Here is a 57,671-nt window from a genome sequence, read left to right as displayed (position 1 = left end):
GCGTTGACGATTCGGTCGCATCCTTCGAACGCTTCGATGTTACGCTTGGCGAAATCGGCGGCGACGTCGGGATGCCCGCCGTGATGATGAATCGCGCCGCAGCAGTTTTGCGAAGGGGGCACGACCACTTCACATCCCAGATGTGCGAGCAGTTCGACGGCCATGCGATTGACGTGACCATACATCACCGACCCGACGCACCCGGCGAGGAAACCGACTTTCATGCGCGGCGCGCCATTCGCCGGATGATGCGCCGCCAGTTCCTTCGGCCAGAGCGGGCCGGTGTCGGGCAACATCTGCTGCATCTTCGCGAGTTTGTTTCCGCCGAGTTTTGACACGAGTCCGTAGAGCCGGACTTTCTGAAGGAGGCGCGCCGGGAGGAGCGCCCAGCGGAGTTTGCGGGGGTAGGGCATGACGTGCAGGCACAGGTAATTGACGATGCGGTCGCTGAAGGACGGCGGGATGGGGGACTTCAATTTCGCCCGTGTTTCCTCGATGATTTCGTGATACACGACGCCGGAGGGACAGGCGGTTTCACAGGCGCGGCAGTCCAGGCAAAGATCGAGATGGCGCACGACGGCGGTGGTCGGCTCGATGCGGCCTTCGTGCAGGGCGTTCATGATGTGGATGCGCCCGCGGGGCGAATCGTTTTCGTCGCCGTCCTGCGTGTAGGTCGGGCAGGCGGGCAGACACAAGCCGCAGTGCACGCAGGCGTGGGCCTGTTTGAGCGTGCGCTCGTCAAGCGAAAGCGCGGGGGATGTCGTCGAGGTTTCACTCATGGAAATCGCCCGGGGTTGAAACAGTTGTCGGGGTCCATCGCGTATTTGAGCTGATGCATTAAAGGCCAGTCGGACTGCGGGGGCGCGAAGGGGCGAATCGCGACGGCTCCGTCGGGGCGGCGGAGCCAGAGGCGCATGCCATGCACCGGCGCAATCAGTTTCAGCGCCGATTTGTCGAACGCCGCGGCGTCGTCTGCGGACCAGTCGGCGGCGAGGTGAATGACGCCGTGCGTCGGCAGGGCGGTGAGCGATGTCGGACGCGGTTGCATCATCGCAATTGCTTCAAGGATCTTGCCGGTCGACGCGGGCGGGACGATCAACTTGACGCGCGCGGGGTGTTTCAACATCGCGTCGGCATCGGCGAATTGGCGCTTCAGGTCGGCGGGGAAATCGTCGTCATGGCGGGACGTGTCCGCGATGGACCATCGCTGAGCGACGAGCCAGTTCTTGAGCGCATCGCATCGCACGTTGCATCCGCGCGGCGTGTCGGCGTAGGTGATGTGCAGCAGGGGATTATTCGGCGGGGTGACGGTGAGGCGCATCGCATACGGCGCGGCGTCGGAGAGGAGCAGATCGGTGACGAGCGGGGCGAGGGAAGCGGGGGCGACGCCGGTGATGGTCAGGCGGGTGATCTGCGGCGGGATCGCGGCGGTGCGGACGGTGGCTTCGGCAATGAGGCCGAGCGTGTTGAGATTGCCGACCATGAAGCGGGTCACGTCATACCCGGCGACGTTTTTGACGGTGCGACCGCCGACTTTGATGCGATGTCCGGCGGCGTTGACGTAATGCAGGCCGAGGAGGAGATCGCGGATGTTGCCCTGCGAAGCGCGGGCGGGGCCGTAGACGTTGTGCGCGATGATCTCGGCGAGGGTCATGTGCGCGGCGGCGCCGTCGAGGGGCAGATACTGGTTTCGCTGAGCGAGCGCGGCCTGCAGGTCGGCAAGCGACGTGCCGGCGGCGACGCGGACGGTCATATCGGGGATGTAATGATCGAGGACGCCGGCGGGCGGGGCGATGTGGACGAAGTCGGCGGGCGGGGGGTGACCGAGGTCGTGATGGGCGAGGCCGTAGTCGACGAGCGATTCACCGGCCTGCGCGGCGGCGGCGATGCGGGCGGCGTAGTCGTCGATGGAGCCGGCGGATTCGACGCGTCGGGGTGCGACGCCCTGGATGGCGACAAGTTCGGACATGCGAGGAGCATACAAAAGAAAAGGCCGCGCTGCTTGAGGCGGCGCGGCCTTGGGGAAATCGATGATTCGGGCGGTCAGGCGCTCAAACGATGACGACCGACGCGGCGCTTGGCGTTGAGAACCTTGCGGCCGCCGCGGGTCTTCATGCGGGCGCGGAATCCGAAATGGCGTTTCCGCTTACGATTGGAGATCTTCTTGGGATAATGCGTGCTCATGGCTGGCTCCGGGGACGCAGGCCGCAAGCGGCCTCGCTAAACGGGTTACTTGGCTTTGATATCGAAGGTTTGCGACACGTAGCGCGTGTTGCCCTGCGTATCCGCCACCCGCACCGTCACCACGTGGCGACCCGGCGCGAGGTCCGCCATTTTAACCACCACCGATTCCAAAGTCGAATCGTAGATCAAATCTTCCGGAAGCACCAGATGCCAGTCCTTTTCCGAGTCCAGAGCGTAGCGGACCTCGGCGATGGGCGACAGGGCGTCGGAGGCCTTGAGCGACACGGTCGCGGTCTTGCCATCGGTCTTGACGGCCAGTTCGCCCACGTCCGGCGGGGTGTTGTCGACCGTCACCGGGTCGGACCGGCGGCTGGACGAGAGGGCCTGATCAGGGATGTTGTCGGCGGCGTCGGAAGCGGTGATGCGAAGCGTGTAACGTCCGTCGGGCATCGTCCGCGTGTCCCAATCGAAGGAGTTGGCGTCGATCTTGTCGGCGATGGTGATGTACGGGGCGTCGGTGGCGAAGGGCTTGGCTTCAAGCGTGTAAGTCAGCTTGTCGGCATTGGCGTCGGAGGCCTCCCAGTCGACTTTGAGCACGGACTTGGGCTGGGGCTCGGCGCCTTCGGGGCCGCCGCGCGAATTGTTCTGGGCGTACTCGGCCTTAATCGAGTTGATCGTCGGCGGGAGATTGGGCATCAGGTAGCGCAGCGCCACGCTGATGACGCTCGGCGAGGCCTTGCCGTCGGAGTTGAGCGTCAGGCGATACTGGAGGAACCGGGCGCTGGGGCTCAGCAGTTTGAAGTAGCTGGCGCCGGTGGGGTCGATCTTCTGCGGGTCGGACCAGGGGGACCACGAACCGGCATCGGGATCGCCGACGTTGCCGGAGCGGGTCTGGATTTCGACGCTTGTGCCCTTGGGGGTCGAGGCCATCACCTGAAGGTTGCCCCACAAGCTGATCTGTTTGGCGTCGAGGGTGATCGAGGTGAGCGTGCCGGCGGGGGCGTAGGCATCTGTGAGTTTCATGATGCGGCCGGGGTTGGCGGTGCCGACGAGGAACTCGCCCTTGCCGAGGTCGAAGAGCGCGGGGACCTGCTGCGGTTCGAGGTCGGCGAGAATCGTGACTTCACCGACATCGGGGCTGACGCGGTAGAGCTGGCCTTCATTGCCGGTGGCGACAAGCAGGGTGTCATCGGCCTTGACGATGCGAAGGATCATGACGGATTCGCGGAAGACTTCGCGCACAAAGCCGTCGGCGGAGATGCGATAGATCGCATTGCCTTCCTTGGTCGGCGCCGCGCCGGGGCGACGGGTGGAGCCGCCGCCGGCAGCGGCGTTGCGCAGGCGGGCGACGGTCGCGCCGGAAGGGCCGGAGCGTGACCCGGCCTGCATGGAGATTCGGCCGGACTTGCGGGCCTCTTCGAGCCGGGCCGCCACAGCGTCACGCAACTCGTTGTACTGCTCGGGCGTTGGCTTGGCGGGGGCCTGTGGCTTGGCCTCGGCTACTTCAGACCCTGGCGCGGCGGGGGCCTGGGCCTTGTTCGGCTCAGCGGGATGCGGCTTGTCGCCGGGCTTGGGCTCGGGCTTGGGCGGGATATTGGGGAGCTTGGGTTCGGTCGGCTCCTTGGTGAGCTTTTCGGGATGGCCCTTCTGCTCGGTGCTGGCTTCTTCGAGGCGACCGGGGCGGGCCTGCGCGGCGTCGGCGGTGCCGGCGTAGACCGTGCCGTCGGGCAGGACGAGCAGCGCCCCGATTTCCGGCTCGGGGGCGTCGTAGATGACAAATGCATCGTACTTCTCGCCCTTGTTCATCGGCGTGAGGCGATACACCAATCCATCGCCGTCCGTGCCGGCGTAGATGCGGCCCGCGCCATCGGAGCCGAGGCACAGCACATTGTCCTGCTCGCAGTCGAGCGCGATGATCGGCTTGGGCTCCTTTTTATCGACATCGACGGCGAGCACCTGACCGGACGCACCGGTGGCGATGAACATGCGCTGACCGAGCAGGAGCAGGTCCCACACGTATCGCACATCCTTGAGCTCAATCGTCTGCTTGACCTCCATCTTGTCGCCGGTACGGAGTTCGAGCTTGCTGGTCGCGCCGCTGACGCCGACCCAGAGCCCGGCCTTCGTGGCTTCGAGACTGAATACCTGCGCGCCTTCATATTCAGCGACGGTCGTGACTTTCTCGCCGTCGAGCTGGACGAGCTTGCCGTGCGGACCGACCGCCAGAAACACACGGCCGTCGGGCAGGCGGGCGATGTCGTAGACGATCGAATCGTCGCCCTCGAGCTGGGCGAGTTCCTTGGTGTCGAGCGAAAGCTGGACTTCGCCGAGGTTGGTGGCGACGGTGTGATCGAGCGTGGCGGCGGCGAAGTCGGCTTCGGTCTGGTGCTTCCATTCGCCGGGCCGAATAGCCAGTGCCGCGGGGCTCAGACACAACACGATGATCAACGTGCGGATGAATCGGGCGAACAAGCGGCGGCTCCTTTACGGATAAATACCCTCTCAGGGCTTGGCGGTCGGGTCTTCCTGCACCGAAACGGGCAGACTGATCTGATTGAGGATGACGAACGGCGTCGGCTCGATCACGTCCACGGACGGGACGAACGGCGTGGTGACCGTCGAGGTCGGCACCGCCATCAGCGCCAACCGCGAACTGGGCAGACTCGGCAGCTCGCTGCGGCCGATCGCCACATTGTTCGTATCATTCAATCGCAGCACGACGTAGAGCGCATCGTCGCGGATGTTCAGAAGCTGCTGCATGGCCTGCATCAGTTCCGCCTGATTGTCGGCGCGCATCAGGTGCGGGCGGAGCGTGGCGCGGACCTGCTGATAGGTCTGTGATCCGCCGATCGTCAGATTGTACTGCCCGTCGGCGGTGTCCTCGGGAACCTTGATCCGAACCTGCTTGAGCATTTCGGTTCCACGGTAGGGCAGCAGACGAATGTTGACGGTGAGCGTTTCGCCGGGCTTGACCGTGGACTGCACGACGGTCGCGCTGAGGATCGACGCGGCTTCGACGGAGGGGCGAATCGTCACGGTCGCATCGATGTGATCGACGCGCATCGTGCCGAATTCATTTTCGATGGTCGATGCGATGGGTGGGACGAAGGCGGTCGCCAGCGCGCCGGCGTTGGCGCCGGGGATGACCTGGTGCAGGTCGAGCTTCTGGCCGTCGCGGTAAGCGATATTGGCGACGACGTCGAGCGTGTTAAGCATGGGGATCGTCGTGTCGGTCTCCAGCGCGGACCCGGCGGCGGCGGCGACGAGCGAGGGGAAGAGCCGGCTGTGATGCACGACGGTGTAGTCAAAATCGCGATCAAGCTCCGGGTGCGCGGGATGTCGCACATGCACCGTCATCGGCGCCACGGGATACGCCGCCCCCGGCTTGCCGACGACGGCGACCGTCTCGTCGCGCAGGACGGCGCCGACGGTCTTGATCGATCCGCCGAGCTTGAAGCTGGCGCTGAGATTGGGCTGGATGTAATGCACGAAACCAGTGGCCATCGGCACATCGGTGTCGCCCTCCGCGAACATCTGGTGTCCGAACGCCAGCGCGGTCCCGTCGGGGAGAACTTCGGTCGTGGTGCCGATCGCCGCCATGTCAGTCGGGCCGGACACGAGCGGGATGGCGAACACGGAACCGGGCGCGAGCTTGACCTTGTCGACATCGATCCACTTGGGCGGCAGGGCGGAGGTGGGAATCCCCGCCGTCGGCTCGGCGGCGAGGCCAATCTGATTGAAGAAAGGGTTGAGCATGCTCGCCATTTGCGGTGTGGACACCTCGACGGGGAGCATCATGTGCTGAAGATTCGCCGCGGGCGCCGGGGTGGCGTCGGCGGCGGGGGGCTGATAGCCGACGAGCTTGCTGATGGCGTCCATGCGCCACGTCTGCTGCGGCGAAAGATTCAGCGAACGCGCCACCGAATACGCCGCCGCCAGATTCGCATTGCGCGCTTCCTGCCCGGCGGAGGCCTGCTCCTGCGGCTTGGCCTTCGTGCGCGCCGCCGCTTCGAGCATCTGCTCGATCGGCTGCACGCCGACGTAGCAGTCCTTGCCGAGCCGATGTCCGAAGGCGAACGCCCCGAGCATCCGCCCGCCTTCGCCGAGTTTGTGATCGGGCTTGTCATCGGACCAGAGGTAAATCGGGGAGCCGCTCATGCCCTGCACCGGACCGGTAAGCTGCATGCGGTCATCCGGGCAGCGGATCCACACGACGCTCTTGCCGGCGATGAACCCGCGCTCGACGGACACGACTTCGACGGCGAAGGGCTCGGGCGTCACGCCGTGAAACACCGTCATGCCGTAGCCCTTCATGCCGGGCGCGACTTCGTCGACGCTGATGTGACGTTTGGGATCGAATCCCGGCGGAGGCGCGGCGTGAAGCGCGGTGCAGGCGCCGAGCCACAAACATAAAGCCGCACACAACAGACCCGATCGGTAAGCTTGCCGCGTATGCATAAGCCAAGCGTAGCGGCGAAGCCGATCATTGACAAGGCAGCGTGCTGACAGTAATTTGCGCAAAGGTTCAGTAGGTGGTCCATGCACCCACCTCCGCAGTCTGTTCAACGTCCCTGCGGAAGTGGATGCGTGCACACTGAGGTTTGGATGCACGATCTCGATCCGGACATTCAGCGGCGGGCCGAAGAAATTGTCGGTCACACCTTCGCCAATCCCGCCATTCTCAGCGAGGCGCTGACGCACGCGTCCGTCGCCGAGCATCGCGTGCAATCCAACGAACGCATGGAGTTCTTCGGCGACGCCATTCTCGGCGCCGTCACCTGCGAGTACCTGTTCCACAACTACCCCGAATACCTCGAAGGCGAACTGACGAAGATCAAAAGCGCCGTCGTCAGCCGCAAAGTCTGCGCGATGATCGCCGACCAACTCGGCCTCACCGAACTGCTCAAGCTCGGCAAGGGCATGTGCGGGCGCGATCAACTGCCGGCGAGTCTGGCGGCGGCGGTGTACGAATCGATGGTGGCGGCGATCTATCTCGACGGCGGGTTCGAACCGGTACGGCGATTCATCCTAGAGCACATGCAACCGATCATCGCCGAAACCGCCGCCTCGACGCATCAGCAGAACTTCAAGTCCGTCCTGCAGCAGCATGCCCAGAAGCACTTGTCGGAATTACCTTCGTACATCCTGCTCGACGAGAAGGGCCCCGATCACAGCAAGTGCTTCCAGGTCTGCGCTCAAATCAGCGGCCGTCGCTACCCCGCCGCGTGGGGCTCCAACAAGAAGGAAGCCGAGCAACAGGCGGCGCTGCTCGCCCTGGCCGAACTCGGCGTCGTCGTCATCGGCGAAGACGGCACCGCCACCGTGCAGGACCCGGCGCCGGCGGGGTAAATGGTGATGTGTTTCTCACCTCTCCCTCCGGGAGAGGTCGGCCCGCAGGGCCGGGTGAGGGTGGCTGCGAATACGGATGACATCCGATTCGAAGCGCGCCATACTCCGTATCCACCCTCACCCCAGCCCTCTCCCAGAGGGAGAGGGAGTAAGAGCATCGCAAACTTGCGCATCAAATAGGCAACTGCCTACCCAATGGTCAGAAGGTTTTTCTTTCTCGCGTCGGGTTTGAAATTAGAGATTGATCGCGATGGATTCAACCTTAATTGGTTGCTAAAACTTTCTCATGCTCACCCTTGCCATGATCCTCGACAACCCCGGCGAGCAGCCGCATCAGACGCGCTATCGCGACCCGCGCCTGCTTCGCCAGCTCGGCTACTCCGACATCATCATCTATCCCACGACCGGCCTCTCCGGCCTGCTCGGGCCGCAGACGCTCAGCTCCAATGATCTTCGGCAATGGGTCACCGAACAGTACGACGGCGTGCAGAAGACCGTCGACGACGCCAAGGCGGCGGGCCTGGGCGTGTGGCTCATCTATGACGCGCCGAGTCTGGCGGAGGAACTGGTCGGCTCGGCGATGACGTGCATCAATCATCGTCCGCCGATGCTTTGTCCGGCGAGCGACGAACTTCTCGAGATGAGCGGCGAGTGCCTCGACGCGCTGGTCGGCCGACTTGATCCCGTCGACGGCATCGTGCTGCGCCTCGGCGACAATGACGCCGCGAAGGTGCCTTACCTGATCGGCAATGACATCTATTCGCCGCATTGCAGCCGCTGCTCCAACATGGGCCGGGCCGATCGGCTCGTGCGATTCATCAACTACTTCTACGGCCTCGTCGTCGGCAAGCTCAATCGCAAGCTCATCGTCCGCGCCTGGAACGTTCGGCCGGGCGGAATGCACGACAACGCCGAGCTGTGCGGGCGCGTCGTCGAGCAGCTTCCCAAGGACGATCGCCTGATCCTCTCGTTCAAGTTCACGCAGACCGATTTCTGGCGCTATCAGCAGTGGAACCCCAGCAGTCTCGTCTGCGGCGACCGGCCGATCATTTACGAGCTTCAGTGCCAGCGGGAATTTGAAGCCAAGGGCGCCGTGCCGAACTATCAGCCGCCGCTCTGGCGCGACGGGATGGAGGAAGTGGCGGACGCGATGGGTCTTGCCACGGTGAGCGACAAAGTGAATCTGGCGGGGTTGTGGGCATGGGTGCGCGGCGGGGGATGGCGCGGGCCGTACATCGGGATGGACAAGGAAGTATGGATCGACGCCAACGTCGTGGCCGTGCCCAAGCTCGCCGCCGACCCCAAGGCGCCGTCCGATGCGCTGGCCCGCTCGTGGGTGCGCGAGCGGCTGGGCATCGAAGATGAAGCGACCGCCGAATCAATTCTTCAAGTGCTGCGCGATTCGCCCAGGAACGTGCTGGAGATGTTCTACATCGCCCCCTACGCCCGGAGCCGCAAGGACCCGTGGCATCCCTCGGCCCACTTCATTCAGGACGACCAGATCGACGCCGAAGCGGCATGGACCATCATTCAGCGCCTCGGCGATCGCGAGCTCGACGACCTCGTCAACGAGAAGAAGGCCGCCGAGCAGCGACTGGCCGAGGACAGCCGGGCGATCGCGCGCATCGCCCCGCGCTTGAGCGAGCCGCTCGGGTCCGTGCTGCCCTTGAGTCTCGAATATGCCCACACGCTCGCGCAGACGCTCACCGCGCTGCTCACCGGCCTCGTCGCGTACCGGCGTTACCTTCGCCGGCCCGATCCGACGCTGGCCAAACAGGCGGTGGCGAACATGCAGGAGTGCCAGAAGCGCTGGCTCCACCATACCCAGTCCGTCTCCAGCCACCGCAGCGCCCCGACGCCCTTCGCCTCCGACACGCTTTTTGACGTCACCCAGCGCGTGCTCGACCATCTCATGGCGCAGGAAATCGCTTGACATGACCCTCCGTTTAGCGAAGCCGCTTGCGGCCTGCTTTTCCAATTCCTGTTAAACTGCCGCCGTGAACGTCGGTCGTCTGCATCGTGTGTTGCGCCTGTTGACGTTGCTTCAGAGCGGTTGCCGCATGAATGCCGCGGAGCTCGCGCGCGAATTGAACGTCAGCCGCCGCACGCTCTTCCGCGATCTGAACATGCTCGAAGCGGCGGGCATTCCCTACCTGTTCAGTCACGATGACGGCTACAAGGTCGCGCCAAGTTTCTTCCTGCCCCCGATGAACCTCAAGGTCAGCGAGGCGATGGGGCTGATGATGCTCGCCAAGACCGCCGCCGCGCAGAAGCCCGCCCCGATGACCGCGCCGGCGATCGATGCGGTGCGCAAGCTCATCGCGCTCATGCCCGCGCCGATCCGCGATGTGACGAGCGAGATGATGAGCCGCGTGTCCGTCCGCCCCGGTTCGCTCAGCGCCGCCGATCACGAGCACGACGCCTACGCCGATCTTCAAAGCGCCATCGATCAGAATCGCGTCGTGAGCATGCGATATCTGAGTCTTTTCGAAGGCGGGGAAATCGACGAGCGGATCGAGCCGTATCATCTGCACTTCGCCGCGCGGGCGTGGTATGTCATCGGACGAAGCCGCACGCACAAGGATATCCGCACCTACAAGCTCGGCCGCATCCGCGCGATGACACTCGAGCACGCCACATTCAAGCCCGACACGAAGTTCACGATCGACGGCTATCTCGGCAAGGCGTGGTCGCTGATTCCCGAGGGCAAGGTGCATCGCATCGAGTTGGAGTTCACGCCCAAGGTCGCCGCCAACGTGTCCGAAGTCAGATGGCACCCCACGCAGCAGCATCAGATGCTCGACGACGGGCGATGCCTCATGACTTTCGAAGTCGACGGGCTGGGCGAAATCTCCTGGTGGCTGCTCGGCTACGGCGATCAGGTCCTCGTCCGCAAGCCCGCCGAACTGCGCCGCCGCCTCGTCGAGGTGTATCAGTCCGCGCTCAATCGCAATCGTAAGGCCGCCGCGTCATGAGAGCCGTCGTCTGCCGTGTCGATCACGCCGCCGTGAGCGTCGATGACAAGATCGTCGGGCGCATCGATGCCGGGTTGCTCGTTTACGTCGGCGTCATCGAGGGCGACACGGAGCGCGAAGCGACCTGGCTCGCCGACAAGCTGCTGGCCCTGCGCATCTTCAATGACCAAGCCGGCAAACTCAATCGCTCCGTTGTCGACATCGCCGGCGGCATCCTGCTGATCCCCAATTTCACACTCGCCGGTCGCACGCAGAAGGGCACCCGCCCGAGTTTCTCCGACGCCGCCCGCTCTGAAATCGCCTCGCCTCTCTTCGACTTCATCGCCCGACGCTGCGTCTTGTCCGTCCCCACCGCCACCGGCGTTTTCGGCGCTCACATGCTCATCGACGCCCGCTTCAACGGCCCCGTCACGCTTGTCGTCGACACGCCATAAGTACTCGCATTGTCCGCCCTGACGCGTGAATCTGTGACGCCTGTAACGTCTGGGTCATGATGCGATCGTCGGTTTGTGCAGAAAATACGCGCGTTCCATTTGTGAGAATTGCACTTGAATCGTATCTCATGGGTGTACGCCCGGCAGAGGCCCGTGGGCGCCGCCGGTATCTTTTGAGAGGATCATCCATGAAGCTCGCCGTGAAAATTGCATTCGGACTTGCCCTGTCGATGGGTTCGGCCGCTTACGCGCAAAACAGCGCTTCAGACGCCCTCGACAATCAGATGCTTCTGGGCATCGATAAAACGAACGGCAACTACCTTCAGTACAACTTCAGCGCCCAGACGCTCAACACCGTCGGCCAGGTCAAGACCAGCGACAACACCGTGCTGACCGGCCTGGAAGCGGCGGCTTACTTCGACGGGTTCCAGACCATGTACGCCCTCTGGAACAATCCCGCCGATTCCAAGAACAAGCTTGTCTACATCAACGTCTTCACCGGCGCCGCCACGATCGTCAAGTCCGACGTCGAAGGCGGCCTCTTCACCGGCGCGGTCGGCATTCATGATGCGACGCATCCTTACGTCGTCTACGCCCTCCAGATCGAAAAGGTCAAACCGCCCGCCACGATCTCCGGTCTCATCAACATCAACCCCAACAACTCCAACGCCAATGAGTTCTCGTGCACGACGCCCAACGGCACGTTCACGCGCGACAACCTCAAGGACGCCTCGAATCTGTCCAGCGACGGCACGTACTATCAGGGCGACGCCACCCTCGTGCATGTCAAGCCCAAGGGCAACGGTAATCAGAACGGCGTCCTGCTCGACGGCAAGGAATTCGCCTTACAGAACTCCAACACCTACGACTTCGCTGGAACGATGAAGGTCCGCGTCTACAACGACCACGTCAACGGCAATGGCAAGGCGATGGGCAAATGGTGGATCAGCATCACCGAAGGCACCGTCATCGTGAACAACGATGTGCAGGTCGAAACGCCCAACCGCATTGCGTCTGTGAACCAGATCACCGGCGAAGTCACCGAGATCATGACGCTCTCGCACAAGTATCACGGCCTCGCGTCGACGGACGGCGTGATGTTCTACACGCATCTGGGCAATGACCTTTACAAGATCGACACCGCCGCCATGACCGAAACGAAGATCGACACGATGGCCGTTACCGAAGCGGCGGACATGGAATTCGTCGGGTCATACATGATGACCTACGACATTTCGACGATGACGCTCGGCCCGGTCGATCACACCAACGCACACAAGCTCGACACCTTCCATTACTACAACACCGGCAAACTGGGGGTCACGCTCTACACCCCGGTTTCCGCCATGCCCATCGGGCCGCTCTTCGACTGAACGCCCGACTGATCCCGTGTGCTCCGAGAATCAGTCCCGCGGATATTTCAGACCAGCATGCGAAGGCAACCTTCGCTACACTGCTCTGAATGTTCACGGGACTGATTCAGTTTGTGGGACGCGTCGTCGAGCGCCGGGCGAATCTCGGCGGTGTTCGTTTGCTCATTGATGCGGCGGGCTGGTCGTACAAGCCGGCGCACGGGGAGTCGATCGCCGTCAGCGGGGTGTGCCTCACGCATGCCCCGGCGGCGGGGGAGTCGCCGGGCGTACTGGCATTCGATGTGATTCACGAAACGCTGGGCAAGACGACGCTGGGCGACCTGGCCGCCGGCTCGCGCGTCAATCTCGAATCCTGCCTGACGCCGACGTCGCACATCGGCGGGCACTTCGTGCAGGGGCACGTCGATCGCGTCGCGAAGATCACCGACATTCACACCGCCGGCGACGATTATCGCATCACCATCGCCACCGACGCCGACTTCTTCCGCTACGTGATTCCCACCGGTTCGATCGCCGTCGACGGCGTGAGTCTGACGATCGCCCGCATCGATTCGGACGCGAAGACGTTTGCCGTCGCGCTGATTCCCACGACGCTGCAATTGACCACGCTCGGCGACCGCAAGGCCGGCGACCGGGTGAATCTCGAAGCGGATGTGCTCGTGAAAGCGGTCGTGCACAATCTGCCGCAGACCAAATGATCTCGTAATTGTCGTTGAGCGATGCCGCTTTTTACCTTGAGCCCGTCGAACGGGCGGCGTGCTGTGCCCTACGCCGCGATATCCATCATCAGCGCCGTCAAATCATCGCGCTGATGCAACGAGCCCGACTGCACATCAAGCTTCTGCTCCAGCGCAGCCAGCGCTTCGCTGAGCGTGCCGTGGCGCAGCATCTGAAGCTCATCCATGTACCGGTCATCGACTGCTTTTTCACCCGTGCCGAACGCGACTTCAAATCCATCGGAGTAGATCAGCAGGCGATCGCCCGGAGCCAGGTCGCGTTCAAGCAGGTCAAAGGATTCATCCTCGAACACGCCCAGCAGCGGACCCTGCGGTTCGAGCGGCTCGACCCGGCCATCGTGCGTGAGCAGCAGCGGGGCGGGGTGACCGGCGCGGGCGAGTTGGAGCCGGCGCGTCGTGGTGTTGAAGATCCCGTAACACGCCGTGCAGAACTGCACGGTCGTCGATTGCCGAAGCAGCAGTTCGCGATTGAGCCGGGCCAGCGCTGCGTCGGGCGTCTGCATTCCCTGACCACGTCGCTCAAAATCCCGGCGCGCCAGCGAGTTTTTGATGTACATCGTCAACAGCGCCGCCGGAACACCGTGTCCCACTGCGTCAGCGACATAGAAGCCCAGGTGATGGTCGTCGATCTGCGTCACATCGTAAATGTCCCCGCTGACGTAACCGGCCGGCCGGAACAGAACGTCAAACGCGATGCCGTCAAGCTTCGGCAAAGTCTGCGGGAGGAACTGCCGCTGAAGCCGCGAGGCCATGCGCAGCTCTTCATCGAGCTTGTCGATCTGGCCGCGCAAGCCCTGATGATGGCGCTGCGTGATCGCCAGTTCGTGCTTGAGCGGCGTGATCATCTGCCCGCAGCACATCAGCGACTGCAACATGCTCAGCAGTACGTTGACCGGCGCCTCCGGCGGGGCCGCCAGCACGCCTTCGGTGATGCACGTATGCGGCGCTCGCGTGTCGCCGACGCGACTGAGCATCGTCGGCAGATGCCACGGCCCCAGCACCCCGAGCGTGCGATACACCGCCGCCCGTTCCACCGATTGGCCCGCATAAACCCACGCCGCATCAAAATTCGAGAATAGCCCGTCCAGCGCGGACAGATCCTTGGGCTCCATGTATCTCAATTTCGGGCGCGCTTCCCCGGGCCACTGCGACAAGACCGATTTCGCCAGCGCGTCGGCCGCACGAAAGTCTTCGCTCTCGCAAATCAATAGCAACTGACCCACGCGCGCCGGCTCCCCTCGCAGACGGATTCACCCAATACCGCTTGAGTATTGATCGGCTCACGGTGAGAGCCGCTTAAGCTCGTCCACCGGCAGATCCAGCCGATCCCCTTCATGAATCCCCAGTTCCGCCGCTCGCCCGCCGTTGAGCTCGACGGCGAATTGCGCGGGCCAATAGCTCGAATAACTCGGCGGAAGCGCATCCCCCTTGTCCGGCACGGTCATGGTCCGAATCGATACGACGCGGCCGGTCGAATCCGTGAAAATCACGTCGATGGGAATCAGGCAGTTCTTCATCCAGAAATCGCGCACCGCCGCGTCCTTGAACACGAAGATCATCCCCGCATTCGCATCCAGCGTCGCCCGCTCCATGAGCCCGTGCTCGATCTGCGCCTCCGTCAGCGCCAGTTCGAGGGAGATCGTCTGGCCCCCGAGCGTGACCTGAATCTTGTCCGGCGGCGCGGTTGGCGTCTCCTTGCAGCCGACGAGCAACAGCAAGAGGGCGAGCGTCGTGAGTTTCATTGCATGAGCCATTGCTCATCCTTTTGCGTGTACGTCACCGCTTCGTGCGGCAGCCGATCGATCTCGAATCGTTCCATGAACGTCGCCGCCGACATCGGCTCGCGCTCGCCCCCTCCGCACCAATGGGCCATCAGTCCGATGATCCGTTCGGGCGTCACGCCGCGCTGCCGGTAAGTGACGACGCGCGTGTCGCCGTGCCGTTTGGCCAGCCGCCGACCATCTTCGCCGAGCACCAACGGCAGGTGATAATACTCCGGCTCCGGCGCGATGCCCAGCAGTTTCCGCAGCAGCATCTGCCGCGGCGTCGAACTGATGAGATCGTCGCCGCGCACAATGTGCGTGACCCGCTGGGCCGCATCATCGACGACCACGGCAAGCTGATACGCCGGCAACCCCGCCTTCGTCGCGATGACGAAATCGCCGATGGATTGATGGATATTGAACGTCTGAGCGCCTGCGAAAAGATCGGTAAAACGCGTGGCTTCATCGGGCGTGTACACGCGCCATGCGATCTCCGTCGTCGCCGGGTCGTACGCAATCGCTTCGCCTTCGTGACCGCGGCACGTGCCCGGATAGCGCAGTTCGTGCTCATCGCCATGCGGCGCCGACTGGGCCGACTCGATCTGCGTCCGTGTGCATCGACACGGATATACCGCGCCGATCTTCGCCAATTCATGCATCGCCGCCCAATACGGTGACAGGTCTTGCCGCTGATACGTCGGTCCTTCGTCCCAGTCGATGCCGAGCCATGCCAGCACGTCCATCGCCTCGCGATCCGCCCCGCGCTTGACGCGCGGACCGTCCAGATCCTCGATGCGCATGACGATCTTCCATCCGTTTCGCCGCGCCATTGCCCAGTTGATCAAAAACGTGCGCACGTTGCCCAGATGCAGCGCGCCCGTCGGCGAGGGAGCCAGTCGTGTGCGAAGTTCGTTCACGCGAGTATCATACCGCCATGACCTCACGCACCGATGCCCCATTGCGAATGGCCATGCTCATCAGCGGCGGCGGCCGCACCATGCTCAACATCGCCGACCGCATCGACGCCGGCAAGCTGAACGCGACGATCGAACTTGTCATCGCCAGCCGCCCCGACGCCGCCGGCATCGAACGCGCCAAACAGCGCGGCCTGCATGTCGAATTGGTCGCCCGCAAACAGTTCGCTGACGTGCAGGCGTTTTCCGATGCGATCTGGTCGCTGGTTCGTCCGCATCATATTGACCTCGTCTGTCTTGCCGGGTTTTTGTCGCTTCTGCGCATTCCGGATGATTTTGCCGGTCGCGTCATGAACATTCACCCGGCGCTGCTTCCCCAATATGGCGGCAAGGGCATGTACGGGCATCACGTTCACGAGGCCGTCGTCGCCAACCATGAAACCGAAACCGGCTGCACCGTTCACCTCTGCGACAACATCTACGATCACGGCCCCGTCCTCGTCCAACGTCGCTGCCCCGTCCTGCCCACCGATACCCCCGACGATGTCGCCGCCCGCGTTTTCGAGCAGGAATGCCTCGCTTATCCGGAAGCGATTCAGAAGTTCATCGATCGGCGCCGCTCTTAAACAACCCGCCGCATCGGCCCGTAGTACGATCGCCCCGGCCATGCGAATGTCATCCATGAAGAAAAACACAGCCGAGGGCGGCTGTGCCACAGCTTTCGATTCGAGCTTGCCTCAATCCCGCAGCGTCGCGCCCAGTTCGTCGCGCAGTTTGCCGATGACCGACTGCATCTGCCCGCTGACTTCGTCATGCTCAAGCGTACGACTCGGGTCGCGGAAGGTCATGCGCAGCGTCACGGATTTGCGGCCCTTCTCAATTGGTTTGCCCCGATACACCGTCACGAAATTCACCGTTTCGAGGAGCGCCGGCTTCGCCTCGCAAATCGTCTTCTCGATCGCCGCCCAGGCCGTCGCTTCCTCGACGATGACGGAAAGGTCGCGTTCGATCGCCGGATAGCGCGGCAGTTCGCCCACCGTCGGCTGGGCAGGGTACGCGCTGACCACGCTCGGGTAATCCAGTTCCGCAAGCACGACCGGCGTTTGCAGATCGAACGATTTCAACATCGCCGCCGACACGAGCCCGTACATGCCGATGACGCGCTTCGCATCGCGGGCGTCGATGACCGCCGCCGCCGGCGCGGCCCACGTGGGCGTCATCGGCGCTTCGATGATACGGTAGCGATTGGTCATGCCGACCGAGACGAGCAGTTCCTCGATCGTCCCGCGCATCGCACGCATCGCCTCCGCGGGTTTCTCGGCGTCGGCGAGCAGTGCGAGCCGGCGCGACTCGACAAAGCCGGCGTCGTTGGCGGCGAACGTCTGACCGATTTCGAAGAGTCTCACGTTGTGATTTCCCGCATCCTGATTTGTCTTCCGGCACGCCAGCAGACTTGCCAGCAGACTCGGCCGCAGGGCGGGCTCGGCTTTCTTCTTTTCCTCGTCCACCTTGAGCACGGTCAAACCATCCGCGAACGCCTCGGCCTGACTCGTCGGCAAAAAGCTGAACGTGATTGTCTGACAGAATCCGTGCGCGACCAACACCGACGCGACGCGCTTCCGCGCTTCGATCATCTGCTGCGGCGGCCGCGCAGTGACGTGTATCTTCTGTTCGACCGGCAGGTGGTCAAACCCGTGCAGCCGGGCGATCTCTTCAATGAGATCGACCTCGCGCGACAGGTCGAGTCGGTGCGACGGAATCGTGCAGGCGATCAGCCCTTCCTCAAGCTGCGGCGACAGTCCGAGCCCGCCCAGAATCCGCACCATCAGCGGCGCGGGAATTTCCAGACCCAGCAGGGCATTGCACCGGTCGGGCCGGAGCGTGACGATCGCCGGCATCGGTGCCGGACCGCCGACCGTGATGACCCCGTCGGCGAGTTTGCCGCCGGCCAGTTCGACGATCAATTGCGCCGCTCGCCGACTTGCCCGCTCGATGCCTTCCTGATCGATGCCGCGCTCAAAGCGATAGCTCGAATCGCTCGCCAGCTTCATCGACCGACTCGTCGACCGTACATTCAATGGGGCGAACCGGGCCGACTCGAGCAGGATGTCCGTCGTGCTGTCGCTCACCTCGCTGTCGAGTCCGCCCATGATCCCCGCGATCGCCACCGGTCGATCGGCGTCGGCGATGACGAGCATCGTGTCGCGCAGCTTGTGCCTGGACCCGTCGATGGCGGTGAACGATTCGCCGCTGGTGGCGCGGCGGACGACGATGCGCTTGCCCGCCAGCTTGTTCATGTCAAAGGCGTGCAGCGGCTGACCCATTTCGTGAAGCACGAAGTTGGTGATGTCGACGACGTTGTTGACGGGGCGAAGACCAATGGCGGCCAGACGCTGCTTAAGCCAGTCGGGCGACGGGCCGATCTTCACACCGCGGATGACCCGGGCGGTGTAGGTGAGGCAAAGTTCGGGCGCGTGGTTCTCGACGCTCGTGAGCGAGAGCACATCGGTGGCGTCGGACTTGGGCAGGTCGATGCGGGGCGTGCGGAGCGTGCGGCCGGTCGCGGCGGCGATCTCGCGCGCGACGCCGATGTGGCTCAGGCAGTCGGACCGATTGCTGGTGACTTCGACATCAAGCTGCTGATCGCCGTCGACGGGTTCGATGCCGTCGAGCGGGAAGCCCACGTTGGTGAGCACGCGCTCCGCCTCCTCCGCGTCCACCGGGCGATCCAGGTAAGTATTCAACCACGCAAGACTGATTTTCATAAGGGCTCCAGGCCGGATTCATCGTGTTCGCACCGCACAGTGTACCGGCCCGACGCGGCTACTCAAGCGAAGCATCCGGTGAGCGATTAAACTACGTTTCATGATCCGCCGCACATTCATCGCCTTGATCGTCATCCTCGCCGCCGGATGCGCGACGCGGCAGGCCTTGCGCGATGGCGATCCTTTTCCGATGCCATTGACCATCGAATTACGCACGATCACCGCCGATCATCGATATGCCTACTACATTCTCGACGAGTCGGGGACGCTCCACTTTGCCGGCGGTCGCGACGCCGGCGTCAAAAACGCCGCCCCCGCCGGGACGCTCACCGACGAACAGAAGGCCCAGCTCTGGCGCCTCATCGACACCGGCAAGCTGCTCGACGCCAAGGGGTCCGGCCCGTTCGAGGAGGGTCAGAACGTGCGATATGAACTGTCCATCACCACCGGCTCGCATCACGCCTCGTATCGCGCGATCGACGACACCGTGCCGGGCCTCGCCGACCTCGACGCCGCCCTGTTCAAAATGCAGGGCGACCTGCGCTACAAGACGCTCTTCAAACCGATCGACGAAACCATCCGCAAATCCGGCGGGGCTGTCAAAAAAGAGTGACCCGCCTCGCCGGTCACGCAAATCGCTTCAAACTCAAGAATCCAATTGGCAGTTCCGTCGCGTCGCGCATCGCAAGGTCCGCCAGCGCTTCGCCCATGACGCTTGCGAACTTGAACCCGTGCCCGCTGAAACCCGCGGCAAAAGTCACGCGTTCGTGATGCGGATGCTGATCGATGATGAAATGCTCATCGCTGCTGAGCGTGTACATGCACGTCTTCATCTGACGCACCGGCCCGACAAGCGACGGCACATATCGCCGCAGCGCCGGCAGAAAATCGTCCGCATCGGCGTCATGCGTCTGGCGGTCGATCGTGTCGGGCGTCGTCGTCGAGCCGTGATGATGATGCGCCGACTTGACGCCGGTGTCGCCGGGCATCTGCGGGAACCCGTAGTAAAGCCCGTTGCCCGCCTCGTTCTCGATCGCCCAGCAGGGAAAGCGCCCAATCTTGAAGGTTTCCACTTCCGGGGGCTGCGTCCAGCCGAGAATCTGACGCGTCACGCGCAGCGGGAGGTTCAGATCGGCGAGCAGCTTCGATGACCACGCCCCGGCCGTGACGATCAGCTTGTCGGCATGAAATGTACGCTCGGATGTTCGCACCGTCACGCCGTTCGCATCCCCAGTCCAGTCCAGCACGGGCGTGTTGTCATGAATCGTCGCGCCATGTTCCTGCGCGAGCCGGGCATAGGTTTCGATGATGTTCTCACACAACAAGGCGCCGCACATCGGTTCGAACAAGCCGACATGATCGGCGGGCAGTGTGAACATCGGGTATCGCGCGGCGAGCTGTTCGTGCGTCAACAGCTCATGCGGCAGTTTGAATTGTCGCGCCGCCGCCAGCGAACCGGCGATGAACGGGCGATCGGGCGGCCCCATGTAAATGCCGCCGGTGATGTGCAGCAGCTTCCGGCCGCTCGCTGCCTCGAGGTCCGCCCAGCGTTCGTACGCCCGCAGCAGCAGGGGGACGTAGTCGGGGTGTTCGTAGTACGCCTGTCGAATCAGGCGGGTGTGCCCGGTGGTGGAGCCGAGCGTGTGGGCGATGGGAAATTGTTCGAGGCCGAGCGTGCGGATGCCGCGGCGGGCCAGTTCATAGCACGTCGACGACCCCATCGCGCCGACGCCGAGGACGATGACCTCGAATGAGTCGCCCATCCGTCTGACCTCCGCTTCAGTCTTCGTCCATCTGCGCCCAAGTCGGATGCTGCCGCTTGGGGCCCAGCGCCTCCGCTCCGACGCGCCCGCTGCGCATCGCCAGCACCGCCTCCGCGAATTTCAGATCGTCCGGCACCGTGATCTTCACATTCAGCGCATCGCCTATCACCGCCGCGACGGGTTCGCCCATCGCTTCAACCAGGCCCGCATCGTCCGTGATCTTCGAAGCGTCGAGCTTGCCGGCGCGGATTTGCTCATATGCCCGCTCGATCAACGACCGCTCAAACACCTGCGGCGTCTGAATCAGCCAAAGTCCCTCCCGCGGCACCGTCTCGACGACGCGAAACGCCTCCACCACCGTCTTCCCTGCCGACCCGAGTATCGCATCCAGCGGGTCCGGCGCTTCGTTTGGTGGCATCGCCTGTCCTTCGATGCGCTTGATCGTCGCGCTGACGGGGACGGCGGGGATCACGGCCGCGTGTGACTCGGCGGCTTTGAAGGCGCGGTCGATCATCGCAGCATCGCTGACCGGCCGCGCCGCATCGTGAACCGCGATGTGCGTGATGTTGTCATCGAGAGCCGAGAGGGCATTGAGCACGGTTTCCCATCTCTCCTTGCGTCCTCCCGCGACGATCTTCACGCCGAGCATGCCCAGTTTGTCCGCCCATTTGAATTTGAACGTGTCGACCTTGTCGGGATCGACGGCGATGATGATCTGCTTGACGTTGGGCCGGCCCGAAAACAACTCGACCGCGCGGACCAATACAGCTCGTCCGCCGAGGTTCGCTTCGAGCTTCGAGCCCGACGCACCGAAACGCTTGGACTGCCCCGCGGCGGGAAGGATGACGGCGATGTTCATGCCCCAAGCATAGACCATCGCCGCCGCCGACCGCAACCGACGCCGCCGGTCGCCTTCGTGCAGGACGTTGCCTAGAATCAGCCATTGCTCTTTGACAACTGGGGCCGACCGGTATCGACCGGACAGGGAAGGTATGTTGTGGCGCGTCGAGGTGTACGTTGGCCTCGTAAAACCACGTACAAAACTTTAAATGCCAACGACAATGTCGCTGGTCGGATCGGCTTCGCGCCGGCCCGCCTCGCCGCCTAAGATGCGGTGACATTCGCCGCCAAGTCGCCTGAGCGCGGCTGCGAGTGCAAAGCAATCAGGATCGTCCAAGAGCGGCGTCAAAGCGCTGGCGGACTAAAAAACACTTTGACTGCGGCAATGCAAACGCTGTCGATGGCGGCTGCATCGCCCAAGACCAAAACACCGACTACACGCGTAGAAGCACCATGCTGACTGTCTCGGGACGGGGGTTCAATTCCCCCCGGCTCCACTGATATATCTACTGTATTGTCAGTAGTTTGTAATTCTTCTCGTTCCCGATTCGGCGCGATTCGGGTAGCGCTTGGTAGCGCAAAAACGCGGTCGGTAGCGCTGTTGTGCCGCGCCTTTTGCCGCGCGTTCTCGGCGGGCTCATTTTCGCCGACAGCTTGGGCGAACAGATGATCGGGTACAGCGTTCGCGTAGTGCCGCCGGCTCACGCGCTGGCCATGCCCAAGCCATAGGTCGACGACGTATTCGGGATAGCGTTCGCGCCATTCGCGGGCGAGCGAGCGGCGTAGCGATTGCCACAAGTCAGCCCACAACGTCACGCCGGCGGCGTTGGCGATCGACTTCACGCGACGGCGTACCGCACCCTTGCCCCTGATGGTGACAAGATGCGTCTGTCCCTCTGGCGCCGCATCGAAAGCTTCACGCAAGATCGTCATCAACCGCGGCTCGATCGGCGTGACGCGCGATTCGTGACCCTCGTGCCGTTCCGTCTTCGGCGATCGCACCGTCAGCCGCCCAAGCTCCCAATTCACGTCAGCCCACGTCAGCAGATGCGTTTCGCTCGGAACGCGTAAGCCGGCGTACCTGGCCAGCCCAAACAGCAACTTCCATTTGTGATCCGGTGATGCGGCGATCATTTTGTCGATGGTCGCCGGCGCAACGTAGACGTCTGCATTCTGGCTCTTTGTTGTGCCGCTGGTGAGCAAGTCGAACGGGTTTGCGTTGACCATCTGGCGGGCGAGTGCTTCGCCGAAGATCGTCTTCGCGTTGCCGATGTGAATGCCGACCGTGGAACGGCTCAACTCCAAGCCGGCAAGGTAGCGGTTGAACCCCTGCACGCCGACACGATCGATCTTCGTCAATGGCATGTCGTCATCAAAGTGAGCCAGTAGCTTCGTCTTCGTCTGCTCAAGCTTGCGAACGCTCTCCGGCTTCATGCTGCCTTTGCGTTCGTCGATGTACCGGTCGAGCCATTCGGACAGCGTTACGCCGCGCGTGCCGCCGACAAGCCCGGCCGACGCGAAGCGGTTTCGCATGTCGTCGCCGACTTGCGACACCCACGCCGTCAACTCTGGCGATAGCGGACGGTGAAGCTCCACGGCGGACAAGATTGCTTCGACCTTTTGTTGCACGTCTACCGCCTGCCCCTCGCTCACACGTCCCAAGCGAATCGTCTTGCGTTGGCCGGCGTCATTGAAGAATTGCACCGCAAAGCAACGCCGACGCTTTCCATAACGGTAGATGCTCGCCATGTGTTTGCCTTTCACGCCGCTTGGTTAAGACTGCAATACAGGTTAGCCGATTGCTTGCGTTTCGTCAACTATCGCCGCCGCTTCGCAAGCTTCAATTCCAGGCCCAACGCCTTCGCGATCGCTTCCGCCGTGTCCAGCCGCGGCGACACGTCGCCGGCCATCAGGCGGGTTATCTGCGACTGGAACACGCCGGCGGCCTTCGCGATCTGATATTGCGTCATGCCGCGGCGTTCGGCGGCGACGATGGCGGCGCGGAGTTGGTCGGCGAGCGGCTTGTTTGAGGTGGATTTCACGCATTTGCCCCTATGGCTTGCACAGCTTGCATGGCTTCAAGCCCGCATCGATTGCCTGGTCGCGTTCACTAAACATCTGTGTTTGCAAGTCGAACGCTGGCCGCCTATGGCATCCCGGCTTATGACATATTGACGCTGAAGGCGCGGCAACGTACGTCGTTGGTCTTCCGTCAGCGTGTGCCATTAGCGATCGACAGCCGTCCTTCGTAACAAAGTAAAAATGTGACGAGCCACTTGCGAATTCTTCGCCATGCTCGCCTGATAGCTCCATCTTTCGGAGCGCATCAGCGAAGTAATTTACCGTTGCTCCAACAGTCTTGCACGCCCACTTCGCAACCGCCCTCGTCGATGACAAGCTGAGGGTATCGCGCTGGTGGATTTTCAGATCGTCAGTCCGCACAAGCTTTCGGTTTCGTAGCCACTTTATGATATTCGATGGCTCGGCCGCGATTGTTTCAGGTCGCCTGTGAACAATCGCGTTTCTCAAGTTGATGAGTTGTGCAAGGTCTTGGAACGGGGCGCGTCCCTTGTCGATGGTCTGATTTGCGAGTATTGCAAATATAATTTCGAGCTTCGTCATCGTCGGCTCGCGATCGCAAGCTTGCAATAGGTTACATAGCATTATCACTCGATTGCTTCTTGGCGGTATTTGATCGCTCTCGATCGGTCCAGCGTCATGCTGCAAATCGTTAATCCATGCTTCGATTGCCGCTACCGAAAACACGACGGCAATGGTTGAATCGATTTTGAGCGGTTCATCGTCAGGAGCATCGGCGGGGATATTGTCACATGCACGTCGCGCCACCTGCATGAGCATTCCAGTCGTCTTTATTGTCCATCTTGACATGACAAGATGTTATCAGAATCGGCCAACTTACATTATCCAGAGGCCGGCTTTTGCTTCGTCGCCGGCGTCGCCTTCTCCCCCATCTGCCGCAACACGACGTCGCTGACGTGAAACGTCCCCCGCTTCGCCGGCCGATTTGCCGCCGGCTTACCCTTGTGCTGGCGAGGATAGTAGATCATGGTCAAATCCCCAATAAGGAAAAGTCGGCGTCGTAGAACACCTTTTCGACATATGCCGATCGCGGAATCTGTACCGGCTCATGCGCCGTCGAGTCGATGTCGGAAACATAGTAAACCCACAAGTAATCCCATCCATCCTTAGTTGTGACAGTGATGTCGCCGATCGGAATGTCGGTTCGTGTGAGACTGACGGCGAAGCTGAATTTGATTTCCCAATCGCCCTTTTTCTTGCGCTTCGACCCGCTGGCTCCGGTAAACAGCACTTCGCCGGCGGCGTGTCCGCGGAAGCTCGCGGCGTTCACCTTGCCGACCAGCGACGCGATCGTGTTCTTGTAGCTCTCATCGACGTCGCCGTCGTCGATGATATGCGTTTCCGAAAAGCTGAATTTCGGCTGTATGATGTCAACGCCGTCGACCTTGCCGTCGACGACGTTGATCGCGCCTTTGAAGTCGGGCGCGCCAGTTCCGTATTTTGTGGTCGACAAGCTGTGCGTGATCCGCAACGCTTCGCCGCTGATGTCGAAGTCATACGACGACGATCCGACTTCCTCAAGCTCGTTGACCGTGTACGACACGAACCCTTCAAACGCGCCGGCGATCGATTTGATTTCTTCAACGCGGCACGATTCATCGTCGCGAACAAGGCCTGCGAATGTCGTCGGCGATCCGGCTAGCAACGCCGCACGCGCCGCCGCGGAATCATGGTCGCCGCCGCCATCGACGGCCCCTTGAATTAAGTAGACCTGTTCGCCAGATGAGCCGGAAAGCTGGCGGCCGTACCGTTCTTCAACTGTGATCGCCATGCGTCACCCTCAAGCAAATTTTGGAGCGTTCGCCACGATCGCGCGTTCGATGCGACCGAGCTTGTCGACCGTCGCTTCTGCCGCCTTCGCCGCCCGTTCTTGCAATCGCGCGATGCGCCCTTGCGTGTCCAGTCTGCGGACGCCGAACGCGTTGAATGTGCCCGTCGTCTTCGCCGCCGTTGTCGCGATCGCAGCCGGGCCGCCGACGGGCAACTTGATCGGGCTCGAAGTCACTGTCGTGGACTTGTCGACGGCGGATCGCTTGCGAGCGTTGGTCAGTTCGTCTTTGTACGCTGCTTGCGCCTTCGCCAGATTGGCCAGCGAGGCTGCAAGCTCGCTGTCGGCGTTGGCGCCGATCGCCCCCGTCGCCCCAGCCGCCAGGTTCGTAATGTTTGCGTTTGCCGTCGCCCGCTGGTTGCTGATGTCTGCAAGCCGGCGATCGCGGTCAGCCGTCGCCGCGGCGACGCCGGCGGATTCCCGGCGGCGGATGCCCTGCTCGCGGGCGGCCGTCTGCTGATCGATCAAGGCGATTGCCTTGTCGGTGTCGAAGGTGTCGTCGATGAGCCCGCGAAGTTGCAGCAGCTTCTTTGCGACCCATCCGGTCGTTTCGTTCCAGATGCTTTGCACACTCGCCGACAGTGACGACCATGCGGCCGCCATCGCCGAAGTGACTTCGACCCAAATCGATTGCAGGCCCGACCACGAATCAACCAGCGCCGACGCCACGCCTGCGGCGATGTCGACGGCGGTCGTCAGCATGAATACCTTGAATTGCGACCAGTACCCTTGCAAGGCCGTGATCCCGCGGGCCCACTCCAACTTGAGCAACGCCCACAATACGGCCGCGGCGGCGCTGATGTCGCCCGCAGACAATGCCGCCTTGATCGCTTCAAACGCGTTAACAGCGTCATCGCGTAGCACGCCGAAGACTTCCGACCCCTTCGACACGGCCGCGTCGATCAAGCCGAAGTAGGACGCAACGTAGACGCCAAGCGATGCAACGGCGGCGATGACCAAAGCGATCGGCGACAGCATCGCACCGATGGCCGCCGTCACGCCGCCGACGATCGATCCGACGGTCGTCAGGATCGTCGCCAGGCCGCCCATCGCTGACCCGGCGAAGATAATCAGCCCGCCGACGGCGACGATCGCCGTGCCGACGGCGACGACGCCCGCGGCGATCTTGGCGATCATGGCGATAAGCGGGCCGTTTGCGTCGACCCACTTGATAAACTTCGCCGTGATGCCGGCCGTCTTCGTCAGTAGTTCCGTCAGCACAGGCGCCAGCGCCCCGCCGATGCCGAAGACAAGGCGATCGACGACGCGTCGCATCAGGTTCATGGCGTCCGTCAACGCCGCGGCGTCTTTGCTCGCCTTCGTGCTGACGGTCAATCCGAATTCGCGGGCTTCGGCAGTCAACGCCTCCATACCCTTGCGGCCGCCGGCAAGCAGCGGGATAAGCTCTTGCCCCGACTTGCCGAAAATCTTCATCGCGACCGCGGCGCGCTTGCCGTCGTCGGGGATGGATGCCAGGCCGTCGGCGATCCGCTTCATCTGTTCATCCGGCGACTGGCCGGCCAGGGCTTCGGCGGACAAGCCGACTTCACGCAATGCGTCTTTCGATTCGCCAAGACCGTTGTTTGCGTCGTTTATTGTCCGCTGCATTCCCTTGATGCCCTTTTCGAGCGAGTCAAGGTTGCTTCCCGACTGTTCTGCTGCGAAGCTCAGTTCCGACAGGTTTTCGACGGTGATGCCTGTTCGCTGCGACATCTTGTCGAGCACGTCGCCCGACGCGGCGAATTGCTTCGTCGCGTACAGAATCGGCCCCAGCACAGCCGCCCCGGCGGCTGCGATCCCGGCGCCAATCGTCGCGACCGACTTGCCCCACGCCTTCAACTGTTTGCTTTGCTTGTTGAGCGTGCGGATCAACGCCGAATCGTCGCCGAAGATTCGGACGTAGGCGCGGCCGGCTTCGATGGATTTTCCAGATGGCATATCAGGCGACTCCGATCGTGCGTGCGATGCAAGCGGACACGTTGACGACGACCCGGCGGGCGCGGCCCTTCGTCAAAAGCCAGTCGACGTTGAGTCTCGCCCGCGTCATGGCGACCCAGCAACGGACGACCGCCTTCGCTTCCTGGCGGCGTCCGCCGCGGAGCGCCGACACAATGGCGTCGGCGGCGATGTATGCGTCTTTGATGATGGCGATGAGCGTTTGCATAACGATTGCTCTTTGAAACCCCCGGCCGGCGCGGAGATTCGCCGGCCGGGGCGTGGTGCGTCGGCATCTGCAACCGATGCCGTGAAGGTCATCAGGTCCGGGCGACCGCGTCGTCACGGATGCGGCGAAGTTCGCGCGTCACGCTTTCGAGCCGTTCGCGATTCAGGCGAATCCATTCCTGACGCGCCGACGAATTGGCCAGCGATTCGACATGCTCGCGAGCTTCGCGGACGGCGGCGTGACCGTTGAGCGTGCCGGGATAGACGCACCCGGCGATGTCGTTTCGCCAGGTCACGCCATCGCCACCGAAGCCCAGGCCGTGCAGCTTCGACAGCAGGTCCGCCCGCATGGCGTCGACGTGTTCGATCGCTTTGGCGTGCGCCTTCGTGGCGTCTTCGGCGAACGATTGATACAGCGCGTTGATCCGATGGCGCACAGCGACTTCCTCGCGGAGCGCCAGCAGGCGATTCGCCCGGATGGTGTCGGCCGACGCGATGTCATGTTCGTCGATGCCGTCGACGGCGAGTCGCTCAAGTCGCGCGCGATCTTCGTCGATGGTCTGCCGGCATGTGATGATGCTGTCGATCGCCGTGTTGACGGCGTCAACTTCGGCGCGCGTCTTCCGACTGTGCCACGGTTGCGGTTCGATCTGTGCGAGCGGGGTCCAGGCCATCAGTCAGATTCCTTTCTGTTCGTCGTTGCTGGTGTCGAACGTGATGCCGGCGGCGAATCGCGACAGCGCGGGCGAGAGACTTCCGTAGCGCTTCGCCGGCTTGGTCGCTGACGCGTTGGCGAAGTGCGGCAACCCTTCGTCGCCTGCAATCGCTTTGATGACGCCGGCTTGTTGCCGAACCTTTTCTTCCAGGTCGGCCGTATACTTCGCCTTCGCGTCGTCGAGCGTCATGCCGGCCGACTGCGCCGCAACGATGAAGTCGGAAGACGCCTTCGGCATGGCGGCCCGCAGTTCGTCGAAGGTCGCGGCCGACGGCGCCGGCGAAGTGCCAAGTTCAAGATTCTGCGGAACGATAATCACGTCGAACCTCAACGTCAGAGTGCCATTTCGGCGAGCTTGTCAGTCGTGTAGCCCAGCACGTTCAGGATGTCGCTGTACTTCACGCCGAAGCTGACGTCCTTCGACGTATAGATTTTCGTGACGTTCATGGATGCGCGATTGAACGTGTCGCCGGCGGCGGCGACGATGCGACGGTAGGCATCGCGGTCGGCGTACAGTGCGTTGATCGCCTGGCCACGACCGGCCGCTTCATATGCGGCGTCACGGAAGGCGCACACGGCCCAGGCGAGCCCGTAGACGCCAAAGCGGCGCGGTGATTTGTCGGGATCGCTCTTGGCGTCGACCGGCGTTGCGATGAGCGCACGCATTGCCGGCGTGATGCCGACGCGGACGGTCGACGCCGACGGCGCTTCGGCCGGCACGGCGTCGCCGATGAGTTTGGCCGCGCGTTCGGCGAACGTGCGCGCCGCGACAATCTCGCGGCGATCGTCGAACCACGCGCCACGAAGCGGCGGCATGGCGAAGTCGGGCGTACCCGCGGCGACATACTTGGCGACGTCGGCCGCATGGACGCGCTGCGGGCCGTTCGGTCCCAGGCGGTAGGCCGGCAGGGCGCCGCGGGCGATGAGTCTGCTTGCCGCAATTCGGCTTGTCGCGAGTTCGCTGGCGACCTGCTCGATCGTCAGCAGGCCGGCCGCAGATTGTGTGTTTGGTGCGATCATTGACGGTGTTCCTTCGGGGCGGTTGATTGACGATGACGAATTTACGCGACCGACTTCGCGCCGATGTACGCGCGGATGTATCGCCGATGTTGCGTGCTGTTAGGTTTTCTGCGGACGCCGTGAAGCCGGAATGCGATAGCCGGCGTTCCGGCGATTCTCGATGCCGTACGGCCCAAGCTCTTTGATGACCCGGCCGCGAAGCGTCGATGCGTCAAGGCGGAACCCGCGATCGGATAGCAGGTCGAGTATTTCCGTGCTGGTGAGCCCACGGTGCGGCGGATACTCCAACAGCAGTTCGTAGACCGCCGCCGCGCTCGCGGTGAGAATTGGCCGATCGACGATCGGTCGAACCGGCCGGCCGGCGGCGATGACTGCGATCGCGACACGCTGATCGGACAGGTCGGCCAGGTCTTGTGGTTGACGCGCGCCGGCCCGAATAAGCAATGCGGCCCGATCGATTGACACCGTCGGAAGCGGCCCGCCGATGATGCGTTCGGCCTCGGAAATGAGCGCGGCCGACAGGTCGGCCGGTTCGACGGCCGGCGTCTCGGCGGTCGGCGGGCGCGTGCGGCGTCGTGCTGTCGTGGCGGTCGTGGTCATGCGCGTGCGTCCGGGTGATGGCCGCCGGTGGCGCGAATGAATCCCAATCGGATGTCCTCAACGGTCGAGTCGCCGACAAGGTCCGCCAATGTCCAATTTTTTGACCAAGCCGAAGCGCCAAGCGTTCGACTCAACGCCTCGACGTTGAGTGGAATCGCTTCGCCGAGGGCTAGCGCAATCCCAAGCTTGATGCCCTGGGCCGTCGGCTCGACGTGCGTGACACGCTCGCCCAGGATGCGGACCAGGCGGACATATCCGGCCGCTTCGAGCTTCGCGCCGGCGGTCATGAATCGGCGGCGATCTGTCGCCGTCACGTCCCGCGTAAGCCAGTCGGCGGGACGCCACAACGGCCCATGCGCCAGCACGTCGACTCGCCGGTCATGCGTCCAGCCGACCGTTTCGTCGCTGGCCAGGTCGATCGTTGCGACCACACCGAGCAGAATTGCGCGCTCGTACGGACTAAGGCGATTGTTCCTGCGTCGCTTCATCGCGCGGCCTCCGTGATTGCCGACGGGTCCCACCATTCGCACAGCGACAACGCCCGAATCACTGCGGCGACGTCCGCGCCGGCGCCGTCGGCGTCGCCGATACCAACGGCCGCCGCAATCCCAGCCGGCGTCGGCCGAAGATGAGTCGTCCGACTGCCGATGACCTGAACCCGCTCGACCTGGCCGGCGCGCTCAAGGCGAGCGACGGCCAGTCGGAAGCGGTTCGCTTCGCGGTTCGTGTGCGCTCGATCGTGCCAGCACGCCGGAAGGTATCGCACGCCGAACGCGCGAAGCTCGTCGACGATCCGCATCGCGACGCCAGTCGGCGGGTCGCCGGCAACGTCAAGCTCGGCAAGAATTCCAAGCAGGATCGCTTTTTCATACGGGTGCGTCATATTTTGTTAATTTCCTCAAAAGAAACTTCCAAGACCGTCCGAGTGTTCCCGCCGCCATAAGTCAAGCGTTGGCAAGGAAGTACCTTTTTTGCGCGCGCATCAAGGCGTCGACGGCAGTTGTTCACGTTGTCGCTGCATGTACACATGGTCGCGCGCCTTGCGTAACCCTGTGATGTGGTGACATTGGATATTGATCTAGAATCTAATATCACCACGTCTAGGGTCATAGAGAGTGTGCTAGCTTCTGGTCGGGCAGTTGCAAGTGATAAACAGGCGGGAACGTCCCCAGCTGTGCGATCGTCCTGGTGTCGAGTTCCTTCTTTGCGCGCGTCATCACGCGGCGGCCGAAGTTCTGCATTGTGGCCAAGCGTTCAACCTCGCGAATAGGCATCGGCGGTGCGTCGTCGCCACGTTGGCGCTTGCTCTTGCTGGCCAGGGAGACGGCGGCGCGCGCGCTCTGCATGTAGCGTTGCGATCGCTTCGTCAGGAAGGCGACGTCGGCGGATCGCTCCGACTTGATGTCTGCCCTGCGGATGACGTCGGCCCATGACCCGATGATTCGGCTTGCATCTTCAAGGTCGGCGGCGATCGTTTCTAGCGTTTTCGATTCAATTTTGTCGTTCATGGCTTATTGCCCCTTTTTGTCCGCTTTTGTTCCGTCGTTTATGGAACAAAAGTCGTCGCTGTAAGTGTCTGTTAAATATATATATTGATATATATATCTACCCTTATTACCCCTTTTGTTCCGCCTCTCTTTTTCCCCTCTTTCTTCACGCGTGTACCCACTCCCGTTGACTGTATGACTTTCTCCGGGAACAAAAGGTACAAAAGGGTATCGGACGTACATAATGCGTTGTCGTTACTGTTACTTGCGTGCATGACTTTTGTTCCAAAACGCCGGTACATAAGACGGAACATAAGTGGCCATTAAGTCGCCGGATCGTATTCTGTTAATGCACCGGCGTTGCTCATGGCGTTGCGCTTGAGCCAGGCGACAAGCTTCTTTGGCGTGTCAGACCTGATCTTTGCGACGTCCGCGCACGCGCGGACATGATCCGGCATCAGGTCATGGAACGCCTTTGCGAGTCGCATTGCCTTTGCAATCCCGACGACGGTCGGACCGACGGCAATGCCTGTCGGAATGTGATCGATGTGACACAGTCGCAACGGCGCCATCCCCCGAAGCAATCGAACAGCGAAGACGCCGCCAGTGCCAGGCACAGGTCGACCCTTGACGACAGCCGGCCCGTCGTGTTTGATGATTCGATATGTGATCGTGTGAATCTTTTTTGACATTAATAGCTCCCGCCTGCGTAGCAGGCCGTTATGGTCATCCGATCCGATACCTTGTCGCCGGCCGTCCGACGGTGTTGATCGTTTCAATGACAAGCTCGCCGGCCTCAACAAGATCGGCCAGGGCTTCGCGTCTATCTCGCGGCCGCTCATGCTTGAGCGACCGGCTGATGTCGGTCGACGTCACGCCACCGCGACGCGAACGCACGACAGCAAGGATTTTGTTTTTGATTCGCCCGGTGTCGGTGTCGGCGACGTTGTGGCGGATCGCGTCGACAAGTTGATCGGTCAAGACGCTGACCAGCGTCGCCGCGTAGTTCGCAAGGTCGGCTCCGATGATCGGTGCGTCGTACGCGCAAGACGACGCGATGACGAGCGCCACCTTACGCGCGTTTTCTTCGGCCCGGCTCCAAAGCGCGTCAAGCCCCGACCTGTCGCCAATGATCTTGCGGCGACGCCGGCGAGCGTCGGCCCGCAGGTCGATGAAGATCGCTTCGGCCTGCGGCTCCGTCTTGACGGTGATTTGCCATGGGAATTCGCGCGTTGCAAGGTTCCCGACGACGCCAGCAGGCGCTTCGATGTACCGTTCCAGCCATTTCAGCACGCATACGACCATGCCTGCCGGCGGGTCCGTCGGCTTCGCCGCGATCGGGTCAGGGTCGTTATTGTCCGTCTGGAAAACTAGCAGGCGGCCCAAGAATCCATCGCGTACTTGCGTCGTCGTGATGCCTTCAAAAAATGTCGCCGGGTTCGTCGTTCCGTAGATACACACGTTCGGTTGCACGATATCGATGCGATCGTCGGTCTTGTATTCCTTCCCACGAAACATCGACGACGCCGACGAATACAGCTTTGTCAGCGTGACCGGTATTCGCTTCGTGTACGCTTGTGCGTTGCGGTCGTTCGCCTGGGCGATGAAGTGACCGATTTCGTCAAGCTGGAAAAGCGTCGCTGGATTGTTGAAAACGCTTTGAAGCAAGCCCGAATCACTGGCGACGTCTTCGCCGGCGAGCAACCCCGCGGCGAGCCCGCCGGCTGCTGCGGCAAGTCGCTTGATGCACTTGCGGCTGTGATCCTTGCCAGCGCCGGATTCAGCGACGCCCAGCGTGTAGACGTTCGTCCTCAAGTCCCATTCGTCGCGAACCTTCCGCCCGACGACAGCGCCCCAAAACGCGATCGCGTTCGCGAGCGCAAGAATCGGCTGCGGCTTGAATGCGGTCGCGTTGATCCAGCTGCACAATTCACCGACAAGGCCCGGCGGCGACAGTATCCACGCCGGAAGGCCGGCCGTCGCCCCGTCACCATCTTCACCCGCCGCCTCGATGACCGACACCGCCGGCGTATCATCGACGGCAGCCATCTTTTCAGCAGTTGCCTTCGCCGAGTTAAACCTGGCCAGCAGCGCCGAAGCGACTTCGGCGCCATGCTCGACGGCGCTGTCGTCGGTCGCGTAGCCGGCGGCGTCGGCAAGCCAGCCATGCGGGCGGTCGTGACGCTGTCGGATCGCTTCGTCGATCTTGCGTTCAAAGTCGCGCGACTCGCGGATCGACGACAAATCCCACGGCGGCACGCACCGCGGATTGAATTCGGTAGCGAGCAAGTGATATGCCGTCGGCCGGTCGAGCCCGAAGCCGTGACACATCGCCGTCGCCGCGGCGTACAGCGCGTTGTGACCGGCGGCGCCCTGAATCGCCGGCTGCATCGTCGACAGGTATGCCGACGCCCGCCGGGTTACGTCGTCTTCGGTAGTGTTAACACGCCTCGTCGGTGTCGCGTTCTGCGTTACGACGCCCGGATGATCGGCATTACTCGCCGCAACGCCCGTAGCCCTATCCCACGGCCGCCGAGACGGCGTGTACGCATTGGCCGACTCTGACGCCGGCCAGAGCCGCTGGCATAGCGCCTCAAGCTGTCCTTGTCTCGCTTCGATCGTTGCCGGCGTGCCTTCGACACGCTGACCTGTGACAGTGAAGTATCGACCACGGTCGTACACTTCGATTTGGGACATGCCGGCGCTTTGCTTCGCTGTGCATCGAGCATTCGCCGGCTTCTCGCCCTTGATCCAAAGCTTCACGCCGCCGCCGCTCGGAGAGACTTCGGCATAGCTTGCCAGTTCGTCGATGATGCTTCGGGCTTCCGGCGTGATCCGACCATCGACGATGCAGTCGTCAAGGTCGATTCCGACCATGCCGTCATCTTCGGCGAAGACGTAGCCGATGCCGTCGACGCCGCCGGCGGTGTAGGTCGCGATAGATTCGTCATGCGTTGCCCACGTCGACCGGTCCGTCGAGCTTGCAAGCCGGCGTGACTTGGCGTTGACGGGTAGTTTCGTGCCGTCAGTGTGTCGCCAGCACACCCAATGCGGACGCTGGCGAAGCTCTGCGGGTATGGCGTCGAAGTTGATTGTTGCCAGTTCGCTCATGCCGCCCCCCCGATCGCGGGCCGAAGCTTCCGTTCGGCGACGGCGGCCAGATGGTCGACGGGGGCGACATGCGAAGCGCAGACGCCATACACAACAACGCAGGTTCGTCCCGCCGGCGGCGTGCCCAAACCAAACGAACGCGGGTCGTTCGGTTTGAACACACCGAACGCCGTCGCTTCACATCCGCAAACGATGCAAACCGTTGGAAAATCGCTTGACATTGAGTTGTTTTGTGCAACCATTCTTGTTGTGCAAACCATGCAAACGCCAGGTCGGCCGCCACCGCCTGGCGTTTTGTTTTTCTCCGCCCGCTACGCTCCTCGATTCCTCCGAATCCATCGCTCTACCGACGCACTTGACCAGCGAACGATACCGCCAAGCTCAAAGTCAGCCGGCGGCAATTTGCCTTCGTGGCGCCATCGCTTGATGGAGCCGACATGCACGCCCAGGTGATCGGCGAGTTGCTGCATGTCGACCATGCCGACGCCAAGCGCCGAAGTTGCGAGTTGTTCGACGGCCGACCGGTTCATCACGCGTTCGCCACATCGGTAGTTGCAGTTTGACGCCGACGCGCCTCAATGCGATTGAGTTCGTCACCGATCGCCTGTAATTGCCGATCATCAAAAAGGCGCCACGTCGAAGCTCGCGCTGCGGGCTTTAGGCGTAACCGTTCGATGGCGTATCGAACCCGATGCTCTTTGACATTGAGCCGTTCGACTACCTGTCCGAATGTATACATTTGCGCTCTCCAACTTTTATCATGTCACGGATTCAATCTAGTCGTAATCTGTGACCTGCCTAGTTGTTAACATCTGCGAATTTATCTGGCGAGAATCGTAAAGTGCGAATTGTGAATGTATTACAAAGAGAAATAATTATTTTATCGATTTGTGAAAATAATCGATTTACGAATATATTGTGAAACAGAAGACGCCGACACGCCGTCAAGCGTGTCGGCATTGAGCTACTGCGATTCGATTTGCGACGCGGAAGGATCGTCGAGCGGCAACAGTTCGACCGGCCCGATTCCGCCGACCGACATCATCAAGGTGTCCCATTCGACAATCTCGACTGTCCCATCGTTATGCCTGATCTTCGCGTAACGGGCCGTGCCGCTGACCAGTTCGACGGCGTCGGCTTCGTAATGAACCATCGTCCCCGGTGGCACAATGATCGCTTGCCCGGCGTACTTGAATGCATATCCCGCCAATACTCTGCTTGACGACATAGGGTCGCTCCGGCCGGCGATTGCGTTTGCCCTACGATGCTGCGCGCCGGCATGGCGCAGTCGGGCCAAAATTGTCAGTCTTCGCGCAATGATGCCCCCTCGACGATGCCGATGATGCGCGCGCGAACGCGCGCCGGCAAGGTCGGCCATGCGGTGATTACCGCCTTCAATGTCGGATCAACTGCCGCGCTTTTTGCAGCGGGCTTCGTGGCGTCCGACGTAAGTTGTTGTGATTGCTCGCCCGCGTCAGAATTGGACGGGGGTTCAATTCCCCCCGGCTCCACTTTTCCCGCGCGGTGATCGTCGTGCGCGATCGATCAGCAAAAGGCCCTCGGCTTCGCCGGCGGCCTTTTTTGTTGCGCTCGTCGACGACGCCCGGCTCGACGGGGGCGGCGGGGGGAGTTACATTGAACGACCCCGCCGGTCACTTTTGTCGAGGTCGTGCCATGGACATTCATCGAATGATTTACTGTTTTGCGGCGTTGTGCTGCGCGCTGTTCGGGCGCGCGACGATGGCGCAGCAGGCGGATGCGAAGAGCGAACCGCTCCGCAATGTCATCTTCATTCTCTCCGACGATCACCGCTTCGACTTCATGCGCTTCCATCCCGGCTGCCCTCAGTGGCTCCAGACGCCGGCGATGGATCGCATGGCGCGCGAGGGCGTGCATCTGGCCAACGCGTTCGTGTCGACGTCGCTCTGTTCGCCGAGCCGGGCGTCGATTCTGACGGGTCAGTACATGCATCACCATCATGTGGTCGACAATCAGCATCCGGTGCCGCCGGGGACGCTGTTCTTCCCGCAGACGCTTCAGAAGGCCGGTTTCACCACCGCGTTCATCGGCAAGTGGCACATGGGCCACGACTCCGACGAACCGCGCCCCGGCTTCGATCACTGGGCCGGTTTCCGCGGGCAGGGCGAGTACAACGACCCGACGCTCAACATCGACGGCCAGCGCAAACAGTTCAAGGGTTACAGCGCCGATGTGCTCACCGACCTGGCCCTCGACTGGCTCAAGACCGGCCGCGCCGCTGACAAGCCCTTCTTCCTTTACCTGTCGTTCAAAGCGCCGCACTATCCGTTTCAACCGGCCCCGCGCAATCAGGGCATTTATCACGACAAGCCGATTCCCTATCCGCCGACGATCGGGCGCACCGAAGAGAACTACCGCACTCAGCCCAACTGGGTCAGGGAACGCCGCTACTCCATTCACGGCATCGATCACATGGAGACCGGCCGATTCGACAATGATCCCGTGCCCAGCTTCGACGACTGGTACCACAACTACACCGAAGCGATTCACACGGTCGACGAAGAGATCGGCCGCGTGCTCGACTACCTCGATCAGTCGGGTTTGTCGCGCAGCACGCTTGTCATCTACATGGGCGACAACGGATTTCACATGGGTGAGCATGGGTTCTACGACAAGCGCGACGCCTTCGAGCCGTCGATGCGCGTGCCGATGCTGGCGTGGGCGCCCGGTCATCTGCCCGCCGGCGGGCGCGTCGAGAAGATGGTGCAGAACATCGACATCGCGCCGACGATTCTCGGCGCGCTGGGCGTGGAGGTCGATGAGGCGATGAAGTTCGATGGCCGGTCGTTCTGGCCGCTGGCGATGGGACAGGACGTGCCCGACTGGCGGGACCATATTCTCTACGAGTATCACTGGGAATGGAACTTCCCCGCCACGCCGACGATGTTCGCCATCCGCACCGACCGCTACAAATACGTCTACTACCATGGCGTCTGGGACATCGATTCGTTTCACGATCTGGCGACCGATCCCGATGAGCGCCACAATCTGATCCAGGTCCCTGCGTACCAGGACCAGATCGCCAAGCTGCGCGATCAGATGTTCAAGGAACTGGAAGCCAGCGGGGCGCTCGACACGCCGGTCCGCCCGCCCTACGGCGAGCGGCTCGATCAGCGCAAGCTGCCCGAGTAGTGCAACGCCATCACCACGCCCGATCCGCCCGGCTCATTAGCTCCGCCGGCACGGCGTCATCGGCGAACTGTCGCGTCGCGCCGTCGTAGCGGAGCGTCGTGTTGGGCAGGCGCTGCGCGATGGTGCCGATCAGAACGGACTCGACCAGATGTCCGCCGTATCCGTCGAGCGGAGCTTCGGTCGCCGCTTCGCCGCGGACAGCGTCGATGAATTTGTGGTAGTGGTCGATCGGATCGAGCTTGGGGAACTTCACATCGGCGAACTTCTCGGCGGGAAGAAGCCGGGGGGCGGCGACATGCGGAAGCATCATCGCGCCCTTTTCGCCGATGGTCATGCTCCCCGTCTGCGGCAGGCGGAAGGGGAAGCGATCGGTGATCTCCTTCGGCGCGGTCGAAGCGCCGTCGTACCACGTGAGCGTCAGCGTGTCGCCGGCCGTGCGTTCGTTGCCGGCGTACTCGAAACGCACCGTCGTGCGGTCGGGCCAGTTCTGTTCGGTCGGGGCCGGGCCGGTCGAGGTGATGCGCCGCGGCGAACCGAGCCCGAGCGCCGAGACGGGCGAGTCGAGCACGTGACACGCCATATCGCCGAGCAGCCCCGTGCCGAAGTCGACCCAATCGCGCCACTGGTCGGGGTGATACACGTTGGGCGCGAACGGGCGATGCGGCGCGACGCCGAGCCAACTGTTCCAGTCGAGCGTCGCCGGGGGCGTGACCGGCGTCGGCAGCGCCCGCGGCCCGCCCCAGGTCTTATTCGACCACGCATGAATCTCCCGCACCTTGCCGATGAGCCCTTCCTCTATCGCCCACCGCGCCAATCGAAACTCCGTCCGCGCATGATTCTGAATGCCCAACTGCGTCACGACCGGCGTGGCATGCGCCTTGTCCCGCAATGCCGTCAGTTCATTGAACCACTTGGTCATCGGCTTCTGGCAGTACAGATGTTTGCCCGCCTCCAGCGCCCGCATCGCCACCGGTGCGTGCATGTGGTCGGGGATCGTTACGTTGCACGAATCAAATTCCCCGGCAAAATCATCGAAAATGCGGCGCCAGTCGCTGAACGTCTTCGCGTCGAGCTTCGTCTTGCCCATCGCGGTCGCAAGATGCGAAGCGTCCACATCGCACACGCCGACGATCCGGACGTGGGGGTGGCTCATGAACTGATGCAGGTCATTGAACGCCATGCCCCCGGCCCCGATGCACACATGGCGCACCACGCTGTTCGGCGAAGCGGCGCGGATCAGCCGAGGCGACACCAGTGGCATCGTCAACCCGGCGACGGCGATCTGTTTGACGAACGTGCGCCGCGTCGGCGAAGCATTGGACATCATGGGGCCTCCGGCTTGTCGTGCGCGACGACCCAGACATTACGGAAAATCACCGGGCTGCCGTGGTATTGAAGCTCGAACGGCTGGGCATCGCCCTCGGGCTTCTTGCGAAGCGATGTGAACGCGGCGTTCGTCGGATGGGGAATCTCATATTGATCGTGCACCAGTACGCCGTTGTGCCGGACGGTGATCGTCGCATGCTTGACGATCTTCCCATCGGCGTCGACGCGCACGATGGCGAAGTCGATGTCATACGTCTGCCAACCGCCCGGCGGGAACGTCGCGTCCAGGTCCGGATCGCGCAGCTCGAAGATGGCGGCATTGCGCAGGCGGGTGGGCCAGCGGCCGAATGAGTCGTTGATCTGAAGTTCGTAGCGCCCGTCGAGAATCACGCCGCTGTTGCCGCGGGCCATGTCGCGCTTGTCCGGCTCGAAGGGCGTGCGATATTCGACGTGCATCGTCATGTCGCCGAAGGCCTGTTTCGACACGGCGGGGGCGGCCAGTTCGTGTTCGGTCGTCATCGTCGCGCCGGTCCGCCATGCATCGAGGTTCGTCCCGTCAAAAAGCACGATCGCGCCAGGCGGCGCGGCGGCGCCTTCAGTCGGGCTTTTGCGATGCACCTTTTCGAGTTTCGCCCACGGTTTGCCGTCGGGTTTGAGAAGTTCGACGCCCGAGCCGTCGGTAATGGTCGCGGCGGCGCCGTCGAAGTTGATCAGATGAGTCACCCCATCGACGCGGGCGCCATCGAAGCGGTCGCGCGTGCGGCGGTTCCATCCTTCGCCGGGCAAACCGCCCGGCAGAAGATAGGCTTCAAACCGATCGTGTCCGAGAGCGACGACCTGCATGCCCATCTTCGGCCCGACGTACTCGCCTTGAATGGCGAACGCGGCGGCGTCATCGCGCTGCTCATCCGCAAAACCCGGAAGGGCTCCGGCGAGCATGCAGAGCGTGATCCAAAACGTCAGAGCGGTTGACTTCATTGTGGGTTGAAAATCTTCGGGGAGTCCGTGGTCTTTTCGATGGACACGTGCGAATCGACATACAGCACGTTGGCCACGCCGGTGTTCAGTTCATCGCCGTTGGCCGGGTAGTAGCCGTCGGCGGCGTAGCGCTCGGGCAGGGGCAGATGGTACGTGGCGATCGTGTCCTTGAGGGGCCAGTCGGGATTCTTGAGGACAAGCCGGCCGTCGTTCATGGCGAACGCGGCGAACTTGGGGTGAATCCAGGGGTTTTCCTCGCTCATGAGGCCCAGCGTCGAGGCCTGCTTGATGTTGGCGAGGCGGTTGAGCAGCTTGCTTTGCCGCCACGGGCCCGGCGGGGCGGTCGTCTGATTCGGCTCGTAGCACCCGACGTTCCAGTTCATCACGTAGCTGCGCGCCGGGTCGGACTGCCCGCAGACCTTGACGAACTGCGGACACAGGTAGACCTTTTCGTTGTTGACGTAGCGGAAGAGCGTGCCCTTGGTGACGCCGTCGTGTCCGCTCGTGCCGTACCACGAACTTGTCGCCACCACCCAGTCGCTCATGCTCACGAACGCATCGCGATTGTCGGCGCAGTAGGCGTACTGCGCTTGCCCGAAGGTGCGCAGATTGGTGGCGCAGAGCGTCACCTTCGCGACCTCGCGCGCCTTGGCGAGCGCGGGCAGAAGAATCGCGATGAGCAGGGCGATGATCGCAACGACGACGAGGAGTTCGATCAATGTGAAAGCATGTTTGCGCATGAGTGACGTTTCTGTGTTCAACGGCGCCGCCGCATCAGATGCGCGCCCAGCAGCGTCAGTCCCGCCGGGAGCGCGGCGGGCGTGGGGACCAGCGAGATCGCTTCGATCTCGACGGTGTCGAAGCGCAGGCGGTCGGTCGGATTGTCGACGTAGAAGCCGATGCCCTGAAGGGTGGTGCCGGTGAGCGTGGTGCTGGAGCCGAGCGAGAGGACGGTGTTCTCGGTGAAGCTGAGCGAGCGCCATGTCGCGCTGAGCAGGTCCAGCGATTTGAGCGCGAACGAGCCGGTCTGCGTGAAGGTGGCGTCGGAGGCGTACCAAACGCCGTCGATGAGCAGGGCGACGCGCACGGCGTTGGAGGCGTTGGTGTACTGCTGCCAGTTGATCTTCGTGATCAGGTAGTCGCTGAGGTTGACGTTGACTTCGTTGGTCCAGAGCAGATGGGGCGTGGCGCTGGTGTCATTATCGAACATGAATCCGCGGACGAGTTCGGCGTTGGCGGGGAACGAATTGATCGGCTCGGCGGTCGTCGGCACGCCGTTGGCGAATGAGAGGCGCGGATCGGTGATGGGGCTCGAGCCGGTGTAGGTCGGGGCGGACGCGCCGGTGGATCCGACGTTGACCTTCCAACCGGTCTCGCCCAGGGCGGCGTCGACGCCGTCGTCATTGGGGAAGATTTCGCGATAGATGACCTGCGACGGGCGCGTCAGGGCGTAGAAGTGCCTGGTCACGGCCGCCGTCGACAGCGCGGTGTTGTAGATGGCGACTTCATCGATGCCGCCTTTGAACGCTTCGGTGGCGCCGGAGTCGAACATGCCGATGCCGAGGTTGGCGGAGGTGGCGAAGTTGCCGGTGATGGCGGCGTTGGTGTTGGTCTGCACAAGCGTCGGCGCGGGGGCGGACAGATTGGCGACCCAACTGTTGAAGACGGTGTTGGAGCCGGATGTGGTGAACGTGCCGACGACGTAGTACCAGTTGCCGGTGACGTAATTGGAAGCGTAGTCACGCAGGGCGGCGCCATCGGAGAACGCGCCGCTGCCAACGCCGGTCTTCAAGTCGCCTTCGCGTTGAAGCAGGAAGTAGCCGCGCGTGGGCGATCCGCCGGACGAGACGGCGTACTGGTTCGCCGCCCCGACGGACCCATCGGGGCGGATCAGGGCTTCGATCGTCAGCGTGGTGCTGAGCGTGGTGGACCCGCTTTTGAGCGCGGTGCCGGACGTGGCGGTCACCCCGGGGAAAAAGGCGGTCGTCGTGCCGTCGAAACCGGTGGAATAACTGATCGACGTGCCGCTGCCGTAGCTCGACACGCTCAGGTTCAGCGAGCCGACTTTGTCGAGTTGTCGATCCGCCGTGGTCGCGCCTTCGAACGTGTACAGGTGCGCGATGCTCGGATCCGTCAGCACCAGCGAGCGCATCGCGACGACCGACGCCGCCGCATCCGCCGCCCCGATCGCCGAACCGATCGCCATCGCCCACACGATCCGCTTGCCTCTTCTCATACTCATATGCGTTCTCCTGAATGTGAAAGTGCCTTCATTGCCTGCTTTGCTCGTACGCCCCGAGCAGCGTCGGCGCGGCGTCGATCTCGAAGCTGTCGTAACGCAGCTTGAAGCCCCGCCGGTGCTCCACGTAAACGCCCAATCCCGTAATCATCCCCGTCGGCGGAACCGCCGCACCGGCGATCGCCAACGCCTTGCCGCGCTCCAGCGTCATCTTCGACCATGTCGCCTTCGTCACATCCACCGACTGCCGGCGGAACCCGGTGTCGTCCGCCTCCGCCGGGGGAATGAGTGTCTGCGAAACGTACCACTGCCCGCCGATGCGCATTGCCAGTCGCGACGCCTGCGCCGGCACATCATGCCGCTCGGACCATCGCACGTGAATCACCCGCCACAACTGCGGATCGATCGTCATCTCGTCCGTCCAGACCAGGTAATCGACATCCGACTCGGGGTCCATCGTGAGCATGAACGCATCGGTCACGACGTCATTGGCGGGGCTCGATGCGATCGGCGGCTCGCTGGCGTGAGGGGCGTATGAAAGCGTCTGCAACTCCGACGCGACGCCGCCGGATTTGTCGATGTGCCATCCGGTCGAGGCGAGCGGCTGGTCGACCCGGGTCGGATTACCGAACGCTTCGCGATAAATCGCACGCTCTTTCAGATCATCCTCCACGACGGCGATCACCTTCCCGCCCGCGTCGATCATCGAACCTTCGCCGGCGTGCAGCAGCACGATGTCGCTGCCGGTGGCGGCGGGTCGAAGCTGCACCCATCCGCTGGTGACATAGATTTCGCCCCGTCCGTCGGCATCGATGCGCATCTTGAACGCCGTGCCCATGTCGACGACGGAGAAGGTCGAGCCGTTGATCGTGAATCCGTGCGCCCGCTCGGGCACGTATGCTTCGATCTGGCCATGCCGCAGGTATCCCGCGTTGACGCCGGTCAACTCGAACGCCGCCGGGCCGGTCAGATCGACGACCGCCGTCGATTTGAACATCACCTGCGCCGAACCGGACGCCAATCGCAGCATGCCCGGCTCCAGTTCACTGCCCGGCGTGACATTCGCATCGGTTCCGATGAAAGACGCATCCTCCGCACTGGTCAGCACCGCCACGCCGCCGCCCGAACCGCCGCCGGGGCTCATCAATGCGATGCGCTCGCCCGGTTGCCCGGTGGATGCATGGTTCCAAAGGACGCCCAGCCCGATCGCCACGCATGCGGCGATCAGTCCGCCGATCCAACGCCCGGCATGACGATCGACCCGACCGGCAATGCGCGGCTTCTCCGGCAGAATGTTCGCCTGGAGTGCTGCCTGTTCAATCGCCTGATCGACGAGCAGACTGTGAATCAGACTCAGACGGGCGAATGCGTCCGCCGCCGCGTCATCGGTTCGGATCGCACGCTCAAGCACCGATCGGTCGGCATCGCCCAGCGTCCCTTCGATCCAGTGGTCAATCTGTGTGAGCAAATCATCCACGCGTGCGCTCCGATGCGATGCGTGTTTCGATGCAGGTCGCCAGCGCGCGTCGAATGCGCGTCAGCGCCATCGCCACCGCCGACGCCGTCGTCTTGAGCCGCTCGGCAATCTGTTCGCGGCCCAGTTCGTCGCCGTAGCGCATGGCCACCATCGCGCGTTGCCGCTCGGGCAGACGATTCAGGCAATGCTCCAGCGCATCGCGATACAGTTCAGTCTGACTGCTGAGTCGTTCGTGCGCTTCGGCGAGCCGCTCCATCGAAGGGGCGTCGAAGATGTGTCGATCCCGCCGTGCGGTCCGATAGTAGTTGAGGATGCGGTAGCGCGCGATGCCCATGACCCACGCGGTGAACGAGGCGCCGCGGTCGAACGACTTGAAGTCCACCATCGCCTCGGCGGCGATGTTCTGAATCAAGTCCTCCGCATCCGCCCGCTGATGCACCATCGACCGGACGTATGCCGCCAGCGCCGGCTGCGACTTGACCCACAGCCGGGCGAACAAGCCGTCTTCTTCGTGATGCACATCCGCCATGATTCTTTCCGCCTGCCGTTCCGAGATGCGCCTCAAAACACATACGACCGATGCCGTCACTGACACTGAACCGCTCGCGCGGGATTCGTAACATCAATCTCAAACATTCTCGCGTCTTCGATACGCCGCGCCAACTGTGCATCCACACATCCGCTTGTCGTAAGTGCCTGCACAGACGCCGATACCGGCAATTCGCGGACCCGGGACCCATCGCGTCGGCCGGAATTTCATTGCGGCGGAGGCCGCCGAAAAATAGTCTATGTCGCCGGTAATGTTTCGCCCTCGGTCGGTTCATTACTGGTAGAGCGCATCGGTCATGCCCGTTGACCGGTCCGTTCGATGAGAGGCGCGACGTGTCGGAAGAAACCAAATCCACGCTTGTGCAGGTTCAGCAGTTCGCCCGGCTCTGGGTGGTGGCGCAGCCGATCGTGGGGTCGTTCGTGTCCAGTGCGATCCACGACCGGGCGGACGCGGAGGACGTCTTGCAGAACGTCGCCGCGGCGGCGATCGAGTCGTTCCACCAGTTCGACGCGGCGGGGTCGTTCACGGCGTGGGTCATGGGCATCGCGCGCTACCGCGTGCTCAACTATTTCCGAACGCGGCGGCGCGACCGCCATGTGTTCGGCGAGGCGGCCATGGAACGCATCGCCCAAGCGCACACGAATCTCGAAGGCCTCGTCGATCCCTATCGCACGGCGCTGGAGCAGTGCCTGGATGCCATGACCCAGCGCCAGCGCGACATGCTCGACGACCGCTACCGCGACGACCTGAAGACGACCGAGATCGGTCAGCGGCGGCGCATGAGCGCCAACGCCGTCACCGTCGCGCTGCACCGGGCGCGGCAGTTCCTGGCCCAGTGCATCGCACAGCGCATCGCGCGGGAGGGTCGGCATGGCTGATCTGACCCAGCTCATTGACGCCTATCTGGACGATGCGATCGACGACGCGGGACGCGCTTCGCTGGAGTCGATTCTCGCCGACGATGCGGACGCCGCAATGGCGTTCGCCCGCCGGTCGCTGCTGCATCGGTTGATGATCGAGCGTCAGCGCGTCGCCCAGTACCAGCATCAGGATGCCCGGCGCACATGGACGATCATGTTGAAATCCATGGTTCAGCGGCACGCGGTCCGATGGGCGGCGGTGCTGCTGTTTGCGGCGGGGATCACGATGTGGTTTCACACGCATGATGTTTCGCCCGTCGCGCCGAGCGGCGGGGCGGCGGGGCCGATCGTGGCGATGCTGCTTTCGAGCACGGATGTGCAGTGGGACAGCGCTTTGCTGATGCCCGGTTCGGATGTGTCGAACCAGACGCTGCGCATCGCCTCGGGCGCGATCGAGCTCCAGACCACCAGCGGCACGACGATCAATCTGCTGGGCCCGGCGGAATTGAAGCTTGTGGACCCCATGCGCGTCGAACTCAAAAGCGGGCGCGTCCACGTGAACGTCCCCAAGCCCGCCAGCGGATTCACCGTCGTGTCCGGCGGATGGTCCGTCATCGACGTGGGCACGGTGTTCGGCGTGTCGACGCGCTCCGAAGGCGGGACGGATGTGTATGTTTACGACGGGCAGGTCGTGATGACGAGCCCGAAGGGCGCGTACCAGGTCGTCAACGCGGGGCAGGCGGTGCGCACGGCGGGCGAAACATCAAGGATGCTGGCGCTCGACGAAGGCGGGTACGCCCGGCTGCTCGTCGATGTCGCCACGGCCCGCGCCACCGCGCCGACCGCGACCCGCAAAGTCGCACTGTGGCTCGCCGCCGATCGGGGTGTCGAGAAGGATGACGCCGGTCGCGTCACGCGATGGCGCGACATCGGGCAGGGCGATGGGGCGGTGCAGGCGATGCAGGACGACGCCGCTGCCGCACCGGTGTGGACGGCGCAGGCGATCAACCATCGACCGGCGATGCATTTTGACGGACGTCAGTGCATGGAACTGCCGACAACGCAATCGATGGGCCTCGTCGATTCGGACTACGAGATGTTCATCGTCGCCCGCACGACCTTGCCGCAGGTGCAGTTCCTTGTCAGCGAGTCGGCGGACGATGTGATCGAACGCTTCGAGATGCACCTCAACGGCTCCGCGGGTTTGCGATTCATTCCCAACGGCGCCAGGACCAGCGGCGGGCTGGCCGACGACCCGTTCCCCGGCTATGCGGACATGGGACATAGCGGCGAGTACCTCGGTTCGCCGCACATCTTCAGCGCCCGCGTGTCGGGCGATGTGGGATCGGCGGCGGTCGACGGCGTCGACGGGACGGATGTGGTGACCAGCGCGGCGCGTTCGCGGTATGAAGGCCCGATGCGTCTGGGCATGCGCACACGCAATCAGTTTCCCTTTAGCGGCGACATCGCCGAAGTGCTCATTTACCGCTCGGCGCTGACGCCGGGACAGCGGGCCGTGGTGCTCGCTTATCTGTCCCGCAAATACGACATCGAAATCCACCGGCCCAATGTGGCGGCTGGGGAGAAGGAACCTGTCTGACCCGGCAAGGGCGGACGAAACCCGTGGAGCATGGTCATGAATCTTCATCGTGTGCGCAGAAAAGTTCATCGGGCGACGTGGACGACGATCGCTCTGTTGAGCGCGACGTCGATCGCCTCGGCGGACACCATCACGACCTCCGGGCTCAAAGCGTGGCTCAAGGGCGACGCAACGATCGTCACCAGCGGCACCGACGTCACCCAATGGAACGACAACTCCGGCAACGCCAACAACGCCACCGCGGTGTCCCAGTTCCCCAGCAAAGTCACCAACGCGATCAACGGGCTTACCGCCGTGGCGTACACGGATCCGGTGGATCATCTGAACCTGCCCACCACCGGCGCGTCGGCGCTCAACATCGTCAACAGCGACTACGAAATATTCGTCGTCAGCCGATCATCGAGCACCGCGACGCAGTTCATGACCGGCGGGGGATTCAGCAGCGGCGTCGGCAGCTATGAAATGCAGCTTAACGGCGGCCTGGGCGCAAGATTCCTTCCCTCCACTACCGCGACCACCGACGGAACGCACCTCGATACGTTCGCCGACCTGGGCGTCGCCAACCAGTTCACCGACGGCCGGGCGCATGTCTTTAACGCGCGTGTGGACGCCAACGTCGGATATCTCCGCGTGTCGGGCATGGAGAACGGCGACACCGTGCTCAATGCCCGCAGTTCGTACACGAACCTGCTGACGCTGGGCGTGCGTGGCAACGGCTCGCTGAGCTTCGTGGGCCAGATGGGCGAAGTGCTCATCTACAACCGCGCCCTGTCCAGCACCGAGCGGCGGGAGGTGGAACGCTACCTGGCGAACAAATGGAACGCCCCGCTCAATGTCGCCAGCCAGACGCAGGGCGGCGTCGCCTTCGCCAACGAACTGATCAGCGGCGGCACCAACCCCAATCATCATATCGACCACCTCAACGACGCCAAGTACGGCAACGCCTTCAGTTGGATCGGCAACAACACCGGATCCGCCACCGCCTTTGCCGGCGTCAAATTCGACGGACCCTGCGACATCAACTCGCTGGCGTTCGGACGAGCCGCCACCGGCAGCAACACCGACCGCTCGATCGGCACCTACACGTTCCAGTACACGCTCGACAATTTCAGCACCGCCAGCACCGCGTCGATCAACGCCGCCACATGGGTCAGCTTCCTGACCATCACCTACGACGGCACCACCGTCACGCCCTGGCTGCGCCATCTCTACGACTTTGCCACCCTCACCAACGTCCGCGGCGTGCGCGTGCAGCTCAGCACGAATACCCTCGCCATCGACGAACTTGAGGTCTACGGCTTCGCCGTCCCCGAACCGACGAGCGGAGCGATGTTGATCGCAATATGCCCCTTGGTCCTGCGCCGACGTCCTCGTGCCTGAAGAACTGTCGCCCATGCGAAAGACCGCATTCACGCTGATCGAATTGCTCGTCGTGGTGAGCATCATCGCGCTGCTCATCGCGATTCTCCTGCCCTCGCTTTCTCAGGCGCGCGAGGTGAGCAAACGCACCGTGTGCATGGCCAATCAGCGCTCCGTCATTCAAGCCGCCGCGACCTACTCCGCCGAGTGGCACAACTACCTCCCTCCGGCGCAGGACAATGCAGGAGCCGTCTGGGCCTACTCCTTCGATCTCAAGTCCTCGACGGCGTCGCCGGCGACGAAAGTCCCGATGGGCCTCGGCCTGCTCGTCTCCTCCAAAGTGATCGCCTCCACGCAGGCGTCACCCATCTTTCATTGCCCCTCGACCGATACCCATGCCGCCAGCTTCGGCGCGATCGCCTACGCCTATCACTGCATGGATCACAAGAGCAACTGGGGCTACGGGGCCGGCTCGTTCGATGACCCCGCCCTGACGACTTCGCGCATCATCATGAGCTACAACTATCGCGCACCCTCATGGTTCCGCACACACAAGAAAGAGCAGATGAACCTCGGCGCCCTCCGACGCCGCGTCATCCTGCTCATCGACGAACTCGATCCACGCTTCGGCATCCGATACGCGCATCAGATCGGCTATAACGCCATCTTCTCAGACGGGTCCGGCCGATTCATCGGTGATGCGCTGCTCGCCATGGAAACCATCATCGTCGCCGACGGCACACCCAATACCGACGGCATCGCCCAACCCTATCAGGACGAGCAGATTTTCGATCAGCTCGGCGACACGCCCTAGACTCCAACTCATGGAGGTTCTCTTGTGAAACAGGCGGTTTTTGCGATTGCTCTAACCAGCTTCGTGCTACCGGCGGTTCGCGCCGCGGAGATCGACTACGCCCGCGACATCAAGCCGATTCTTGCGGAGCATTGCTACAAGTGTCACGGCCCCGACAAGCAGACGCATGAACTCCGCCTCGATCAGCGCGCCTTCGCGCTGCACGGCGGGGCCTCGGGCAAGCCCGCCCTCGAACCGGGCAAACCCGATGAAAGCCATCTCATTCAGCTCATCACCAAGTCCGATCCCGACGAACGCATGCCCCGCAAGTCCGATCCGCTCTCCGCCGATCAGATCGACAAGCTCCGTGCATGGATCGCCGCCGGCGCTCCGATGCCCGGCGACGACACGATGGCCTACAAACGCATGACCAGTCACTGGTCGTTTCAACCCATCACCGACCCGACCCCGCCGAACGTCGATGCGCCGACGAACAATCCGATCGATGCGTTCATCCTCGACCGCCTCGCCAAGGACGGCCTGACGCTGTCCCCCGAAGCAGATCGCCGCACGCTCATTCGCCGCGTCTACCTCGTCATGCTCGGCTTGCCGCCGACGGAAGACGAAGTGCAGGCGTTCATCCAAGACCCATCCCCCGATGCCTATGCCCAGCTTGTCGAGCGTGTGCTGGCGAGCCCGCGCTACGGCGAGCGGTGGGCGCAGCACTGGTTGGACGTGATCCGTTACGCCGACACGCACGGGTTTGAGATGAATCAGCCGCGCAAGGATGCGTATCACTTCCGCGACTGGGTCATCTCCGCCCTCAACAGCGATCTGCCCTATGACCAGTTCGTCTTCGATCAACTGGCCGGCGACACGGTGAATATCGACGAGGCGACCGGCTTCCTCGTCGCCGGCGCGTGGGATCAGGTCAAAGGCCAGGACCCGCAGCTCGGCGTCCAGCAGCGCGCCAACGAACTTCACGACATCGTCTCCGTCGTGAGCCAGTCGCTGTTGGGTCTGACCGTCGGCTGCGCCCGCTGTCACGACCACAAGTTCGACCCCGTGCTTCAGAAGGACTACTACGCCCTGACGGCCGTGTTCGCCGGCGTGCAGCACGGCTCGCGCCCGATGCGTCTGCCGCTTGAACTGGCGCAGGAGCGCGCGAAGCAGGTCGCCGTCATCGACGGGCGGCTGGGCGAAATCGATAGCCGGCTCAGCGATCTGGGTGACGTGCGCGGCGACGCGCCCGATGCTCAGCGCAACATCGAGCGGTTTGAACCGGTGGTCGCCACCCGCGTCCGATTTTCCATCTTCGCCACCAACAACGGCTCGCAGCCGTGCATCGACGAAATCGAGCTGATCTCCGCCCCGCTCGACGGCTCCAAGCCGACCAACGTCGCGCTGGCGACCGCCGGCGCGAAGGCGTCGGCGTCGAGTCTGCTGCCCGGCTACGACATTCACCAGATTCCGCATCTCAACGACGGGCAGTACGGCAATGCGCACAGTTGGATCTCCAACGAGTCGGGCTCCGGTTGGGCCATGATTGAACTGCCCGCCGCCTCGCGCATCGATCGGCTCGTCTGGGGCCGCGACCGTGATGGCAAGTATGTCGATCGCATTCCGACGAGTTACGTGATCGAAATCGCCAACGGCGGGGGCCCGTGGGTCGCCGTCGCCAGTTCGCCCGACCGCGCCCCGGGCATCTACAAGCCCGACCGCTCGCAGGCGGATCGGGCGCAGATCGCGCAGCTCAAGAAGGAGAAGGCCGAACTCGAAGCCGAACGCAAGAAGCTCGATCAGCGTGACACCGTCTACGCGGGCCGCTTCGTTCAGCCGGCGCCGACCCATCGACTCTTCCGCGGCGACCCGTTCAGTCCGCGCGAAGAAGTCGCGCCGGATGTGATCTCGATTCTCGGTTCGGTGCCGATGGCCATGAACGAACCGGAAGCGAATCGTCGCGTCGCATTCGCCAAGTGGGTCGTCGATCCGTCCAACCCGCTCACGGCGCGCGTGCTCGTCAATCGACTCTGGCAGGAACACTTCGGCACCGGCATCGTCGACACGCCCAGCGACTTCGGCGGCAACGGCACCGCGCCCTCGCATCCCAAGCTCCTGGACTGGCTCGCCAGAGAATTCATCCGCGGCGGATGGTCCATCAAGCACATGCACCGCCTCATCCTCACCAGCCGCACCTTCCGCCAATCGACGGATGCGAACGACAAGGCGATGGCGATCGACCGCGGGGCGCGGCTCCTTTGGCGCTATCCGACACGACGCCTTCAAGCCGAGCCGATGCGCGACAGCATGCTGGCGGCGGCGGGCGTGCTCGATCTGTCCATGGGCGGCCCCGGCTTCGGACTCTTCGAGCCCAATGCCAACTATGTGCGGAACTACGAACCGAAAACCGAATGGGGCCCGGCGGAATTTCGGCGGATGATCTACGCGGAAAAGGTCCGCATGGAAGGCGCGCCTGTGTTCGGCGCCTTCGATTGCCCCGACGCCGGGCAGTCCCAGCCCAAACGCCCGCGCTCCACGACCGCGATCCAGTCGCTCAATCTTTTCAACTCCTCGTTCACGATGACCGTCGCGGCCGACCTCGCCCAGCGTGTCGAGAAGGAAGCCGGACCGGATACGCAGCGGCAGATCGATCGCGCTTTCATGCTCGTCCTTGAGCGCAAGCCGACCGATGCGGAGCGCGCCGCCGTCGATCCCCTCGTTAGCGAGCACGGACTGACGGAACTGGCCCGCGTGCTGTTCAACACGAACGAATTTTTGTTCATCCCCTGATGGAAGGTTGTGACCATGTCGAACATTGAGCATCTGTCCGCCGCGGGTCGGTCGCTTTTGGATCGCCGACAGTTTCTGCGGCATACCGGCACCGGCCTCGGCGGCATCGCCCTCGCGCAGTTGCTTCACACCGACCGCCTGCTCGCCGACGACGGTCCCATTCGCCCCGTCATCGATCCGTCCCGACCGCAGGCCCCGCGCCTCGCCCACTTCGCTCCCAAAGCGACGCGCGTCGTCGTCATCTTCTGCTCCGGCGCGATCAGTCATCTGGACACATGGGACTACAAGCCCGACCTCGTCAAGTATGACGGCAAACCGCTGCCCGGCGGCGAAAAGCTTGTCACATTCCAAGGCGCGCAGGGCAATCTCACCGCGCCGCTCTATCCCTTCCGCCCGCGCGGCAAAAGCGGAAAGATGATGAGCGATCTGGTGTCGCACCTCGGCGAGCTGGCCGACGATTTCTGCTTCATTCACTCGATGACCAGCAAGACCAACACGCACGGCCCCGGCGAGAATTTCATGTCCACCGGCAACATCCTCGACGGCTTCCCGTCCATGGGTGCATGGGTCAATTACGCGCTGGGTTCCGAAGCCGACGACCTGCCGGCCTTCGTGGCGATCCCCGATCCGCGCGGCGTCCCGCAGAGTTCGGGCAACAACTGGGGCGCCGGATTCCTGCCCGCCGTCTTTCAGGGCACGCCCTTCAACGCCGCGCGACCGATCCGCAATCTGGCGCTGCCCAGCGGCGTGAGTCCGGCGGCCGATCTGGCGGCGCGGCGGGCGCTGGCCGCGCTCAACGCGACGCACATGCAACAGCACCCCGGCGACTCCGATCTGGCCGCTCGCATCGCAAGCTACGAGCTTGCCGCCAATATGCAGCTTTCCGTGCCCGAAGTCACCGACCTGTCCAGCGAACCGGCGCACATCCTGAGCATGTACGGTGCCGACGATACGGAGAACAAACTCAAGTCCGGCTTCGCCCGCAACTGCATCCTCGCCCGCCGGCTGCTCGAGCGCGGCGTGCGCTTCGTGCAGCTTTTCAACGGCGCGTACGCCATGGGGGAAGGCGTCGGCAACTGGGACGGGCACAAGACGCTCAAGAAGCAGTACGACATTCATGGCCCCATCCTCGATCAGCCCGCCGCCGCGCTCATCCGCGATCTCAAACAGCGCGGCATGCTCAACGATACCCTCGTCGTCCTCTGCTCCGAATTCGGTCGCATGCCCACGTTTCAGAAGGGCGCCTCCGGACGGGACCACAACCCCGATGGATTCACCTGCATGCTCGCCGGCGCCGGCGTCCGCGCTCCGTTCACCTTCGGCGCCACCGACGAGTTCGGACAGAAAGCCGTCGAACATGTCGCCACCGTCTGGGAATTCCACGCCACGATCCTCCGCATCCTCGGCCTCGACTTCAACCGCCTCAGCTACTACCACGATGGCTTTGAACGCAAACTCACCGACGTCCACGGCCGCGTGATCGAGGAAGTGCTCGCTTAACCCCTTCCCCGGCGGGGTGCCACGGTTTGGGCGTCTTCGCCCAAGCCGTGCCGCAGCGTGATACGAAGAATGGTTCGACCGAACGCACGGCTTGCCGAGCCAAGCCGTGGCACCCAAACATCTGCGTCCTTTGATGGGTTGCACGGATGCAAGAAATCCGTTGGGATATGCGTTGGCATGCGTATGCGAACGCATGCCGGCTCCTGTATCCCGCTCGGAGGCATTGTGCAAATGATCGATTGGACCCGAACAGGCGTGCGCGCAGCCGTGATGGGCGTGCTGATGCTTGTCATCGTCGGCCGCGTGCTCGCTGCATCGCCCGAGCGGCCGAACATCATCTTCGCCATCGCCGACGACTGGGGCTGGCCGCACTCGCCGATGTACGGCGACCCGGTGGTCAAGACGCCGGCGTTCGACCGCATCGCCAAGGAAGGCGTGCTGTTCGATTTCGCCTACGTGTCCGCCCCCTCGTGCACGCCCAGCCGCGGCGCGGTCCTCACCGGGCAGTACCATTGGCGGCTCGAAGAAGGCGCGAATCTCTGGTCAACCCTCCAGACGAAGTTTCCGACGTATCCGCTGCTTTTGGAAAAAGCGGGGTATTTCGTCGGTCACTGGCGCAAGGCATGGGGCCCCGGCCGACTCGAACCCGGGGGATACACGAACACCGATCCCGCCGGGCCGAATTTCAAGAACTTCGAGGACTTCATCACGCATCGCCCCAAGGGCGCGCCGTTCTGCTTCTGGCTCGGCGCGCACGATCCGCATCGGCCGTATGTCGACGGACAAGGCAAGAAGGGCGGCATCGACGTCGACAAGATCCCCGTGCCCGGCTTCTGGCCCAATGTGCCGCAAGTGCGCAGCGACATCGCGGACTATTACTTCGCCGTGCAGCGGTTCGATTCGGATGTGGCGCATGTGATTGACTTGGTCGAAAAGATGGGCGAACTGGAGAACACGATCATCGTCGTCACCGGCGATCACGGCCTGCCGTTCCCGCGTTGCAAGAGCAATCTGTACGACATGAGCGTGCACGTGCCGCTGGCGATCCGCTGGGGGGCGAAAGTGCCGGGAGGGCGGCGCGTGACGGACTTTGTGAGCTTTGTCGATCTGGCGCCGACGTTTCTCGATGCGGCGGGCGTGCCGATCCCCGACGAGATGACGGGCAGATCGCTCCTGCCGATGCTCGAATCGGGTAAGTCCGGCCGCATCGATCCCGCGCGGGATCATGCGATCTTCGGCAAGGAGCGCCACGTGCCCAGCCAGGCCAGGCCGAGCATGGAAGGTTATCCGAGCCGGGCGATGCGGACGGATCGGTACGTCTATATCCGTAACTTCAAGCCGGGACTCTGGCCCGACGGCATCGCCGACGCGACGCAGGCGGCGATGGGCTGGGCGTTCAGCGACACCGATGACGGACCGACCAAGGCGTTCATCATCGAACATCGCGACGATCCGCAGTACGCTAAATACTTCGAGTGGAACTTCGCCAAGCGGCCGGCGGAGGAGCTTTATGATCTGAGCAAGGACCCGGATCAGCTTCACAACGTCGCGACCGACCCGGAGTACAAGGAAGTCCGCGAGCGGTTAAGCAAACAATTGACGGAAGAACTGCGTGAGACCGCCGATCCGCGCGTCGTCGGCGGTGCTGATAAATTCGACGAATATCTATATTATGGCGGTCCTCGCAAAACGAAAGAAACCAAGAAACATGGCAATAAAGAAGAGTAGTCTTGTCGCACTGGCGTTGGTTTGCATCGCTTCGCTCGCCGCCGGCGCGTCGAAGCCGAACTTCCTTTTCATCCTCGTGGACGATCTGGGGTGGGCGGATATCAGCCCGAACAATCCCAAGACGTTCTACGACACGCCGAACATCGCCAGGTTCGCCACGACCGGGCTGCGCTTCACGCAGGCGTATGCGGCGTGCCCCGTGTGCAGTCCGACGCGGGCGAGTCTGATGACCGGACAATACCCCGTGCGCACAGGGATCACGGACTACATCGGCGCGGCCCAGCCGGATAAATGGAAGCGGCCGACGAAGATGTTGCCGGCGCCTTATGCGGAGGAACTCGCGCTGGATCAGGTGACGATGGCGGAGGCGCTGAAGGCGGGGGGATACGCGACGTTCTTCGCCGGCAAGTGGCACCTCGGACCCAAAGGTCACTGGCCCGAAGATCAGGGCTTCGACATCAACATGGGCGGGATCGACCGCGGCGGACCGTATGGCGGCGGCAAGTATTTTTCGCCTTATGGCAATCCGCGTCTGCCCGACGGCCCGCCGGGCGAGCATCTGCCCGATCGTCTGGCGACCGAGACGGTCAAGTTCATGACCGAGCACAAGGACGGGCCGTTCCTCGCATACCTGGCGTTTTACTCGGTGCATATTCCGCTGATGGGGCGCGAGGACCTTGTCGCCAAATACAAGGAAAAGAAGAAGGATTTGCCGCCGGTCAGCCCGCAGTTCATGGCCGACCACGCCCGCAGCATCCGGCAGGTGCAGGACCATGTGGTGTACGCGGCGATGGTCGATGCGATGGACCAGGCGGTCGGCAAGGTGCTCAAGGCGCTGGACGATCTGAACATCGCGGACAACACGGTCGTCGTGTTCTTCTCCGACAACGGCGGCGTCAGTTCCAGCGAGGGACATCCCACCTCGAACCTCCCGCTGCGCGGGGGCAAGGGCTGGCTCTACGAAGGCGGCGTGCGCGAGCCGTGCATCATCCGCGCCCCCGGCCTCACGCCCGCCGGCCAGACCAGCGACACGCCCATCATCAGCACCGACTTCTATCCCACCTTCGTCAGTCTCGCCGGTCTGCCCGCTCATCCTGAGCAGACCAAGGACGGCCTCATCCTCACACCCGTCCTGCGAGACCCGCATGCGTCCCTCCACCGCGAGGCACTCTACTGGCACTACCCGCACTACGGTAATCAGGGCGGGTTCCCCGGCTCGGCGATCCGCAAGGGGGACTGGAAACTGATCCGCGCCGAGGAGGACGGGCACGTTGAGCTTTACAACATCGCCGACGACATCGGCGAGCATCACGATCTGGCCAATCAGCAGCCCAAGATCGCGGCGGAGCTGTCCGCGAAGCTCGACGCGTGGCTCATATCCGTCAACGCCAAACACACGACCCCTAACCCCAACTATAACGAACAGGCGCTCGAGAAATTCGAACAACGCGCTTATTTCGTACCGGAAGATTGAAACATGCGAAAGACGATTCTGAGTATTGCGTGCATGTGCATCATGATGATGCCGGCGTCGGTGCGGGCGGCGGATGCGCGGCCGTGGAATGTGATCATCATGCTCGTCGACGACTGGGGCTGGCGTGATGCGCATTGCTTCGGGTCGGACCTGTACGAGACGCCGAATATGGACAAGTTGGCGGCCGAGGGCGAGAAGTTCACGTCCGGTTACGCCGCCTGCACCGTCTGCTCGCCGACGCGCGCGGCGATGATGACGGGGCTTTACCCGGCCCGGACGCACGTCACCGACTGGATCCCCGGACACATGCATCCCAAGGACAAGATGGCCGTCCCCGATTGGACGCAGTATCTCGACCTCAAGTACACGACCATCGCCGAAGCCATGCGTGCCAGGGGCTATCACACCGCGCACATCGGCAAGTGGCACCTGACGCCGCGCTCCGACGATCCGAAGGTCATCGAGCCCTACTTCCCGCAGCATCAGGGCTTCGACATCAACATCGCAGGCAATCAGTGGGGCTCGCCGGCGACGTATTATTTCCCTTATTTCAAGGGCAAGACCGATCCGCCCGTCATCGGCCGCACAGCGAACTTCCCCGAGGACATTCCCAATGGGCAGTACCTGACCGACATGCTTTGCGATCACGTCGCGGGGCTCATCGACCGCTGGAAGGACGAGCCGTTCTTCCTGTACTACGCGACCTACGCCGTGCATGCCCCCGTGCAGGGCCGGCCCGATCTCGTCGAGCATTACAAGCCGCTCATCAAACCCGGCATGCAGCATCACAACGCCCAGTACGCCGCGCTCGTGACCGGCGTCGATCAGGCGCTCGCCAAGGTGCGCGCCGCCCTCAAACGCAACGGTCTCGAAGACCGCACCATCATCATCCTCACCGGCGACAACGGCGGACTGACCATCCAGCGCGACGGCCCGACCGACAACAGCCCGCTCCGTGCCGGCAAGGGCAGCGCCTACGAAGGCGGTGTCCGCGTCCCCACCATCATCTACTGGCCCGGCGTCACCAGGCCCGGCTCCGTCTGCGACGAACCGGTCATCACGATGGACTACTACCCGACCGTGCTGGACATGATCGGCGCCAAATCACACGTTCCCGTCGATGGCGTCAGTTTGCTGCCCATTCTCAAAAACCCGAATAGCAAACTCGATCGTGATGCGATCTACTGGCACTATCCGCATTATCATCCCGGCGGCGCGAGCCCTTACGCCGCGGTCCGGGCCCGTGACTGGAAGCTGGTCGAGTTCTACGAGGAGCCGCACGTCGAGCTTTACAATCTCGCCGACGACATCGGCGAAAAGCACGATCTGGCCGCCAAAATGCCTGAGAAGGCGAAGGAGTTGACGGACATGCTCCACCGCTGGCAGAAGTCCGTCGGCGCGCAGTTCGCGACGATGAAGTCAAAGTGATGTTCACAAGGCGTGTGGACTCTGACTCCCCGCCCTTGAGGGCGGGGCTGGGGGAGGGTGAGGCGCATCAGTTAAGGTGTGTTCCGATTCGGCGCCTCTTATCAATGCGAGTGCGGTCGTGGACTGACAAGATTCACCCCCACCCAACCCTCCCCCTCGGAGGGGGAGGGCTTCTGACACCCCGCCCTTGAGGGCGGGGCTGGGGGAGGGTGAGGCGCATCAGTTAAGGTGTGTTCCGATTCGGCGCCTCTTATCAATGCGAGTGCGGTCGTGGACT

At 63.0% G+C, this 57,671-nt stretch carries 52 protein-coding genes and 1 other RNA gene (1 of these 53 running past the window's edge); 21 read left to right on the top strand and 32 right to left on the bottom strand.

All coding sequences use genetic code 11. The features are described from left to right. From GC162_19715 to GC162_19695, 5 genes are all read right to left on the bottom strand, one after another. Nucleotides 1–779 carry the 5' portion of a 4Fe-4S dicluster domain-containing protein gene (locus GC162_19715; GenBank protein MBI1370867.1) on the bottom strand. The gene continues 502 nt to the left of window position 1, outside the view, so 779 of the gene's 1,281 nt are visible here — the first part of the coding sequence; the start codon lies at nucleotides 777–779; its stop codon lies off the left edge, out of view. Further along, a complete protein-coding gene (locus GC162_19710) occupies nucleotides 776–1,969 on the bottom strand; it encodes an FAD-binding protein (protein ID MBI1370866.1) in 1,194 nt (397 codons plus the stop codon). The genes GC162_19715 and GC162_19710 overlap by 4 nt, the downstream gene beginning before the upstream one ends. A gap of 74 nt (nucleotides 1,970–2,043) precedes the next feature. Continuing rightward, on the bottom strand, nucleotides 2,044–2,184 hold the full coding sequence (locus GC162_19705) for a 50S ribosomal protein L34 (GenBank protein ID MBI1370865.1): 141 nt from the start codon (nucleotides 2,182–2,184) through the stop codon (nucleotides 2,044–2,046). Nucleotides 2,185–2,229: 45 nt separating this feature from the next. After that, nucleotides 2,230–4,656 carry a hypothetical protein gene (locus tag GC162_19700; protein ID MBI1370864.1) on the bottom strand — a complete coding sequence of 809 codons (2,427 nt, stop codon included), beginning with the start codon at nucleotides 4,654–4,656 and terminating at the stop codon, nucleotides 2,230–2,232. 30 nt (nucleotides 4,657–4,686) lie between these two features. After that, nucleotides 4,687–6,642 (bottom strand): hypothetical protein, encoded by a 1,956-nt coding sequence (locus GC162_19695; GenBank protein MBI1370863.1) that lies wholly within the window; start codon nucleotides 6,640–6,642, stop codon nucleotides 4,687–4,689. A 147-nt stretch (nucleotides 6,643–6,789) separates the two neighbouring features. On the opposite strand from GC162_19695, the gene rnc reads away from it, so the two are divergent. The 6 genes from rnc (at nucleotide 6,790) to GC162_19665 (ending at nucleotide 13,013) form a co-directional block, all read left to right on the top strand. Next, nucleotides 6,790–7,533, top strand: a complete 744-nt coding sequence (gene rnc / locus GC162_19690; protein ID MBI1370862.1) for a ribonuclease III — start codon at nucleotides 6,790–6,792, stop codon at nucleotides 7,531–7,533. 286 nt (nucleotides 7,534–7,819) lie between these two features. After that, nucleotides 7,820–9,466, top strand: coding sequence for a hypothetical protein (locus tag GC162_19685; protein MBI1370861.1), 1,647 nt, complete (start codon nucleotides 7,820–7,822; stop codon nucleotides 9,464–9,466). 64 nt (nucleotides 9,467–9,530) lie between these two features. Continuing rightward, on the top strand, nucleotides 9,531–10,508 hold the full coding sequence (locus tag GC162_19680) for a WYL domain-containing protein (protein MBI1370860.1): 978 nt from the start codon (nucleotides 9,531–9,533) through the stop codon (nucleotides 10,506–10,508). Then, nucleotides 10,505–10,942: a D-tyrosyl-tRNA(Tyr) deacylase gene (locus GC162_19675; GenBank protein MBI1370859.1), complete on the top strand. Its 438-nt coding sequence runs from the start codon at nucleotides 10,505–10,507 to the stop codon at nucleotides 10,940–10,942. Before GC162_19680 ends, GC162_19675 begins: the two co-directional genes overlap by 4 nt. 188 nt (nucleotides 10,943–11,130) lie before the next feature. Next, nucleotides 11,131–12,315 carry a hypothetical protein gene (locus GC162_19670; protein ID MBI1370858.1) on the top strand — a complete coding sequence of 395 codons (1,185 nt, stop codon included), beginning with the start codon at nucleotides 11,131–11,133 and terminating at the stop codon, nucleotides 12,313–12,315. An 89-nt stretch (nucleotides 12,316–12,404) separates the two neighbouring features. Next, complete coding sequence (locus tag GC162_19665) at nucleotides 12,405–13,013, top strand: riboflavin synthase (GenBank protein MBI1370857.1); 609 nt, start codon at nucleotides 12,405–12,407, stop codon at nucleotides 13,011–13,013. A 68-nt stretch (nucleotides 13,014–13,081) separates the two neighbouring features. Here the strand turns inward: GC162_19665 and GC162_19660 are convergent, their stop codons facing one another. From GC162_19660 to GC162_19650, 3 genes are all read right to left on the bottom strand, one after another. Then, nucleotides 13,082–14,164 (bottom strand): SpoIIE family protein phosphatase, encoded by a 1,083-nt coding sequence (locus GC162_19660; protein ID MBI1370856.1) that lies wholly within the window; start codon nucleotides 14,162–14,164, stop codon nucleotides 13,082–13,084. 168 nt (nucleotides 14,165–14,332) lie between these two features. Beyond that, entirely contained in the window at nucleotides 14,333–14,806 is a 474-nt protein-coding gene (locus GC162_19655) for a DUF192 domain-containing protein (protein MBI1370855.1), read from the bottom strand. After that, nucleotides 14,791–15,774: a tRNA glutamyl-Q(34) synthetase GluQRS gene (locus tag GC162_19650; protein MBI1370854.1), complete on the bottom strand. Its 984-nt coding sequence runs from the start codon at nucleotides 15,772–15,774 to the stop codon at nucleotides 14,791–14,793. Before GC162_19650 ends, GC162_19655 begins: the two co-directional genes overlap by 16 nt. Between GC162_19650 and purN the strand changes: the two genes are divergently transcribed. Continuing rightward, nucleotides 15,750–16,355 carry a phosphoribosylglycinamide formyltransferase gene (purN, locus tag GC162_19645; GenBank protein MBI1370853.1) on the top strand — a complete coding sequence of 202 codons (606 nt, stop codon included), beginning with the start codon at nucleotides 15,750–15,752 and terminating at the stop codon, nucleotides 16,353–16,355. The genes GC162_19650 and purN overlap by 25 nt on opposite strands. A 111-nt stretch (nucleotides 16,356–16,466) precedes the next feature. On the opposite strand, the gene pheT is transcribed toward purN, so the two are convergent. Beyond that, complete coding sequence (gene pheT, locus GC162_19640; protein ID MBI1370852.1) at nucleotides 16,467–18,494, bottom strand: phenylalanine--tRNA ligase subunit beta; 2,028 nt, start codon at nucleotides 18,492–18,494, stop codon at nucleotides 16,467–16,469. Nucleotides 18,495–18,594: 100 nt separating this feature from the next. Here pheT and GC162_19635 point away from each other — a divergent pair, with 100 nt between their 5' ends. After that, nucleotides 18,595–19,107: a hypothetical protein gene (locus GC162_19635; protein MBI1370851.1), complete on the top strand. Its 513-nt coding sequence runs from the start codon at nucleotides 18,595–18,597 to the stop codon at nucleotides 19,105–19,107. A 13-nt stretch (nucleotides 19,108–19,120) separates the two neighbouring features. Here the strand turns inward: GC162_19635 and solA are convergent, their stop codons facing one another. Beyond that, nucleotides 19,121–20,257, bottom strand: coding sequence for an N-methyl-L-tryptophan oxidase (gene solA / locus GC162_19630; GenBank protein MBI1370850.1), 1,137 nt, complete (start codon nucleotides 20,255–20,257; stop codon nucleotides 19,121–19,123). A gap of 16 nt (nucleotides 20,258–20,273) precedes the next feature. Beyond that, nucleotides 20,274–21,134, bottom strand: coding sequence for an NTP transferase domain-containing protein (locus tag GC162_19625; GenBank protein MBI1370849.1), 861 nt, complete (start codon nucleotides 21,132–21,134; stop codon nucleotides 20,274–20,276). A gap of 82 nt (nucleotides 21,135–21,216) precedes the next feature. Here GC162_19625 and ssrA point away from each other — a divergent pair. Beyond that, nucleotides 21,217–21,597, top strand: a transfer-messenger RNA (tmRNA) gene (gene ssrA, locus GC162_19620). Between the two features lie 1,317 nt (nucleotides 21,598–22,914). Here the strand turns inward: ssrA and GC162_19615 are convergent. From GC162_19615 to GC162_19570, 10 genes are all read right to left on the bottom strand, one after another. Next, nucleotides 22,915–23,139, bottom strand: a complete 225-nt coding sequence (locus GC162_19615) for a helix-turn-helix domain-containing protein (GenBank protein ID MBI1370848.1) — start codon at nucleotides 23,137–23,139, stop codon at nucleotides 22,915–22,917. Nucleotides 23,140–23,149: 10 nt separating this feature from the next. Beyond that, on the bottom strand, nucleotides 23,150–23,986 hold the full coding sequence (locus GC162_19610; GenBank protein ID MBI1370847.1) for a hypothetical protein: 837 nt from the start codon (nucleotides 23,984–23,986) through the stop codon (nucleotides 23,150–23,152). 181 nt (nucleotides 23,987–24,167) lie between these two features. Further along, nucleotides 24,168–24,968, bottom strand: coding sequence for a hypothetical protein (locus tag GC162_19605; protein MBI1370846.1), 801 nt, complete (start codon nucleotides 24,966–24,968; stop codon nucleotides 24,168–24,170). Between the two features lie 9 nt (nucleotides 24,969–24,977). Further along, the gene (locus tag GC162_19600) at nucleotides 24,978–26,963 is read right to left on the bottom strand and encodes a hypothetical protein (protein MBI1370845.1); all 1,986 of its coding nucleotides are present in this window, start codon (nucleotides 26,961–26,963) and stop codon (nucleotides 24,978–24,980) included. Between the two features lies 1 nt (nucleotide 26,964). Next, entirely contained in the window at nucleotides 26,965–27,189 is a 225-nt protein-coding gene (locus GC162_19595) for a hypothetical protein (GenBank protein MBI1370844.1), read from the bottom strand. A 91-nt stretch (nucleotides 27,190–27,280) separates the two neighbouring features. Beyond that, entirely contained in the window at nucleotides 27,281–27,862 is a 582-nt protein-coding gene (locus GC162_19590; GenBank protein ID MBI1370843.1) for a hypothetical protein, read from the bottom strand. Nucleotides 27,863–27,865: 3 nt separating this feature from the next. Further along, nucleotides 27,866–28,234, bottom strand: coding sequence for a hypothetical protein (locus GC162_19585; protein ID MBI1370842.1), 369 nt, complete (start codon nucleotides 28,232–28,234; stop codon nucleotides 27,866–27,868). Between the two features lie 2 nt (nucleotides 28,235–28,236). Further along, the gene (locus GC162_19580; protein ID MBI1370841.1) at nucleotides 28,237–28,923 is read right to left on the bottom strand and encodes a hypothetical protein; all 687 of its coding nucleotides are present in this window, start codon (nucleotides 28,921–28,923) and stop codon (nucleotides 28,237–28,239) included. Between the two features lie 99 nt (nucleotides 28,924–29,022). Then, nucleotides 29,023–29,523: a hypothetical protein gene (locus tag GC162_19575; GenBank protein ID MBI1370840.1), complete on the bottom strand. Its 501-nt coding sequence runs from the start codon at nucleotides 29,521–29,523 to the stop codon at nucleotides 29,023–29,025. Beyond that, nucleotides 29,520–30,011, bottom strand: a complete 492-nt coding sequence (locus GC162_19570) for a hypothetical protein (protein MBI1370839.1) — start codon at nucleotides 30,009–30,011, stop codon at nucleotides 29,520–29,522. The genes GC162_19575 and GC162_19570 overlap by 4 nt, the downstream gene beginning before the upstream one ends. Nucleotides 30,012–30,151: 140 nt before the next feature. Between GC162_19570 and GC162_19565 the strand changes: the two genes are divergently transcribed. Beyond that, the gene (locus GC162_19565) at nucleotides 30,152–30,466 is read left to right on the top strand and encodes a hypothetical protein (protein ID MBI1370838.1); all 315 of its coding nucleotides are present in this window, start codon (nucleotides 30,152–30,154) and stop codon (nucleotides 30,464–30,466) included. Between the two features lie 163 nt (nucleotides 30,467–30,629). Here the strand turns inward: GC162_19565 and GC162_19560 are convergent, their stop codons facing one another. Continuing rightward, complete coding sequence (locus tag GC162_19560; GenBank protein MBI1370837.1) at nucleotides 30,630–31,031, bottom strand: hypothetical protein; 402 nt, start codon at nucleotides 31,029–31,031, stop codon at nucleotides 30,630–30,632. Between the two features lie 705 nt (nucleotides 31,032–31,736). Then, the gene (locus tag GC162_19555) at nucleotides 31,737–33,341 is read right to left on the bottom strand and encodes a hypothetical protein (protein ID MBI1370836.1); all 1,605 of its coding nucleotides are present in this window, start codon (nucleotides 33,339–33,341) and stop codon (nucleotides 31,737–31,739) included. 273 nt (nucleotides 33,342–33,614) lie between these two features. On the opposite strand from GC162_19555, the gene GC162_19550 reads away from it, so the two are divergent. Next, nucleotides 33,615–34,007 carry a hypothetical protein gene (locus GC162_19550; GenBank protein MBI1370835.1) on the top strand — a complete coding sequence of 131 codons (393 nt, stop codon included), beginning with the start codon at nucleotides 33,615–33,617 and terminating at the stop codon, nucleotides 34,005–34,007. A 425-nt stretch (nucleotides 34,008–34,432) separates the two neighbouring features. Here the strand turns inward: GC162_19550 and GC162_19545 are convergent, their stop codons facing one another. The 3 genes from GC162_19545 to GC162_19535 all read right to left on the bottom strand — a co-directional run bounded on the left by GC162_19545 (nucleotide 34,433) and on the right by GC162_19535 (nucleotide 35,499). Then, nucleotides 34,433–34,651 (bottom strand): helix-turn-helix domain-containing protein, encoded by a 219-nt coding sequence (locus GC162_19545; GenBank protein ID MBI1370834.1) that lies wholly within the window; start codon nucleotides 34,649–34,651, stop codon nucleotides 34,433–34,435. Further along, nucleotides 34,651–34,860: a MerR family transcriptional regulator gene (locus GC162_19540; protein ID MBI1370833.1), complete on the bottom strand. Its 210-nt coding sequence runs from the start codon at nucleotides 34,858–34,860 to the stop codon at nucleotides 34,651–34,653. Before GC162_19540 ends, GC162_19545 begins: the two co-directional genes overlap by 1 nt. Nucleotides 34,861–35,085: 225 nt before the next feature. Next, nucleotides 35,086–35,499 carry a hypothetical protein gene (locus GC162_19535; protein ID MBI1370832.1) on the bottom strand — a complete coding sequence of 138 codons (414 nt, stop codon included), beginning with the start codon at nucleotides 35,497–35,499 and terminating at the stop codon, nucleotides 35,086–35,088. A 362-nt stretch (nucleotides 35,500–35,861) separates the two neighbouring features. On the opposite strand from GC162_19535, the gene GC162_19530 reads away from it, so the two are divergent. Further along, entirely contained in the window at nucleotides 35,862–37,292 is a 1,431-nt protein-coding gene (locus tag GC162_19530) for a sulfatase-like hydrolase/transferase (protein ID MBI1370831.1), read from the top strand. Nucleotides 37,293–37,302: 10 nt separating this feature from the next. On the opposite strand, the gene GC162_19525 is transcribed toward GC162_19530, so the two are convergent. From GC162_19525 to GC162_19500, 6 genes are read right to left on the bottom strand one after another with little or no spacing between them, the layout of a single operon-like run. Then, nucleotides 37,303–38,619: a gfo/Idh/MocA family oxidoreductase gene (locus GC162_19525; GenBank protein ID MBI1370830.1), complete on the bottom strand. Its 1,317-nt coding sequence runs from the start codon at nucleotides 38,617–38,619 to the stop codon at nucleotides 37,303–37,305. Next, on the bottom strand, nucleotides 38,616–39,596 hold the full coding sequence (locus GC162_19520) for a DUF1080 domain-containing protein (protein ID MBI1370829.1): 981 nt from the start codon (nucleotides 39,594–39,596) through the stop codon (nucleotides 38,616–38,618). The genes GC162_19525 and GC162_19520 overlap by 4 nt, the downstream gene beginning before the upstream one ends. Beyond that, nucleotides 39,593–40,336, bottom strand: coding sequence for a prepilin-type N-terminal cleavage/methylation domain-containing protein (locus tag GC162_19515; GenBank protein ID MBI1370828.1), 744 nt, complete (start codon nucleotides 40,334–40,336; stop codon nucleotides 39,593–39,595). The genes GC162_19520 and GC162_19515 overlap by 4 nt, the downstream gene beginning before the upstream one ends. Nucleotides 40,337–40,353: 17 nt before the next feature. Continuing rightward, nucleotides 40,354–41,838 (bottom strand): hypothetical protein, encoded by a 1,485-nt coding sequence (locus tag GC162_19510; GenBank protein MBI1370827.1) that lies wholly within the window; start codon nucleotides 41,836–41,838, stop codon nucleotides 40,354–40,356. Nucleotides 41,839–41,866: 28 nt separating this feature from the next. Next, nucleotides 41,867–43,312, bottom strand: a complete 1,446-nt coding sequence (locus tag GC162_19505; GenBank protein MBI1370826.1) for a hypothetical protein — start codon at nucleotides 43,310–43,312, stop codon at nucleotides 41,867–41,869. Next, nucleotides 43,305–43,841 carry a sigma-70 family RNA polymerase sigma factor gene (locus tag GC162_19500; GenBank protein MBI1370825.1) on the bottom strand — a complete coding sequence of 179 codons (537 nt, stop codon included), beginning with the start codon at nucleotides 43,839–43,841 and terminating at the stop codon, nucleotides 43,305–43,307. The genes GC162_19505 and GC162_19500 overlap by 8 nt, the downstream gene beginning before the upstream one ends. A 293-nt stretch (nucleotides 43,842–44,134) precedes the next feature. Between GC162_19500 and GC162_19495 the strand changes: the two genes are divergently transcribed. From GC162_19495 to GC162_19455, 9 genes are all read left to right on the top strand, one after another. Beyond that, a complete protein-coding gene (locus tag GC162_19495; GenBank protein MBI1370824.1) occupies nucleotides 44,135–44,740 on the top strand; it encodes a sigma-70 family RNA polymerase sigma factor in 606 nt (201 codons plus the stop codon). Continuing rightward, nucleotides 44,733–46,322, top strand: coding sequence for a hypothetical protein (locus GC162_19490; GenBank protein ID MBI1370823.1), 1,590 nt, complete (start codon nucleotides 44,733–44,735; stop codon nucleotides 46,320–46,322). Before GC162_19495 ends, GC162_19490 begins: the two co-directional genes overlap by 8 nt. Before the next feature lie 36 nt (nucleotides 46,323–46,358). Beyond that, nucleotides 46,359–47,702 carry a hypothetical protein gene (locus GC162_19485; protein ID MBI1370822.1) on the top strand — a complete coding sequence of 448 codons (1,344 nt, stop codon included), beginning with the start codon at nucleotides 46,359–46,361 and terminating at the stop codon, nucleotides 47,700–47,702. Between the two features lie 13 nt (nucleotides 47,703–47,715). Continuing rightward, on the top strand, nucleotides 47,716–48,495 hold the full coding sequence (locus GC162_19480; GenBank protein ID MBI1370821.1) for a prepilin-type N-terminal cleavage/methylation domain-containing protein: 780 nt from the start codon (nucleotides 47,716–47,718) through the stop codon (nucleotides 48,493–48,495). 24 nt (nucleotides 48,496–48,519) lie between these two features. Further along, the gene (locus GC162_19475; GenBank protein ID MBI1370820.1) at nucleotides 48,520–51,264 is read left to right on the top strand and encodes a DUF1553 domain-containing protein; all 2,745 of its coding nucleotides are present in this window, start codon (nucleotides 48,520–48,522) and stop codon (nucleotides 51,262–51,264) included. Nucleotides 51,265–51,279: 15 nt separating this feature from the next. Further along, entirely contained in the window at nucleotides 51,280–52,764 is a 1,485-nt protein-coding gene (locus GC162_19470) for a DUF1501 domain-containing protein (GenBank protein MBI1370819.1), read from the top strand. Between the two features lie 270 nt (nucleotides 52,765–53,034). Beyond that, entirely contained in the window at nucleotides 53,035–54,492 is a 1,458-nt protein-coding gene (locus GC162_19465; protein ID MBI1370818.1) for a sulfatase-like hydrolase/transferase, read from the top strand. Continuing rightward, nucleotides 54,473–55,966, top strand: a complete 1,494-nt coding sequence (locus GC162_19460) for a sulfatase-like hydrolase/transferase (GenBank protein MBI1370817.1) — start codon at nucleotides 54,473–54,475, stop codon at nucleotides 55,964–55,966. The genes GC162_19465 and GC162_19460 overlap by 20 nt, the downstream gene beginning before the upstream one ends. A 3-nt stretch (nucleotides 55,967–55,969) precedes the next feature. After that, a complete protein-coding gene (locus GC162_19455; protein ID MBI1370816.1) occupies nucleotides 55,970–57,394 on the top strand; it encodes a sulfatase-like hydrolase/transferase in 1,425 nt (474 codons plus the stop codon). The last annotated feature ends 277 nt before the right edge of the window (nucleotides 57,395–57,671 follow it).

Source organism: Planctomycetota bacterium, assembly GCA_016125255.1.
Lineage (GTDB): Bacteria > Planctomycetota > Phycisphaerae > Phycisphaerales > Zrk34 > RI-421.
The sequence above is the reverse complement of the archived record's forward strand: the minus strand, read 5'-3'. Positions and strand labels throughout refer to the sequence as shown.

What these genes read in the sequence shown, in the direction of transcription:
- GC162_19710 (MBI1370866.1), bottom strand. Translation starts at nt 1,969, where the DNA reads ATGTCCGAACTTGTCGCCATCCAGGGCGTCGCACCCCGACGCGTCGAA.
- GC162_19705 (MBI1370865.1), bottom strand. Translation starts at nt 2,184, where the DNA reads ATGAGCACGCATTATCCCAAGAAGATCTCCAATCGTAAGCGGAAACGC.
- GC162_19695 (MBI1370863.1), bottom strand. Translation starts at nt 6,642, where the DNA reads ATGCATACGCGGCAAGCTTACCGATCGGGTCTGTTGTGTGCGGCTTTA.
- rnc (MBI1370862.1), top strand. Translation starts at nt 6,790, where the DNA reads ATGCACGATCTCGATCCGGACATTCAGCGGCGGGCCGAAGAAATTGTC.
- GC162_19685 (MBI1370861.1), top strand. Translation starts at nt 7,820, where the DNA reads ATGCTCACCCTTGCCATGATCCTCGACAACCCCGGCGAGCAGCCGCAT.
- GC162_19675 (MBI1370859.1), top strand. Translation starts at nt 10,505, where the DNA reads ATGAGAGCCGTCGTCTGCCGTGTCGATCACGCCGCCGTGAGCGTCGAT.
- GC162_19670 (MBI1370858.1), top strand. Translation starts at nt 11,131, where the DNA reads ATGAAGCTCGCCGTGAAAATTGCATTCGGACTTGCCCTGTCGATGGGT.
- GC162_19665 (MBI1370857.1), top strand. Translation starts at nt 12,405, where the DNA reads ATGTTCACGGGACTGATTCAGTTTGTGGGACGCGTCGTCGAGCGCCGG.
- GC162_19660 (MBI1370856.1), bottom strand. Translation starts at nt 14,164, where the DNA reads ATGGAGCCCAAGGATCTGTCCGCGCTGGACGGGCTATTCTCGAATTTT.
- GC162_19655 (MBI1370855.1), bottom strand. Translation starts at nt 14,806, where the DNA reads ATGGCTCATGCAATGAAACTCACGACGCTCGCCCTCTTGCTGTTGCTC.
- purN (MBI1370853.1), top strand. Translation starts at nt 15,750, where the DNA reads ATGACCTCACGCACCGATGCCCCATTGCGAATGGCCATGCTCATCAGC.
- GC162_19650 (MBI1370854.1), bottom strand. Translation starts at nt 15,774, where the DNA reads ATGGGGCATCGGTGCGTGAGGTCATGGCGGTATGATACTCGCGTGAAC.
- pheT (MBI1370852.1), bottom strand. Translation starts at nt 18,494, where the DNA reads ATGAAAATCAGTCTTGCGTGGTTGAATACTTACCTGGATCGCCCGGTG.
- GC162_19635 (MBI1370851.1), top strand. Translation starts at nt 18,595, where the DNA reads ATGATCCGCCGCACATTCATCGCCTTGATCGTCATCCTCGCCGCCGGA.
- solA (MBI1370850.1), bottom strand. Translation starts at nt 20,257, where the DNA reads ATGGGCGACTCATTCGAGGTCATCGTCCTCGGCGTCGGCGCGATGGGG.
- GC162_19625 (MBI1370849.1), bottom strand. Translation starts at nt 21,134, where the DNA reads ATGGTCTATGCTTGGGGCATGAACATCGCCGTCATCCTTCCCGCCGCG.
- GC162_19610 (MBI1370847.1), bottom strand. Translation starts at nt 23,986, where the DNA reads ATGTCAAGATGGACAATAAAGACGACTGGAATGCTCATGCAGGTGGCG.
- GC162_19605 (MBI1370846.1), bottom strand. Translation starts at nt 24,968, where the DNA reads ATGGCGATCACAGTTGAAGAACGGTACGGCCGCCAGCTTTCCGGCTCA.
- GC162_19600 (MBI1370845.1), bottom strand. Translation starts at nt 26,963, where the DNA reads ATGCCATCTGGAAAATCCATCGAAGCCGGCCGCGCCTACGTCCGAATC.
- GC162_19595 (MBI1370844.1), bottom strand. Translation starts at nt 27,189, where the DNA reads ATGCAAACGCTCATCGCCATCATCAAAGACGCATACATCGCCGCCGAC.
- GC162_19590 (MBI1370843.1), bottom strand. Translation starts at nt 27,862, where the DNA reads ATGGCCTGGACCCCGCTCGCACAGATCGAACCGCAACCGTGGCACAGT.
- GC162_19580 (MBI1370841.1), bottom strand. Translation starts at nt 28,923, where the DNA reads ATGATCGCACCAAACACACAATCTGCGGCCGGCCTGCTGACGATCGAG.
- GC162_19575 (MBI1370840.1), bottom strand. Translation starts at nt 29,523, where the DNA reads ATGACCACGACCGCCACGACAGCACGACGCCGCACGCGCCCGCCGACC.
- GC162_19570 (MBI1370839.1), bottom strand. Translation starts at nt 30,011, where the DNA reads ATGAAGCGACGCAGGAACAATCGCCTTAGTCCGTACGAGCGCGCAATT.
- GC162_19565 (MBI1370838.1), top strand. Translation starts at nt 30,152, where the DNA reads ATGAGTCGTCCGACTGCCGATGACCTGAACCCGCTCGACCTGGCCGGC.
- GC162_19560 (MBI1370837.1), bottom strand. Translation starts at nt 31,031, where the DNA reads ATGAACGACAAAATTGAATCGAAAACGCTAGAAACGATCGCCGCCGAC.
- GC162_19555 (MBI1370836.1), bottom strand. Translation starts at nt 33,341, where the DNA reads ATGTGTCACGGCTTCGGGCTCGACCGGCCGACGGCATATCACTTGCTC.
- GC162_19545 (MBI1370834.1), bottom strand. Translation starts at nt 34,651, where the DNA reads ATGAACCGGTCGGCCGTCGAACAACTCGCAACTTCGGCGCTTGGCGTC.
- GC162_19540 (MBI1370833.1), bottom strand. Translation starts at nt 34,860, where the DNA reads ATGTATACATTCGGACAGGTAGTCGAACGGCTCAATGTCAAAGAGCAT.
- GC162_19535 (MBI1370832.1), bottom strand. Translation starts at nt 35,499, where the DNA reads ATGGCCGACCTTGCCGGCGCGCGTTCGCGCGCGCATCATCGGCATCGT.
- GC162_19530 (MBI1370831.1), top strand. Translation starts at nt 35,862, where the DNA reads ATGGCGCAGCAGGCGGATGCGAAGAGCGAACCGCTCCGCAATGTCATC.
- GC162_19525 (MBI1370830.1), bottom strand. Translation starts at nt 38,619, where the DNA reads ATGATGTCCAATGCTTCGCCGACGCGGCGCACGTTCGTCAAACAGATC.
- GC162_19520 (MBI1370829.1), bottom strand. Translation starts at nt 39,596, where the DNA reads ATGAAGTCAACCGCTCTGACGTTTTGGATCACGCTCTGCATGCTCGCC.
- GC162_19515 (MBI1370828.1), bottom strand. Translation starts at nt 40,336, where the DNA reads ATGCGCAAACATGCTTTCACATTGATCGAACTCCTCGTCGTCGTTGCG.
- GC162_19510 (MBI1370827.1), bottom strand. Translation starts at nt 41,838, where the DNA reads ATGAGTATGAGAAGAGGCAAGCGGATCGTGTGGGCGATGGCGATCGGT.
- GC162_19500 (MBI1370825.1), bottom strand. Translation starts at nt 43,841, where the DNA reads ATGGCGGATGTGCATCACGAAGAAGACGGCTTGTTCGCCCGGCTGTGG.
- GC162_19490 (MBI1370823.1), top strand. Translation starts at nt 44,733, where the DNA reads ATGGCTGATCTGACCCAGCTCATTGACGCCTATCTGGACGATGCGATC.
- GC162_19485 (MBI1370822.1), top strand. Translation starts at nt 46,359, where the DNA reads ATGAATCTTCATCGTGTGCGCAGAAAAGTTCATCGGGCGACGTGGACG.
- GC162_19480 (MBI1370821.1), top strand. Translation starts at nt 47,716, where the DNA reads ATGCGAAAGACCGCATTCACGCTGATCGAATTGCTCGTCGTGGTGAGC.
- GC162_19470 (MBI1370819.1), top strand. Translation starts at nt 51,280, where the DNA reads ATGTCGAACATTGAGCATCTGTCCGCCGCGGGTCGGTCGCTTTTGGAT.
- GC162_19465 (MBI1370818.1), top strand. Translation starts at nt 53,035, where the DNA reads ATGGGCGTGCTGATGCTTGTCATCGTCGGCCGCGTGCTCGCTGCATCG.
- GC162_19460 (MBI1370817.1), top strand. Translation starts at nt 54,473, where the DNA reads ATGGCAATAAAGAAGAGTAGTCTTGTCGCACTGGCGTTGGTTTGCATC.
- GC162_19455 (MBI1370816.1), top strand. Translation starts at nt 55,970, where the DNA reads ATGCGAAAGACGATTCTGAGTATTGCGTGCATGTGCATCATGATGATG.